Origin of the sequence: Bradyrhizobium ottawaense (assembly GCF_002278135.3) — a bacterium.
Lineage (GTDB): Bacteria > Pseudomonadota > Alphaproteobacteria > Rhizobiales > Xanthobacteraceae > Bradyrhizobium > Bradyrhizobium ottawaense.
Window position 1 is genome coordinate 115343 of the sequence record NZ_CP029425.2, and the last position, 56062, is coordinate 171404.

At 62.8% G+C, this 56062-nt stretch carries 57 protein-coding genes and 1 tRNA gene (2 of these 58 cut by a window edge); 28 read left to right on the forward strand and 30 right to left on the reverse strand.

Annotated elements, in window-relative coordinates; translation table 11 throughout:
* From ugpB to CIT37_RS00530, 6 genes are all read left to right on the forward strand, one after another.
* On the forward strand, positions 1 to 84 hold the 3' portion of the coding sequence (gene ugpB, locus CIT37_RS00505; protein ID WP_028139467.1) for a sn-glycerol-3-phosphate ABC transporter substrate-binding protein UgpB. Its footprint begins 1233 nt before the window's first position; 84 of the gene's 1317 nt are visible here — the last part of the coding sequence; its start codon lies beyond the left edge, outside the window; it ends in the stop codon at positions 82 to 84.
* A 50-nt stretch (positions 85 to 134) separates the two neighbouring features.
* Complete coding sequence (gene ugpA, locus CIT37_RS00510) at positions 135 to 1016, forward strand: sn-glycerol-3-phosphate ABC transporter permease UgpA (protein ID WP_028139466.1); 882 nt, start codon at positions 135 to 137, stop codon at positions 1014 to 1016.
* A complete protein-coding gene (gene ugpE / locus CIT37_RS00515; protein ID WP_095424880.1) occupies positions 1016 to 1864 on the forward strand; it encodes a sn-glycerol-3-phosphate ABC transporter permease UgpE in 849 nt (282 codons plus the stop codon). The genes ugpA and ugpE overlap by 1 nt, the downstream gene beginning before the upstream one ends.
* Positions 1865 to 1877: 13 nt before the next feature.
* Positions 1878 to 2966 carry a sn-glycerol-3-phosphate import ATP-binding protein UgpC gene (locus tag CIT37_RS00520; protein WP_028139464.1) on the forward strand — a complete coding sequence of 363 codons (1089 nt, stop codon included), beginning with the start codon at positions 1878 to 1880 and terminating at the stop codon, positions 2964 to 2966.
* 262 nt (positions 2967 to 3228) lie between these two features.
* Positions 3229 to 3654 (forward strand): Hsp20 family protein, encoded by a 426-nt coding sequence (locus CIT37_RS00525; protein WP_028139463.1) that lies wholly within the window; start codon positions 3229 to 3231, stop codon positions 3652 to 3654.
* A gap of 50 nt (positions 3655 to 3704) precedes the next feature.
* On the forward strand, positions 3705 to 3977 hold the full coding sequence (locus CIT37_RS00530; protein WP_007598581.1) for a BQ00720 family protein: 273 nt from the start codon (positions 3705 to 3707) through the stop codon (positions 3975 to 3977).
* A gap of 199 nt (positions 3978 to 4176) precedes the next feature.
* Here CIT37_RS00530 and CIT37_RS00535 read toward each other — a convergent pair whose 3' ends face one another.
* The 13 genes from CIT37_RS00535 to CIT37_RS00595 form a co-directional block, all read right to left on the reverse strand.
* Positions 4177 to 5199, reverse strand: a complete 1023-nt coding sequence (locus tag CIT37_RS00535) for a glycoside hydrolase family 5 protein (protein WP_095424879.1) — start codon at positions 5197 to 5199, stop codon at positions 4177 to 4179.
* Positions 5200 to 5212: 13 nt separating this feature from the next.
* On the reverse strand, positions 5213 to 6508 hold the full coding sequence (locus CIT37_RS00540; RefSeq protein WP_095424878.1) for an O-antigen ligase family protein: 1296 nt from the start codon (positions 6506 to 6508) through the stop codon (positions 5213 to 5215).
* Positions 6509 to 6541: 33 nt separating this feature from the next.
* Positions 6542 to 9787 carry an autotransporter outer membrane beta-barrel domain-containing protein gene (locus CIT37_RS00545; RefSeq protein WP_210210278.1) on the reverse strand — a complete coding sequence of 1082 codons (3246 nt, stop codon included), beginning with the start codon at positions 9785 to 9787 and terminating at the stop codon, positions 6542 to 6544.
* Positions 9788 to 9968: 181 nt separating this feature from the next.
* Positions 9969 to 10430 carry a PTS IIA-like nitrogen regulatory protein PtsN gene (gene ptsN, locus CIT37_RS00550; RefSeq protein ID WP_014438750.1) on the reverse strand — a complete coding sequence of 154 codons (462 nt, stop codon included), beginning with the start codon at positions 10428 to 10430 and terminating at the stop codon, positions 9969 to 9971.
* Positions 10431 to 10662: 232 nt separating this feature from the next.
* A complete protein-coding gene (hpf, locus tag CIT37_RS00555) occupies positions 10663 to 11289 on the reverse strand; it encodes a ribosome hibernation-promoting factor, HPF/YfiA family (protein WP_028139460.1) in 627 nt (208 codons plus the stop codon).
* A 201-nt stretch (positions 11290 to 11490) separates the two neighbouring features.
* Complete coding sequence (gene rpoN, locus CIT37_RS00560) at positions 11491 to 13122, reverse strand: RNA polymerase factor sigma-54 (protein WP_038950982.1); 1632 nt, start codon at positions 13120 to 13122, stop codon at positions 11491 to 11493.
* A 90-nt stretch (positions 13123 to 13212) separates the two neighbouring features.
* On the reverse strand, positions 13213 to 14217 hold the full coding sequence (gene lptB / locus CIT37_RS00565; RefSeq protein ID WP_028139458.1) for an LPS export ABC transporter ATP-binding protein: 1005 nt from the start codon (positions 14215 to 14217) through the stop codon (positions 13213 to 13215).
* A gap of 222 nt (positions 14218 to 14439) precedes the next feature.
* Positions 14440 to 15153 carry an LptA/OstA family protein gene (locus tag CIT37_RS00570; RefSeq protein WP_038950979.1) on the reverse strand — a complete coding sequence of 238 codons (714 nt, stop codon included), beginning with the start codon at positions 15151 to 15153 and terminating at the stop codon, positions 14440 to 14442.
* A 4-nt stretch (positions 15154 to 15157) separates the two neighbouring features.
* Positions 15158 to 15892 carry an LPS export ABC transporter periplasmic protein LptC gene (lptC, locus tag CIT37_RS00575; protein ID WP_028139456.1) on the reverse strand — a complete coding sequence of 245 codons (735 nt, stop codon included), beginning with the start codon at positions 15890 to 15892 and terminating at the stop codon, positions 15158 to 15160.
* A 159-nt stretch (positions 15893 to 16051) separates the two neighbouring features.
* Positions 16052 to 16666 (reverse strand): ribonuclease D, encoded by a 615-nt coding sequence (locus CIT37_RS00580; RefSeq protein ID WP_018323452.1) that lies wholly within the window; start codon positions 16664 to 16666, stop codon positions 16052 to 16054.
* A 103-nt stretch (positions 16667 to 16769) separates the two neighbouring features.
* Positions 16770 to 18071 carry a UbiA family prenyltransferase gene (locus CIT37_RS00585; RefSeq protein WP_244611346.1) on the reverse strand — a complete coding sequence of 434 codons (1302 nt, stop codon included), beginning with the start codon at positions 18069 to 18071 and terminating at the stop codon, positions 16770 to 16772.
* 229 nt (positions 18072 to 18300) lie between these two features.
* The gene (locus CIT37_RS00590; protein WP_244611347.1) at positions 18301 to 18855 is read right to left on the reverse strand and encodes a hypothetical protein; all 555 of its coding nucleotides are present in this window, start codon (positions 18853 to 18855) and stop codon (positions 18301 to 18303) included.
* A 20-nt stretch (positions 18856 to 18875) separates the two neighbouring features.
* Positions 18876 to 20039 (reverse strand): hypothetical protein, encoded by a 1164-nt coding sequence (locus tag CIT37_RS00595; protein ID WP_038972322.1) that lies wholly within the window; start codon positions 20037 to 20039, stop codon positions 18876 to 18878.
* Here CIT37_RS00595 and CIT37_RS00600 point away from each other — a divergent pair.
* The 4 genes from CIT37_RS00600 to CIT37_RS00615 all read left to right on the forward strand — a co-directional run bounded on the left by CIT37_RS00600 (position 20038) and on the right by CIT37_RS00615 (position 25991).
* A complete protein-coding gene (locus tag CIT37_RS00600; RefSeq protein ID WP_152036308.1) occupies positions 20038 to 20448 on the forward strand; it encodes a hypothetical protein in 411 nt (136 codons plus the stop codon). The genes CIT37_RS00595 and CIT37_RS00600 overlap by 2 nt on opposite strands.
* A 358-nt stretch (positions 20449 to 20806) precedes the next feature.
* Positions 20807 to 22078: an MFS transporter gene (locus CIT37_RS00605; RefSeq protein ID WP_038972315.1), complete on the forward strand. Its 1272-nt coding sequence runs from the start codon at positions 20807 to 20809 to the stop codon at positions 22076 to 22078.
* A gap of 419 nt (positions 22079 to 22497) precedes the next feature.
* Positions 22498 to 22929, forward strand: a complete 432-nt coding sequence (locus CIT37_RS00610; protein ID WP_244439204.1) for a lysozyme inhibitor LprI family protein — start codon at positions 22498 to 22500, stop codon at positions 22927 to 22929.
* A gap of 731 nt (positions 22930 to 23660) precedes the next feature.
* Positions 23661 to 25991: an AAA family ATPase gene (locus CIT37_RS00615; RefSeq protein ID WP_095424874.1), complete on the forward strand. Its 2331-nt coding sequence runs from the start codon at positions 23661 to 23663 to the stop codon at positions 25989 to 25991.
* 379 nt (positions 25992 to 26370) lie between these two features.
* Here CIT37_RS00615 and CIT37_RS00620 read toward each other — a convergent pair whose 3' ends face one another.
* Positions 26371 to 26838 (reverse strand): DUF4411 family protein, encoded by a 468-nt coding sequence (locus tag CIT37_RS00620; protein ID WP_095424873.1) that lies wholly within the window; start codon positions 26836 to 26838, stop codon positions 26371 to 26373.
* 3 nt (positions 26839 to 26841) lie between these two features.
* Positions 26842 to 28029, reverse strand: coding sequence for an XRE family transcriptional regulator (locus CIT37_RS00625; protein ID WP_161966302.1), 1188 nt, complete (start codon positions 28027 to 28029; stop codon positions 26842 to 26844).
* A 729-nt stretch (positions 28030 to 28758) separates the two neighbouring features.
* Between CIT37_RS00625 and CIT37_RS00630 the strand changes: the two genes are divergently transcribed.
* The 5 genes from CIT37_RS00630 to CIT37_RS00650 all read left to right on the forward strand — a co-directional run bounded on the left by CIT37_RS00630 (position 28759) and on the right by CIT37_RS00650 (position 32727).
* Entirely contained in the window at positions 28759 to 29181 is a 423-nt protein-coding gene (locus CIT37_RS00630; protein WP_095424871.1) for a hypothetical protein, read from the forward strand.
* A complete protein-coding gene (locus CIT37_RS00635; protein ID WP_095424870.1) occupies positions 29178 to 29789 on the forward strand; it encodes a recombinase family protein in 612 nt (203 codons plus the stop codon). Before CIT37_RS00630 ends, CIT37_RS00635 begins: the two co-directional genes overlap by 4 nt.
* A gap of 23 nt (positions 29790 to 29812) precedes the next feature.
* Positions 29813 to 30511 (forward strand): hypothetical protein, encoded by a 699-nt coding sequence (locus CIT37_RS00640; protein WP_095424869.1) that lies wholly within the window; start codon positions 29813 to 29815, stop codon positions 30509 to 30511.
* A gap of 316 nt (positions 30512 to 30827) precedes the next feature.
* On the forward strand, positions 30828 to 31307 hold the full coding sequence (locus CIT37_RS00645) for a hypothetical protein (protein ID WP_244611348.1): 480 nt from the start codon (positions 30828 to 30830) through the stop codon (positions 31305 to 31307).
* A gap of 10 nt (positions 31308 to 31317) precedes the next feature.
* Positions 31318 to 32727 carry a hypothetical protein gene (locus CIT37_RS00650; protein ID WP_095424867.1) on the forward strand — a complete coding sequence of 470 codons (1410 nt, stop codon included), beginning with the start codon at positions 31318 to 31320 and terminating at the stop codon, positions 32725 to 32727.
* Positions 32728 to 33054: 327 nt separating this feature from the next.
* On the opposite strand, the gene CIT37_RS00655 is transcribed toward CIT37_RS00650, so the two are convergent.
* Positions 33055 to 33186: a hypothetical protein gene (locus CIT37_RS00655; RefSeq protein ID WP_275937774.1), complete on the reverse strand. Its 132-nt coding sequence runs from the start codon at positions 33184 to 33186 to the stop codon at positions 33055 to 33057.
* Between the two features lie 111 nt (positions 33187 to 33297).
* Entirely contained in the window at positions 33298 to 33540 is a 243-nt protein-coding gene (gene relB, locus CIT37_RS00660) for a type II toxin-antitoxin system RelB family anti-toxin (protein ID WP_095424866.1), read from the reverse strand.
* 119 nt (positions 33541 to 33659) lie between these two features.
* On the opposite strand from relB, the gene CIT37_RS00665 reads away from it, so the two are divergent.
* A complete protein-coding gene (locus CIT37_RS00665; protein WP_095424865.1) occupies positions 33660 to 34085 on the forward strand; it encodes a hypothetical protein in 426 nt (141 codons plus the stop codon).
* 3 nt (positions 34086 to 34088) lie between these two features.
* Here CIT37_RS00665 and CIT37_RS00670 read toward each other — a convergent pair whose 3' ends face one another.
* The 5 genes from CIT37_RS00670 to CIT37_RS00690 all read right to left on the reverse strand — a co-directional run bounded on the left by CIT37_RS00670 (position 34089) and on the right by CIT37_RS00690 (position 37683).
* Positions 34089 to 34457 (reverse strand): response regulator, encoded by a 369-nt coding sequence (locus CIT37_RS00670; RefSeq protein WP_095424864.1) that lies wholly within the window; start codon positions 34455 to 34457, stop codon positions 34089 to 34091.
* Between the two features lie 59 nt (positions 34458 to 34516).
* Positions 34517 to 34924, reverse strand: coding sequence for a response regulator (locus CIT37_RS00675; protein WP_095424863.1), 408 nt, complete (start codon positions 34922 to 34924; stop codon positions 34517 to 34519).
* Positions 34925 to 34988: 64 nt separating this feature from the next.
* Complete coding sequence (locus CIT37_RS00680; protein WP_095424862.1) at positions 34989 to 35306, reverse strand: hypothetical protein; 318 nt, start codon at positions 35304 to 35306, stop codon at positions 34989 to 34991.
* A gap of 543 nt (positions 35307 to 35849) precedes the next feature.
* Positions 35850 to 37508: a site-specific integrase gene (locus CIT37_RS00685; RefSeq protein ID WP_244611349.1), complete on the reverse strand. Its 1659-nt coding sequence runs from the start codon at positions 37506 to 37508 to the stop codon at positions 35850 to 35852.
* A gap of 88 nt (positions 37509 to 37596) precedes the next feature.
* Positions 37597 to 37683, reverse strand: a tRNA-Leu gene (locus CIT37_RS00690).
* A gap of 151 nt (positions 37684 to 37834) precedes the next feature.
* Between CIT37_RS00690 and CIT37_RS00695 the strand changes: the two genes are divergently transcribed.
* Positions 37835 to 38800 (forward strand): complex I NDUFA9 subunit family protein, encoded by a 966-nt coding sequence (locus CIT37_RS00695; protein ID WP_095424860.1) that lies wholly within the window; start codon positions 37835 to 37837, stop codon positions 38798 to 38800.
* A gap of 60 nt (positions 38801 to 38860) precedes the next feature.
* On the opposite strand, the gene CIT37_RS00700 is transcribed toward CIT37_RS00695, so the two are convergent.
* The 3 genes from CIT37_RS00700 to CIT37_RS00710 all read right to left on the reverse strand — a co-directional run bounded on the left by CIT37_RS00700 (position 38861) and on the right by CIT37_RS00710 (position 41858).
* On the reverse strand, positions 38861 to 39601 hold the full coding sequence (locus tag CIT37_RS00700) for an SDR family oxidoreductase (RefSeq protein WP_028139441.1): 741 nt from the start codon (positions 39599 to 39601) through the stop codon (positions 38861 to 38863).
* Positions 39602 to 39604: 3 nt separating this feature from the next.
* Positions 39605 to 40930, reverse strand: a complete 1326-nt coding sequence (locus CIT37_RS00705; RefSeq protein WP_095424859.1) for an FAD-binding oxidoreductase — start codon at positions 40928 to 40930, stop codon at positions 39605 to 39607.
* A gap of 121 nt (positions 40931 to 41051) precedes the next feature.
* Positions 41052 to 41858 (reverse strand): undecaprenyl-diphosphate phosphatase, encoded by an 807-nt coding sequence (locus CIT37_RS00710; RefSeq protein WP_028139439.1) that lies wholly within the window; start codon positions 41856 to 41858, stop codon positions 41052 to 41054.
* Positions 41859 to 42027: 169 nt separating this feature from the next.
* Here CIT37_RS00710 and CIT37_RS00715 point away from each other — a divergent pair, with 169 nt between their 5' ends.
* From CIT37_RS00715 to CIT37_RS00725, 3 genes are all read left to right on the forward strand, one after another.
* Complete coding sequence (locus tag CIT37_RS00715) at positions 42028 to 42720, forward strand: glutathione S-transferase family protein (protein WP_028139438.1); 693 nt, start codon at positions 42028 to 42030, stop codon at positions 42718 to 42720.
* The gene (gene queG, locus CIT37_RS00720) at positions 42669 to 43844 is read left to right on the forward strand and encodes a tRNA epoxyqueuosine(34) reductase QueG (RefSeq protein ID WP_038948620.1); all 1176 of its coding nucleotides are present in this window, start codon (positions 42669 to 42671) and stop codon (positions 43842 to 43844) included. Before CIT37_RS00715 ends, queG begins: the two co-directional genes overlap by 52 nt.
* Positions 43845 to 44045: 201 nt before the next feature.
* A complete protein-coding gene (locus tag CIT37_RS00725) occupies positions 44046 to 44843 on the forward strand; it encodes an acyl-CoA thioesterase domain-containing protein (protein WP_095424858.1) in 798 nt (265 codons plus the stop codon).
* A 133-nt stretch (positions 44844 to 44976) separates the two neighbouring features.
* Here CIT37_RS00725 and CIT37_RS00730 read toward each other — a convergent pair whose 3' ends face one another.
* Positions 44977 to 45444: a nuclear transport factor 2 family protein gene (locus CIT37_RS00730; protein WP_095424857.1), complete on the reverse strand. Its 468-nt coding sequence runs from the start codon at positions 45442 to 45444 to the stop codon at positions 44977 to 44979.
* A gap of 29 nt (positions 45445 to 45473) precedes the next feature.
* Entirely contained in the window at positions 45474 to 46259 is a 786-nt protein-coding gene (locus CIT37_RS00735) for an alpha/beta hydrolase (RefSeq protein ID WP_095424856.1), read from the reverse strand.
* Between the two features lie 246 nt (positions 46260 to 46505).
* On the opposite strand from CIT37_RS00735, the gene infC reads away from it, so the two are divergent.
* Positions 46506 to 47045, forward strand: coding sequence for a translation initiation factor IF-3 (gene infC / locus CIT37_RS00740; RefSeq protein ID WP_080670072.1), 540 nt, complete (start codon positions 46506 to 46508; stop codon positions 47043 to 47045).
* Between the two features lie 195 nt (positions 47046 to 47240).
* On the opposite strand, the gene CIT37_RS00745 is transcribed toward infC, so the two are convergent.
* Positions 47241 to 47645 carry a hypothetical protein gene (locus CIT37_RS00745; protein ID WP_095424896.1) on the reverse strand — a complete coding sequence of 135 codons (405 nt, stop codon included), beginning with the start codon at positions 47643 to 47645 and terminating at the stop codon, positions 47241 to 47243.
* Between the two features lie 271 nt (positions 47646 to 47916).
* On the opposite strand from CIT37_RS00745, the gene rpmI reads away from it, so the two are divergent.
* Together rpmI and rplT are read left to right on the forward strand one after the other, a co-directional pair.
* Positions 47917 to 48117 carry a 50S ribosomal protein L35 gene (gene rpmI, locus CIT37_RS00750; protein WP_008143958.1) on the forward strand — a complete coding sequence of 67 codons (201 nt, stop codon included), beginning with the start codon at positions 47917 to 47919 and terminating at the stop codon, positions 48115 to 48117.
* Between the two features lie 80 nt (positions 48118 to 48197).
* Entirely contained in the window at positions 48198 to 48557 is a 360-nt protein-coding gene (gene rplT, locus CIT37_RS00755; protein WP_027561620.1) for a 50S ribosomal protein L20, read from the forward strand.
* Positions 48558 to 48568: 11 nt separating this feature from the next.
* Here the strand turns inward: rplT and CIT37_RS00760 are convergent, their stop codons facing one another.
* A complete protein-coding gene (locus CIT37_RS00760; RefSeq protein ID WP_244611350.1) occupies positions 48569 to 49063 on the reverse strand; it encodes a hypothetical protein in 495 nt (164 codons plus the stop codon).
* A 69-nt stretch (positions 49064 to 49132) separates the two neighbouring features.
* Here CIT37_RS00760 and pheS point away from each other — a divergent pair, with 69 nt between their 5' ends.
* The 4 genes from pheS (at position 49133) to CIT37_RS00780 (ending at position 53938) form a co-directional block, all read left to right on the forward strand.
* A complete protein-coding gene (pheS, locus tag CIT37_RS00765; RefSeq protein ID WP_028139431.1) occupies positions 49133 to 50215 on the forward strand; it encodes a phenylalanine--tRNA ligase subunit alpha in 1083 nt (360 codons plus the stop codon).
* A gap of 104 nt (positions 50216 to 50319) precedes the next feature.
* Entirely contained in the window at positions 50320 to 50766 is a 447-nt protein-coding gene (locus CIT37_RS00770; protein ID WP_202975900.1) for an endonuclease domain-containing protein, read from the forward strand.
* On the forward strand, positions 50763 to 53171 hold the full coding sequence (pheT, locus tag CIT37_RS00775; protein WP_095424855.1) for a phenylalanine--tRNA ligase subunit beta: 2409 nt from the start codon (positions 50763 to 50765) through the stop codon (positions 53169 to 53171). Before CIT37_RS00770 ends, pheT begins: the two co-directional genes overlap by 4 nt.
* Complete coding sequence (locus tag CIT37_RS00780) at positions 53168 to 53938, forward strand: sulfite exporter TauE/SafE family protein (protein WP_095424854.1); 771 nt, start codon at positions 53168 to 53170, stop codon at positions 53936 to 53938. The genes pheT and CIT37_RS00780 overlap by 4 nt, the downstream gene beginning before the upstream one ends.
* 163 nt (positions 53939 to 54101) lie before the next feature.
* Here CIT37_RS00780 and CIT37_RS00785 read toward each other — a convergent pair whose 3' ends face one another.
* Entirely contained in the window at positions 54102 to 55502 is a 1401-nt protein-coding gene (locus CIT37_RS00785; RefSeq protein ID WP_095424853.1) for a flavin monoamine oxidase family protein, read from the reverse strand.
* 192 nt (positions 55503 to 55694) lie between these two features.
* Between CIT37_RS00785 and CIT37_RS00790 the strand changes: the two genes are divergently transcribed.
* Positions 55695 to 56062, forward strand: the beginning of a protein-coding gene (locus CIT37_RS00790; protein ID WP_095424852.1) for a YiiX/YebB-like N1pC/P60 family cysteine hydrolase. 610 nt of this gene lie beyond the right edge of the window; 368 of the gene's 978 nt are visible here — the first part of the coding sequence; its start codon is at positions 55695 to 55697; its stop codon lies beyond the right edge, outside the window.

Consider the following 56062-nt stretch of genomic DNA (forward strand, 5'->3'; position numbering starts at 1 on the left):
AAGACCGCCAAGCAGGCGCTGGATGCCGCCGTCGAGCGCGGCAACACGATGCTGCGGCAGTTCGAAAAGACCGCCGTCAAGTGAGGCGATGAGCGGCAGGCCGGTCCCCCGGCCTGCCGCTTTCGGCGGACACCATGCAGAAGCAAGCCATTTTCCAATCCAGGCTATTGCCTTACGCGCTGGTTGCCCCGCAGCTCGCGATCGTCCTGCTATTCTTCTACTGGCCGGCCCTGCAGGCGGTGATCCAGTCGTTCCTGCTCCAGGACGCCTTCGGTCTGTCGACGAGCTTCGTCTGGTTCGAGAACTATCTCGACCTGTTCAGGGAGCCCGCCTATTTCGAGGCGATCCTCCGCACCTTCTTCTTCTCTTTCGCCATCGCGGTCTCGTCGTTGTCCTTTGCGCTGCTGCTCGCCGTCATGGCGGACAAGCCCCTGCGCGGCTCGATGCTGTACCGCACCCTCTTGATCTGGCCCTATGCGGTGGCGCCGCCGGTCGTCGGCGTGCTCTGGATCTTCATGCTGCATCCCTCGCTGGGCATCATCGCGCGCTATTTGCGCGCGATCGGGGTCGACTGGAATCCGCTGCTCGACGGTGACCAGGCGGCAACCCTGATCATCCTCGCCGCCGCCTGGAAGCAGATCTCCTATAATTTCCTGTTCTTCCTCGCCGGTCTGCAGAGCATCCCGCGAAGCGTGCTCGAAGCCGCCGCGATCGACGGTGCCCGTCCGATGCGCCGGTTCTGGACCGTGACCTTCCCGCTGCTGTCGCCGACCATCTTCTTCCTGCTGGTCGTCAACATCGTCTACGCCTTCTTCGACACGTTCGGCATCATCGACACCATGACCCGCGGCGGTCCCGGCAAGTCGACCGAGACGCTGGTCTACAAGGTCTATTCCGACGGCCTGCTCGGCGGCAATCTCGGCAGCTCCGCCGCGCAATCGGTGATCCTGATGGTGATGGTCATCGTGCTGACGGGAATCCAGTTCCGCTTCGTCGAACGCAAGGTGACCTACTGATGGTCGAGGAAGAGGGCTTTCGGCGCTACGTCGCGCACATCATTCTCTGGATCGGAATCGCGATCGTCGCCTTCCCGGTCTACATCGCGTTCGTCGCCTCGACCCAGGACAATGCGCTGATCGCGAACGGGCAGATGTCGCTGCTGCCGGGCGGTCATTTCTTCGAGACCTATTATCAAACCATCTTCGTCGGCACGAGCGGCTCGACCCGCGAGCCTGTCGGCAACATGATGCTGAACTCGCTGGTGATGGCGCTGCTGATCGCGGTCGGCAAGATTGCGATCTCGATCATCTCGGCCTATGCGATCGCGTATTTCCGCTTTCCGTTCCGGATGCCGATCTTCTGGATCATCTTCATCACCCTGATGCTGCCGGTCGAGGTCCGCATCTATCCGACCTACAAGATCGTCGCCGATCTGCACATGCTCGACAGCTATGCGGGCCTCGCGCTGCCGCTGATCGCCTCGGCCACCGCAACGCTGCTGTTCCGACAGTTCTTCATGACGGTGCCGGACGAATTGCTCGAGGCCTCGCGCATCGACGGCGCGGGCCCCTTGCGCTTCTTCTGGGACACGCTGCTGCCGCTGTCGCGCACCAACATGGCGGCGCTGTTCGTGATCCTGTTCATCCTCGGCTGGAATCAATATCTCTGGCCGCTGCTCATCACCACCCGCGACGACATGCAGACCATCCAGGTCGGCATCCGCAAGATGATCACCACCACCGACGCGCTGACCGAATGGCCGATCGTGATGGCGACCGCCATGCTGGCCATGCTGCCGCCGGTGTTCGTCGTCGTCGTCATGCAGAAACTGTTCGTGCGCGGCCTCGTCGAGACGGAAAAGTAAGAAGTGAGTTTTCATGGCTAACGTCACCCTGCGCAACGTCCGCAAGACCTATCTCGGCGGCTTCGAGGCCATCAAGGGCGTCAACGTCGATGTCGGCGACGGACAGTTCTGCGTGCTGGTCGGCCCCTCCGGCTGCGGCAAGTCGACATTGCTGCGCATGGTCGCGGGCCTCGAGACCGTCACCGGCGGCGAGATCGATATCGGCGGACGTGTGGTCAACCAGGTCGAGCCCGCCGATCGCGACATCGCGATGGTGTTCCAGAACTACGCGCTCTATCCGCATATGAGCGTCTACAACAACATGGCCTACGGCCTGCGCAACCGTGGCATGAAGGAAGCCGAGATCAAGTCCCGCGTCGACGAAGCCGCACGCGTGCTCGAGCTCACGCCGATGCTGGAGCGCAAGCCGCGTCAGCTCTCCGGCGGCCAGCGTCAGCGCGTCGCCATGGGCCGCGCCATCGTGCGCCAGCCGAAGGTGTTTCTGTTCGACGAGCCGCTGTCGAACCTCGATGCGAAACTCCGCATCGCGATGCGCGTCGAGATCCGCAAATTGCAGCGCCGGCTCAACACGACGTCGATCTACGTCACCCACGACCAGCTCGAAGCCATGACGCTCGCCGACGTCCTTGTGGTGATGAACGGCGGCCAGGTCGAGCAGGTCGGAAATCCGCTTGCGATCTACGAGAAGCCGGCAACCACCTTCGTCGCCTCCTTCATCGGCGCGCCGCCGATGAATTTGATGTCGACGCGCCCGGAGGAGATCAGGTCGCAGCTTGCGGGCAGCGCGGCGGCCGACGCCGGCATTCTCGGCATCCGCCCGGAAGACTTCGTCATCACCGACCAGACCCCGGGCGGCGGTGTCGCTTTGCCGCTGACGGTGGAGGCGATCGAGCGCGTCGGCGCCGAAACCTTCGTCTACGGCTCGCGCGAGCAGGAAGAGCAGCGTGTCGCCGCCACGCCGGGCGAGTTGCCGCCCGGCGAGATCATCGTCCGCATTCCCGGAACCGAGGCTCCCGCCATCGGCGCGAAAATCCGCGTCGCGGCGCTGCGGGCGAAGCTGCATTTGTTCAGCGGCGACGGGCGGACGCGGCTGGAGGCCTGATCGGTTCCGAAAGGCCGGACAACACAAAACGCGAAAACAACCCCATGCACAGTACAAGGGGGTCTGTTTTTGTTGAGATAAATGGCCCGCCTGATGTCGTCATGCGCGGGCCTGTCCCGGGCATGACGACAGGAAATGGCCAATCCACAGCTTCCCGGCTACCTGCTTGAACCAACACGGGAACATGCCCATATTGCTGATCAAGGGGCGCCTCTCAGGGCCCTGATGCACCAAAGTCGCTTCTGCGAGGACTTTGTAAACTATGTCTCGTGTTCCCACGTTATCCAGTCCGTTCCTGCTGGGCTTCGACGAGATTGAGCGCGTGCTCGATCGCGTCGTCAAAGGCGCCGACGGCTATCCTCCCTACAATATCGAGAGGTGTGGCGGCGCGGACGGCCAGCCCGAGCGCTTACGTATCACGCTGGCGGTCGCCGGATTTACGCGCGACCAACTCGATGTAACCATTGAGGAAAACCAGCTCGTGATCCGCGGGCGGCAGCAGGACGACAAGACCCGGCAATACATCCATCGCGGCATCGCCGCGCGCCACTTCCAGCGCACCTTCGTGCTGGCGGAGGGGATGCTGGTGCTGGGTGCGGATCTGAAGAACGGGTTGTTGTCGATCGATCTGGCCCGGCCTGAACCGGAGAGGATCGTTAAGACAATCGCTATCAATGAGCACGAATAATGGAACGAGTAGCGGACTCGACCGCTTAGTGTTCCAGAGGAGTCGAGACCATGAGTGAAGGTCACGTTGCGTTCGAATACGAAGCCAAGAATGTCTCGCCCGAGACGCTGGCAACCCTTGGCGAAGGCCATATCGCCTATGTGAAGCAGATCCGCTCCGAGGATGTGCCGGGCCTGTTTCCCGAGGCGCCGAAAATCGCGCCGGGCCTCAAGCTCTTTGCGCTCCACGCCGCCGACGGCACGCCGATCATGCTGACCGACAGCCGGGAAGCTGCGATCGCCAATGCCTGGAGCAACGAGCTGCAAGCCGTCAGCGTGCACTGAGCGCACGTCGCACGAATAGAGTTTCCAGCGGGCATGCCTTCTTGCGAAGGCGTGCCCGTTTTCATTTTGACACGATGACGCTCCCACATTGTCATTGCGAGGAGCCCGCGACAAATTGCAAAGCAATTTTGCGCTGGTGCGACGAAGCAATGAGGGTGAGGCCGCAGCGGGCTCAACTCTCGAATCCCGAACACGCGCTTCAACGCACCGCCGGGATCAGCGCCGGCAGGACGTCCGGCTTCCAGGTTTGACGCGCGCTGTCGAAGGCCGCGAAATCATGGTCGAACTGCCAATAGGCCCATGCCCAACCAAGCCGATCCGCACTTCGCGCCACGAACGACAGATATCGCGTCCGGGCATCCGTCGGAGCGCGCTCGTACACGCCGAACTCGCCGAGATAGATCGGGCGCTTTTCTTTTTCGGACCAGCTACGAATCTTTTCGAAGTCGGCGAGGGCCTTCCGTTCATCCTCCGGGGTGCCCCAATCGAGCGGCCCGAGCCGCGAAAACGTTGGGGACCACGGTGCACCCTGATGCGTGAAGCGTATCGGCGCGTAATAGTGAAACGTGACGATGAGGTTTCTGTCACCTGATGGCAGGGCCAGCTCCTCGACCGGCATGTCATCGACGTTGAGAACGGCAGCAATGACCGTCCGCCCTGGGTTGCTGGTGCGGATGATGCCGAGACACTCGTTCAGAAGGGCGTTCCAACTGGGCGACGTCATCTGCCCGCCGGGCTCATTGAGGACCTCGAAGACAAGCTTCGGATATTTTCCGGCATAGCGCTCGGCGATTTGCGTCCAGAATGCCTTCAGCTTCTCGGCGCATGCGGACACGTCGCGCTGGCAGGTATCCGTATCGTGCTCGTCGAGAATGGGGATGAGCTTCCGGGCGAGCACCTCCTCGATCACGGCATCAAGCCGCCTCAAGACGATTTCATCCAGCAGATTCCCTTCGCCCATGAACTTGAAGCCGAAGAAATTGATCCGAACGTGCGAGAACCCGGCCTTTCGGATGGCCGTGAGGTTGTCCAGACGAAATGGCGCGTTCCGGCCTCCCTCCCAGATGCCGTCGTAGCCGAGGATGTTGATGCCGCGCCCCAACTCTCCTGGGGCGCGCGCGATGCCCTGTTTGGCTGCGTCAGCCCGAGAGCAGATCGCGAGCATGGCTATCGCCAAGGTGAGGCCGAAGGTCACCGACCAGCGGGCGCAGATGGCATTCATGCTGCTTTCTCCATCATGGCAGCAGGGATTGCTGCGGCACCGGCCTGCACACCGCGAAGAAGAACGCGACGAGAAGCACCGACGTGAACATCGTCGAGCGGAGGAACATCGTCTCCGTGAAGTTCGATTGAAAGCTCAGGACGACAAATCCGATGATGAGAGCGCAATGGGAGCGATCGATCGACCGGGTGGCGATCAAGTACAGGACCTTTTCCGAAAACAGATAGACGCTCGCGACGAACAGCAAATATCCCAGAAACCCCGTTTCGATCAGCACCGCGATGTAACCGCTATGATAATTGTCGAGCACCCAGCCATGGTTCTGGTTGAAATAGTCGTTAATCGAAGGGCGCGTCCAGAATCCGTTGATGCCAAAGCCCAGCAGGGGCGCGTCGTTGAAATGGCTGATGGCGTACTGCCAAATGAAGGTCCGCTCGGTCAAGTCGATGGTCGATTCACCGCCGAGATGAAAGGAATCGTACCCCGTCAGATAGAAATACAGGAACAGCAGGGCGGCCAGGATGCACATGATGAATGGCAGCACCGCATAGATTCTCATGCAGCGGATCGACCACATCGAGGTCACCAGCAGTCCACAAGCGGCGACGGCGACGGCGCCGGCACCACGGGATTCCGAGGCGATGACGCACGTCGATGCCAGGAGAAACGTCGCGAGAAAAGCGATCCATCCCTGCCCGGTCATCTTCTGATAGCAGGCAAAGAACATCAGATATGCGCTGATGAAACCGAGCGTCTGCTTCGATTCGTAGATTCCTTGCCACTGGCCGTTGTGCATCCAGCTCTGGTCGACGCCGATCTCGGGCACGAAGATGGCACACAAGGCCGAGGCGGCGACCAGAATGAAGAACCCGAGTGCCGTCGATCCGACGATCTCGTCCACGTCGATACGGATAATGAGGCAGTACGCGCCGAAAGTCGTTATCACGAGAGCCGCACTCTTCATGATCGCTGCAGCGGCGAGGCTGGTCCAGAGAACCGACATGGCGGCAAGGGCGTAGAATGCCACCAGCGCGATGAGGTCAGGATTGGGCTGCACGCGCAGGCAAGGACGCACGAAGGCACTGGCGTAGATCAGGATGACCCACATCAGGAGCGCGACAGCCTGTTGCAGATAGCTCCACTCTGCAGGCAGCAGCGCAGGGTGGAAGACGCCCATCGAGGCGACCACGTTGACGGTGATCGAGCCGCGGATCACGGTTCTGGCAAGCTTCTCGACGCCAGGGCTGGGCGCCTTCCAGATTGCGCTTTCGTGTCCCTCGGAATCTGACGCGGTGCGCAGGCTGGTCATGAGCTGACCACCCCGGCCTGCCCGGCGCAGGCTTCACCACCCATATCGCACGACGCCCTTTCCGGCATAGCTGCGCGTGACGCTCGAGAACTCGCCCTCGAATGTCGCTGCCGCGGACCAGCCGTTCAGCCAAGTCTTCTCCGCCGACGCGGTGACGAGCGCGGCATCGGCGGCTTGCGCTGCGCCGTTGACCACGAAGCTCGAACCGGGCAGCGCCTGGAAGGTCGCGCCGATCGAACGGTCGGGATTGAAATTGTGTGCCCAGGCGAGGCGAACGCGCAGCGTGGCGATGCCGTCGGCCATGGCGAAGGACTTGTCGCTGCGCAGGCCGAATTCGCTGCGGCCGGCGGTGGCGGCGTCCGAAGCGTAGCTGAGAGCGAACGTGTCATTGCCGGTGACCGCCCGCTCGGTATAGGCCGGCAGGTCGAACCTCGTGAACTGGGCCGCCGCATAGGGCGAGATGCCGACACCGCCGATCCACGGCGCCACGAAGCGATAGCCGCCTTCGATCCGAGCGGAATAGGCGTTGGCCTTGAAACGGGCCTGGAGATGATCCGCACCGGCGATGGTGACGGTGCGATCGGTGGTGACGTCCTGCCAGCCATAGGCCAGAGCGCCCGTGACATAGGCGGCGCCGGCATTGTGCCGCACGAAGGCGCCGGCCTGGAACAGGTCGGAGCGGCCGGTGCCGCCATTCGTCACCGAGAAGCTGGTGCCGCCGCCGGCGAGCGCAAAGCCGGCCACGGTATTTGGCGAGAGCCAATAATCCGCACCGGCGACCGCGCCGGCGATCCGGCTGGTGGCGGTGCCGGAGCCGAGCGCCGCGTTCCCGTCGGTGGTCTGCGAGCCACCGAAGCCCGCAGCCCACACGCTCCAGCGGGACTCGAAGGTCTGCGCAGGCGGCGCTTTGCGAGAGATCGCGGCGTAGGCGTCACGCGGGTCGCGGTTAAGCTTGCGGCCGCCGGCATAAGCCAGCACGTCACCATCGTCGGCTGCGTATCCCGTCGCGCCGGCCGCCGGCGGAGGATTGCTGCGCCCGGCCAGGAAGGGATCGGTCAGCGTGCCCATGAACTGGTTCATGGCGTTGAAGGTCGTCTGCTGCGCGCCGGTCGCAGTCTCGCCCGAGGCTTGCGTCAGGGCGCCCATCAAGGGCGTGCCGGCCAACGCAAACAGCGGATTGAAGCCCGCCGGCAGCGCCGCCCCTGATATCAGCGGAGCGTCGATGCCGGCAGCGACGTTCCGTACATTGACGCTGGCGTTGGCCGGGAGCGTATACGACAGCAGGCCGGGATCGAGCGTCAGGAGCACATCGTTGCCGGCGTAGCTCAGCCGCGCGTTGCGCGCGAAGCTGTTCGCGATCAGGAAATCCACACCCGTGAAACTGCCGTTCAGATTGCCGGCGCTCGCAATCGTGTAGCTCGTCGTCGCCGTAAGGCGCGCGGTGGGATCCACGACCACCTTGCCGCCGAGGCTCGCCGTGCCCGTGACGTCGAGCCGGTCGGCAACGTGACCGGCAACGTCCACATCCACGACGAACGTACCGTTCGCGCCCTGGGCGAAATCGCCGGTCAGCATCGTGGTGCCGACCGTGCCGACGCCAAGCGGCGCCAGCGTGCCGGCGTTGCTCAGCAGATTACCGGAGCCGAGGTCGACGGTCGCACCGCTGACAAACACGCTGCCGGCGAGATTGTTGAAGGCGTTGCTGCCGCCGCCGAGCGCGACATTGCCGCTGACGATGCCGGAATTGTTCACCGTGTCGTTGCCGCTGCTGGCCAGCACGGCGTTGAGGCTGCCCGCGACCCTCGCCGTCGCGCCAATGGTCACGACATTGGTGGCGCCGCCGTCCAGCCGAATGCCCGCGAGCGCGCCGGACAAGACGCCTCCGCTGACCGTGACCTGGAGATTACCGCCCCCGCTCGCGTTGATGGCGTTGCCTGAGGCCGACGAGACAGTGCCGATGCTGGTCACCGTGACATCGCCGGGTGCAGAGGCGTGAATGCCATCGGCAAATGCGCTGACAGTCCCGCGGCTGATGAGGGAGGCGAAGCCGCCGTGCGATTGAACGCGAATTCCTTCGCCTGCGGTCGAGACAATGTCGCCGGTGCTGTCCACCGTCGCGAAGTATCCGGGCACGTTCGACATGAGCGCGAAGATGCCATAGTCGGTCGCGCTGATGTTTCCCCGGCTGGTGACCCCGACTGCAGCTTGCCCGACGATGTACATGCCGGAGCCGTGGCTCGCGGCGATGTTGCCGACGCTGTTTACCCCGACACCCATTCCGGTCGCGGCGATGCCCGTATCGCGGCCAGTGAGGTCGCCGCGGCTGGTGATGCTGATGCTGTCCCCCGCCGCTATGAACAGTGCGTTGCGTCCAGCCGAGATGTTGCCGTTATTCACGACCGTCGCGGAGGCGCTCGAGTTGTCGATGTAGATTCCGTCGAGTGTCACGGCCATGTCGCCGCGTTGCGAGACAGCGATGTCGCCGAAGACGGAATATGCAGCGATCCCAACGGCACCTGTGATGTTTCCCGTGCTGCTGACGGTAACCCCGAAGTCGGCGGCGGCCAGAATTCCGCTGGCAGCGGCGTTGATGTTTCCGAGTGTCGTGACACTTACCGTGGCAGCGCGTGTTTCGGCGAACACCCCGTAGGTCGTCCTGGACGTGATGTCACCCGTGTGCGCGACAACGATGTTGCCGTTGCTTCCTCCAGGCCCTTGGTATCGCGCGTGAATGCCGTCGCTATACGCGTCGATCGTGCCGCTACTGGTGATCCTTATGTCGGTGGTACCGAAGAAACCGCCGGTCGTGGTGACGTAGATGCCGGCGCCGCCGGCCGAGCTGATGTTGCCTGCGTGATTGATCGTCACGTCGCCGTCGGTCGAGGCGGAGACTGCGTCGGTGATGCCTGTCGTCTTGATCGTCCGCTGCGAGAGGTCAGTGTTGATCGTAATGCTGCCACCGCCGCGACTGTAGGAAATGGCGGCGACGCCTGAAGCCGGCGCGATGTCGGTCGTCAGCGCATTGACGTTGAGCGTGCCGACCGCGGCCTGATCGAAATCGGCGGCACCGATTCCAGCCGATTGATCGCCGCTGCAGGTGGCCGCGCCTCCGACCGTCGTGCAGCTGGCAGGCCCGGCCAACGCCGATCCCGGTTGGGCCAGCCAGGATGCACAGCTTGCCACAGTGGCGAGCAGCGCCAGGCGCAAGCCGCTGCTCGCATCGGGCCGTTCTCCCGCCGCCGCGCCACGACGCAACGGCGCGCTTCCATTCCGTATCACGTCTGCTCAGTCCCATTGGTCTCGAGCGACTCTTAGCGGACCTTGACGCCGCCCGATGTGCCGTGCGTCTCAAACGGGAAGATTTTGATACCGTCTACCTTGGCTATCCAACGGTGCGCATGCCACGACGCTGCCAACGCCGTGCGATCTGGAAGGCCACACAGAGCAGGGGAAAGCGACGTCAGGCCGCCGTTGCCGGCGGCAGCGCCAGCACGGAATAGATCGCCTGGGCATCGCGCGAAGCGCGCAGCTTCTTGGCGATGTCCTGGTCGCGCAGCAGGCGGGCGATGCGGGCGAGCGCCTTGAGATGATCGGCGCCGGCGCCTTCGGGGGCGAGCAGCAGGAAGACGAGATCGACCGGCTGGCCGTCCATCGCCTCGAAATCGATCGGGCGGTCGAGGCGTGCGAACAGGCCAAAAATCTTTTCGAGCTTGGGCAGCTTGCCGTGCGGAATGGCAACGCCATAGCCGACCGCGGTGGTGCCGAGCTTCTCCCGCTGCAGCAGCACCTCGAACACGGAGCGTTCGTTCTGCCCGGTCAGCTCGGCGGCCCTGGCCGCGAGCTCCTGCAGGGCCTGCTTCTTGCTGTTGACCTTCAATGCCGGGAGAATCGCCTCGGGTGCGACCAGATCGGTAATCGGCATGGAGGGTTTCCGAGGTGAATTAAACCGTCAGGTTCCGAATTGGCCGGCTTGGAGAGAAACCACGCCGGGCCGGCGTCAAGAAGGTCAAGCAGGAGGAGGACTTAGCCCAAATCCCGTTAAGTCCTGATGTGGGGCGCTTCTACTCCAACGCAATCCCGGTGCCAACTCCCGCGTGCGGCTTTGCCCCGGTCATTGTTAAGGCCTGCGGATAATACGGGGCCGGGTTTCTTGCCTATCCCCCGGCCCTGCTGTTCCCCTTGCCATCCGCGCCGGCATCCGTTTTGGCTCCGGGCGGGTCGATCCAGCCCACATTGCCGTCGGCCCGGCGGTAAATGATGTTCACCCGGCCGCTGGAGCCATGCTGAAAGACCAGGCAGGGAGCCCCGCTCAGGTCGAGTTCCATGACGGCCTCACTGACCGACAGCGGCTTCAGCGAGGTGGTGGCCTCGGCGATGATGACGGGGCTGTAGCCGGTGACCTCGTCCTCGCCCTCCGGGGCCTCGAGCACGTAGCTGGTGGCATCGAGCGCAGCCATCGCTTCGGAGGCGACATGGGCCTTGCGGGCGGAGCGGTCCTTGAGCCGGTTCTTGTAGCGGCGCAGCCGCTTCTCGATCATCAGCAGCGCCTGATCGGCGCTGGCATAGGCATCCGGCGCGTTCGAATCGGCCTCCAGCGTGATTCCGGAATCCAGGTGCAGGGCGCAATCGGTGCGGAAGCCGAAGCCGTCCTTGCTGAGCGTGATGTGGCCGGAATAATTGCCGTCGAAATATTTGCGCAGCACCTCGTCGGTGCGGTCGGAAACGCGGCCGCGCAGGGCCTCGCCGACGCTGATGCTCTTTCCCGAGATTCTGAGAGTCATGTGATGCCTCGCTTGGTTCACGTGCTCGCGGTGCGATGCCACGTCATCGCACCTCTGGAATATTGCCTGCGCATGATCTCGCCGCAAACGCCTTTGGCGCTTGTCGGGAAGCAAAACCGCTGGACACTTTTCCGGATCATGCGCGTGCTTGGATCCGTCTCGACGGGAGGTCGAGAGTAGCGCGATTTCGCGCCAGCGCAATCAGGCCGGTTCGGTGTTGCGGGAACGATCGGACAAGGCGGTAGAGAGGACGTTACCAAGAGCGCTCTGCTTGTCGCGGCGACGTTGCACCGAGGAAGGAATGCGCATGGCTTCGCGGTACTTCGCGACCGTGCGGCGGGCAATATCAATGCCCGAGGCGCGCAAGCGTTCCACGATGGTGTCGTCCGACAGGATCGCCGCGGGCTCCTCCGAATCGATCAGCTGCTTGATGTGGTGGCGCACGGCTTCGGCGGAGTGCGCCTCGCCGCCGTCGGCCGAGGCGATCGAGGCGGTGAAGAAATATTTCAGCTCAAATGTGCCGCGATTTGTCGCCATGTACTTGTTGGCGGTGACGCGCGACACCGTGGATTCATGCATCTGGATGGCGTCGGCGACGGCCTTTAGATTCAGCGGCCGCAAATGCGCGACGCCATGGGTGAAGAAGCCGTCCTGCTGGCGCACGATCTCGGTTGCAACTTTCAGGATGGTGCGGGCGCGCTGGTCGAGCGCGCGCACCAGCCAGGTCGCGTTCTGGAGCGCGTCGGTGAAATAGGACTTGTCGCCGTCCTTGCCGATCTTCTTCGACAGCTCGGAATAGTAGGTCTGGTTGACCAGCACGCGCGGCAAGGTGTCGCTGTTGAGCTCGACATGCCAGCCGCCGTCGGGACCCGGGCGGACATAGACGTCGGGCACCATGGTCTGCAGACGCGCCGAGCCGAACTTCATGCCGGGCTTGGGATTGAGGCGGCGGATCTCGCCGATCATGTCGGCGATGTCCTCGTCGTCGACGCCGCAGATCTTGCGCAGGGCCACGATGTCGCGCTTGGCCAGGAGATCGAGATGCTCGACCAGGGCCTGCATCGCGGGGTCGTAGCGGTCGAGTTCGCGGAGCTGGATCGCCAGGCATTCGCTCAAATTGCGCGCACAGACCCCGGGCGGATCGAATTTTTGCAGCACGGCAAGAACGCCCTCGACGTCGGCTTGCGTCGCGCCAAGGCGCTCGGCGGCCTGGCCGAGATCGCCCGGCAGATAGCCGGCCTCGTCGACGAGGTCGATCAAATACTGGCCGATCATGCGCTGGGCAGGTGCGGTGAAGGCCACCGAGAGCTGCTCGGCCAGATGGTCGCCGAGTGTGGTTTCCGCGGCGACGAAGGCTTCGAGATTGTAGTCCTCGTCGCCGGAGGCACCGCCGCCCCATTCCGTATAGGTGGTCGGCGCTGCATCCTGGGCGTTGCGCGCTGCGGCCTCGGCCGGCTCCTCGGAGAAGACGTTGTCCAGGCCCGTATCCAGGGTCTGCTCGATCTCGGCGCGGGTGCCGAGATCCTTGCTCATCCATTCTTCCTGGCCGGGCTCGAAGGCCTCGCCGCTGCCGCCAAAGCCATCGTCGCCCTGACCGTCACCCTGGCCGCCGGACTCCTCGCCATCGCTGTACTGGCCGGCCTCGGCCGGGGCCTCGCCCGCGGGGGCCTCGTCATTGGCCCGTTCCAGCAGGGGGTTACGCTCGAGCTCCTCTTCCACGAAGGTCGTGAGATCGAGATTGGACAATTGCAGCAGCTTGATCGCCTGCATCAACTGCGGCGTCATGACCAGCGACTGCGATTGCCGGAACTCTAATCTCTGCGTGAGCGCCATGAAGCAAGAACCGTTCCCAAAAATTGGTCCGATTTTTGCTTATCCTAGTCCGGGCCCGATGTACACGTCTTGACGAAACCCAAAAACGGGCTAGAGGCGGAATTCCTCGCCAAGGTAAAGGCGGCGCACGTCCGGATCGGCGACGATCTCATCCGGGCTCCCCTCGGTCAAGATTTCACCGGCATAGACGATGTAGGCGCGATCGGTGAGGCCGAGCGTCTCACGGACATTGTGGTCGGTGATGAGCACGCCGATGCCGCGATTGGTGAGATGGCGGACGAGGTCCTGGATGTCGCCGACCGCGATCGGGTCGATGCCGGCGAAGGGCTCGTCGAGCAGCATGTAGTTCGGCCGCGTCGCCAGCGCACGCGCGATCTCGACGCGGCGCCGCTCGCCGCCGGACAGCGCGATCGACGGCGATTTGCGCAGCCGCGTGATGTTGAATTCGTCGAGCAGGGAATCGAGCTGCTGCTCGCGCTTCTTGCGCGAGGGCTCCACCACTTCGAGCACGGCGCGGATGTTCTGCTCGACGGTGAGGCCGCGGAAGATCGAGGCTTCCTGCGGCAGATAGCCGATGCCGAGCCGCGCGCGCTGATACATCGGGAGCTTGGTGACGTCGTGGCCGTCGAGCTCGATGGCACCGCGATCGGCCTTGATCAGGCCGGTGATCATGTAGAACACGGTGGTCTTGCCTGCGCCGTTCGGACCGAGCAGGCCGACCGCTTCGCCGCGGCGCACATAGATGCTGACACCGCGCACCACCTGGCGGCTGCCGAAGGCCTTTTCCACGCTATGCACAGCCAGGAAGCCCGGCCGCTTCAGGAGCTGCGGCCCACCGCCGTTCGGCTTGGCGGCGGCCCTGACGGGGTGAACTGCCGGCTGGCGCGGCGCCTCGGCTTGATAGTCGCCTTGATAGTCGTCCGGGAACTGATCGGGCGCATGGATCGCCTGGTCGCGGGCCATCGGCGCGTCCCGGATCGGGCTGGTCACAAGCCCGCCGACGCCGTCACCGAGCGCGGTGATGTCCTGACGCGCAAATCCTGGCCGGCCGCGCTTGGCGGGGCGCCGACGGAACATGCTGAAGAGATCGACCATCCCCGCCTTTTAGCCTTTCGCGACGATCCTGCGCGAATTCGCGCGATCTGCCGCACCGGTCGTTCGACTAGCCGGTGCAGCATGAGTGAAGGGATGTCTCATGCCCAGTGAAACACGCCCGAAAAGCGGCGGACCCCGCTTCGAAAGCCCTGCGCGCTAGATACAGTCTCGCCGGCCAAGCTTCAACCTCGGTTCGGCCGCATCCGAACCAAGCTGTTGAATTCATTTCGGTTTAGTTGCGCCGGGCAATTGCAAAGGCGGCGCCCCGCCGGGCTTGCCCGAACCGCAATCATTGCCGCCGCCCTGGGGCAGCAGGGCCTGAACCCGGCCGTTGTCGGATTCCACCCGCGACACGCCCGTCGTCATGTCGACCATCAAACGGTCGCCGCGCAGCACGTTCTTGCACTGCGTCAGGACGACCTGGCCGCCGCCGCCCAGCATGGTGATGAGATTGGTCCTGGTGTCGAACACGGCGGTCTCGCCGGTCACCACCTGGTCCTTCTGGGTGACCACGACATTGCCGCGCGCCTCCAGCCGTTTGATCGAGGAACTGCCGCCGGGGCCCGGCTGCGCCGACTGCATCGGCGCGCCCTTGGCCGCCTTGGCCGCAGGCTGCGGCGTGGCGGGCTTGTCGCCGCCCGACTCGTAGAACACCACCAGGGTTTTCGAGGTCATGGTGGTGTCGCCCTGGACGACCTTCACATTGCCGGCGAAGGTCGCCTCCTTCTTCTTGTCGCGCATCTCGAGCGAGGCGGCCTCGATCTGAATCGGCTGATCACGGTTCTGCGAAAAACCCTGCATCGCGTTCGGCACGCCCTGCATCGTGCTCTGCGCAAAAGCGGTGCCGGTTGCAGCAAGCACGACAATGGCGGCGAGCGCAGCTGCACTGAAGATGGCGCTGCGCTTGTTGTCGTTGCGCGGAAAAGACCTGATCATGAAATCACTTTGAATTGGCAGATTTGTTCTTTGACTTGGCCGGCGGCGCCGCCGGCGCGGGCTCGGCCGGCGCAGGCTGAGCGGCGGCGGGGTCATCCAGCTTGTCCAGATGCATCACCACATTGCCTTCGAAGCGGATGACGTCGCCGCCTTCCGTAATGCGTAAGCGGTCCGCGGTCAGCGTGCCGTTGGTCAGCTTGACGTCGACGCGCTCGTCCGAGGAGACCGTGCCCTTGCCCATGTCCACGAAGGCCGAGTTCAGCCGGGCCTCGTAGCCGGTTGAGGTGCGCAGGAAGATGTCCTTGTGCAAATCGAGCTGCTGCTGCTTGTTGTCGAAGCGGCCGGTGCGGGCATCGAGGAACAGGGTGGATTGATCCTCCATCAGCACTTTCGCGCGCAGGTCGGAGAGATCGACATGATCGGGATCGGTGATGTCCTGTGTCGCAGTCTTGGCCCAGAGCTCGTAGGGCCGCTGGTCCGGCGTGTAGCCCGCCAGATGCGGCGATTCCATCGTGATCTTGGTGCCCGACACCACCAGGTTTCCGGAATCGAGCGGCAGCTTCGGCATCAGCATGCGGAACGGATTGAAGACCGAGACGCCGACGATCGCGGCCATCGACAACAGCACTGCAGCCGGCACCGCGAGGCGCAGAATCCGCACCAGACGGCTGTGGCGCGCCGCGCTGGCAAACTTCGCCGCAAGCGCGGCGTCGTAGGTGGGATTGTGGGCCGAATTCACCTGAGCTCCTGAGGTGCCGCTCGCCAGGCCGGGTTGCAGGCCGCTCCATTGTACCCGTGACCGCCGCAATATGCAGCCTTGTACATATCAGGCTTGGACAGGCCGCACGAAAGTGTCCGAAACGGGGCGCAGCCCGAAGTCTAACCGGCGGGCGAGGGCTCAGGAATGCGCGAAAATGTCCTCCTCCGCCCAGCCCTGGAGGTCGAGCAGGGCGCGGGTCGGCAGGAAGTCGAAACAGGCTTTGGCCAGCGCGGTGCGGCCCTCCCGCACCAGCATGGCGTCGAGCCGTTCGCGCAAGGCATGCAGGTGCAGCACGTCCGAGGCGGCATAGGCGAGCTGCGGCTCGGTCAGGCTGTCGGAACCCCAGTCGCTGGATTGCTGCTGCTTGGAGAGATCGACATTGAGCACCTCGCGCACGAGGTCTTTCAAGCCGTGGCGATCGGTGTAGGTGCGGGTCAGGCGCGAGGCAATCTTGGTGCAATAAATCGGGCCGGTCATGACGCCGAAGGTCTGGTACAGCACCGCGACGTCGAACCGCGCGAAGTGGAAGATCTTGGTGATGGCGGGATTGGCCAGCAGCGCCTTGAGGTTCGGCGCGTCGGTGTGTCCCTTGGGGATCTGCACCACGTCGGCGCTGCCGTCGCCGGGCGAGAGCTGCACCACGCAGAGCCGGTCGCGGTGCGGGTTCAGCCCCATGGTCTCGGTGTCGATCGCCACCGCTCCGGTGTAGCGGGACAGGTCGGGCAGGTCGCCGCGATGCAGGCGTACGGTCATGGCGCTTCAAAACCTCGGGTCTAATCGGTGCGTCGGCAAATAGCGAATTCGGATTGCCCGCGATGTAGCCATTGCCGGCGGGCTGCGCAAGCACGGGCTTCCCTCAGATCGCCGCCAGCATGATGCAGATCATCGCCGCGACCGCAATGCGGCTGGGGCCGTCGCGGAAGGCGTACAGAATCGGGTCATCGGGCATCTCGCGGCGATGCGCCATCATCAGGGCGCGGCCGAACCAGTACAGCAGCAGCGGATTGAGCAGCCACAGCATCCAGGGACGGCTGTACAGCGGCGTCACCGCGGACGAGGAGACGTAGAGCGAGAACACGGTCACCGCGTTCATCGCGCTCGCCGCCGCCATCGCGGCGATGATTTGCAGATCGGTGACGCGATAGTCGCGGTTGGAAGGATCGGAAAGGCCGGCGCTCTCGCGCATGCTGAGCTCGCTGAAGCGCTTGATCAGCGCCAGCGACGTGAACACGAAGAGCGAGAAGATCAGCAGCCATTCCGATAGCACCACGCCGACGCCGACCGCGCCGGCGACGATGCGAAGCGTGTAGAGACCGGCGAGCGTGACGATGTCGACCAGCATCTTGCGCTTGAGCGCGAGCGAATAGGCGATGGTGGTGACAAGATAGGCGCCGAGCACGCCGAGAAACAGAGGCGAGATGCAGAGGCCGGCCACGACCGCGAACAGCCACAATGCAGGGATCGCTGATAGCGCGGACGAGATCGGCAGATCGCCGGCCGCCAGCGCGCGATGGCGCTTGGTCGGATGCTGCCGGTCCGCTGCGAGATCCAGGAGATCATTCATCAGATAGGCGCCAGACGCACAGGCCGAGAACGCCAGGAACGCCAGCAGCGCGGAGCCAAAGCTGGCAAAATTCAACTGATGCGCGGTGATGACAGGCACGAACACCAGCGTGTTCTTGGCGTATTGATAGACGCGCAGCGCCTTGGCCCAGGTCCTGAGGCTGGTCTTGAGGCTGGCGTTGCGGCTGCGATTTTCGATGCGCTCGATGGCGCCGCGGTCGAACGGCAGGCTTTCGCCTGCAGCCAGATCAGCCGGCGCAACGACACCGTCAAAGCCGAGATGCGCGGCAATGCCGGCGGCGTGGTGGGCGAAGCGGCCAGCCACCAGATAGATCTTCGCGCCCCGCGCCCGCGCAGCGAGCGCCCGGTTCAACACGTCGGAATCATAGGGCAGATGGGCGTAGTCGATCTCGGCGCGCGCCAGGATATCCGTGAGTGCCGCCATGCCCGGTCGTCCGCCCGCGCCGAAGCGGGCGAGCATGCGGCCGGGGCTGGAGAACAGCGCCTCCATCAGCAACTCGGACCGCAGCAGGCCGCCTTCGAGATCGATGACGAGCGTCCGCGTGGCCGCCGCCGTGACCAACGGCTCGGGCACGCCAGGATCATACTGCCGGGCAGGCTGCTCCATCCGAAAACGCTCTGACTTGCCGCAAACTGACCGGCATCCGGCCGGGGAGCAGGGAAATGGACGGTCAGGACACTAGGGGAGCATTCGCTAAGGGCGGCTTAATCGGGGCTGCCAGGAGCAGCGAGAACAGGGTGGGGCGCGGCCGCCAATCCGGCGACAAACGAAGTCTTATCAATGAGATAGTGCTCAGAAACGCTCACGGCGTCTTCTTCTGCGCAGGCACAGCCGGCTTCACGGGCGTCACCTGGGCTTGCGGCTGGGGGGATGCGGCTTCCGGCGTAGAGATCGCGATGGCGATCAGACGCCATTGCCCGGCCACGGTCTGAAACGTGAGATCGAACTGGATCTGCTGCGGCCGGGTCGGGATGTAACCTGCCAAGCGCAGCATTCCGCGCTGATCGAGCGCGGGCGCGTCGCTGAATTGCGGCGCCAGCAATGCCGCACCGTAGAGATCGAAGTTGCGGCGCCGCAGATCGAGAAAATTCAGCGCGAGATCGGCGGCGGTGTTGCGCGCCTGGAAATCGGGCGCAGCAAGGTCGCGCAGCACCGTGTAATTGCCCGTGCGGTTGGCATCGTTGAGCGTGAGCAGCGTCGAGCGGATCAGATAGAGAGCCTGCTCCAGTGTGACGGGCAGCGACGGCAGCGCGGCAGCCGCAGCCTGCGCAGGCGTTTTCTGCTGCGCCATCGCCCCGTCGCTTCCGCAGCACAGCAGCAGCGCCAGTGCCGTCACGGCTCGCGCGATCAATTGCATCGAATTGCCAAAGCCTGACATCACCAGCCGACGCGCATTCCGACGCGGCCGCCCAATCCGCCGCCGTTGGTGCCGTAGGTCAGGCCGCCGCTGGCCTGCACATGCTCGCTGACGCGCAGCGCCGCACTCATGGAGAGCGCATTGGTGTTCTGAAACGTACCCCAGTTCATGCTCATCGCGATCTTCTCGGACGGCATCAGCCAGGGCGAGCCTGACATCGCAAAGGCCATCGCGACGCCGTTGATCGCCTTGCCGGTCCTGCCGTCGAGGTCGTTGAGGCGGGCATTGATGCCTGCGAGCTGGCTGTTGATGCTTGCGATATCCGCGGGGCTCGCAAACCCGAGTGCACTGAGCGAGGTGGAGGCGAGATTGCCGGCCGCGTCCGTGGTGACGAGTTGCACGGGTCCGGACTGCGCGGCCGCGCTCGCAGCCGAGGTGACGCCTGTCATCGTGTAGGTATTGCTCGCGGTGCCGTAGACCTGCTGGTTGGCGCGGGTCGCGGTGGCGCCGTTGCCGATCGCGGTGGAGTTGGCGAAGGTTGCGGAGGCGCCATTGCCGAAGGCCGAGGAATTTGCGCCGGTCGCGTTGGAGCCGTTGCCCACCGCAGTGTTCGCGACACCGTTTCCGCTCGCGTTGGCGCCGTTTCCGACCGCAATGTTGAAGCTGCCGGTGCCGCTGGCATTGGATTGCGCACCGTTGGCGATATTCCTCGAATTGGCGCCGTTGGCATTCGCCAGATAGCCGCTCGCCGCGTTCGAGCTGTTGGCGCCATACGCGATGGCGGCGTTGCCGGTGGCGACGTTGTTGCTTCCGGACCCGCTCGCGTTGGTATTCATGCCGGTCGCGATATTGGAGCTGTTGTCGCCGGTCGCGTTGGAGTTGACGCCGGACGCGATGTTGCCGCTGCCGTTGCCGAAGGCGTTGGCGTTGCTCCCCGTCGCCGTGTTGGCGCTGGCGTCGCCGTAGGCCTTGGCGACAAACCCGTTCGCAACATTTCTGCTGTTGTTGCCGGAGGCATTGGAACTGCGCCCTGTCGCAACGTTCCTGCTGTTGTCTCCGTTGGCCAGGGCGGTCAGCCCGGACGCAAGATTGCCGCTGTTGTTGCCGCTGGCATTGGCTCCGGCGCCGGCCGCGATATTGGTGCTGTTGTCACCGCCGGCTTTCGCGTTGTTTCCGGACGCCATGTTTTTGCTGCCATCACCGCTGGCGATGGCTCCCACCCCGGTCGCGCTGTTGAAGCTGTTGTTGCCGCTGGCGTTGGCATTGTTTCCCGTCGCTCCATTGGAGCTGCTATCGCCGCTGGCGTTAGCGCCGGCCCCGATCGCGGAGTTGTTGCTGCCCGCACCCACTGCGGAGGCGGAGGGCCCACAGGCAAAATTGCCCCCTGAGCCGGCCGCCGTGGCGCCTTGCTCAGACGCGGCACCATCCACACACACGAACTGGGCCCGGGCTTCCGGCCCGCCGGCGCAGGCCGCGATCAAGGCAATGAGCGCCGTTGCAAGAAAAGCGGTGACTGGCGCCCGCAATGAAATGGTCATGTTCGTTCCCCACCCCGTCTTCCAAACCCGCAACAGGCAAGAAGAGGAAGAATGAAGACCGCCGTCACTTCCAGCCCCAATTCACTTCCAGCCCCAAGCCGCCGCCACGCCAACGCGATCGACGTTTGGCGACTCTCAAAGCATGCGGCCCGTGGTTTTGGGAAGAGGCGCGATGCATGAAAGCCTGCGCGGCCTATCGTCCTCCCATGTTCATGGGGGCCGCCCGGTGTCCCGGCTTCTCAATCCGCGCACTCGTTTCGCGACGGTTTGCCGAATGCCCGGCTGTTGCATGGAACCCACAACGGCGCACGAACTGCCCGTTTCGGCGGAGCCTCTGGCGCGCGCGCCGTGGAAATCGTGCGGGCCCACCCCATCTGCCAGTTTCGCTCCCCGCGACCCACGAATCGAGATCCATGACCGAACAGATGCTCGCCGCGCCGATCGACGATCCATCAGGACGCCAGCGCGGCTTCTCGCGCTATCAGGCGCTCCTCATTGCGCTGCTCGCGTTCACGCAGTTCACGATCATCCTCGACTTCATCATCATGTCGCCGCTCGGCGCCATCCTGATGCCCGCGCTCGACATCACGGCCGGGCAATTCGGCGTCGCGGTGTCGGCCTACGCGTTCAGCGCGGGCATTTCGGGCGTGCTGGCCGCCGGCTTTGCCGATCGTTTCGACCGCAAGCGCCTGCTGCTGTTCTTCTATGTCGGCTTCACGCTCGGCACCATGCTCTGCGCCGCCGCGCAGAATTATCACGTGCTGCTGCTCGGCCGGATCGTGACCGGATTGTTCGGGGGCGTGATCGGCTCGGTGGTGCTCGCCATCATCACCGATCTATTCCCGCTGCACCTGCGCGGCCGCGTGATGGGCTTCGTCCAGACGGCGTTCGCCGCGAGCCAGGTTCTGGGTATTCCGGCCGGGCTGTTTCTCGCCAATCACTGGAGCTGGCACGTCTGCTTCATTGCGATCGTGATCGTGTCGATCGCGGCGATCGCCATCATCGCCTTCGCCATGGAGCCGGTCGACGCGCATCTGAAATCGAAGCAGGACAAGAACCCGTTCCACCATCTGATCGCGACGATCGGACAGCCGCGCTATACGCTGGCCTTCGCCGTCACGACGCTGCTGGCGACCGGCGGCTATATGCTGATGCCGTTCTCCAGCGCCTTCACCGTGCACAATCTCGGCATCGACATCACGCATCTGCCGACGATCTATCTCGTCTCCGGCCTGTTCAGCATCGTCACGGGGCCACTGGTCGGCAGGGCAAGCGATGCGTTCGGCAAATATCCGACCTTCGTCTTCGGCAGCGTGGTGTCCGTCATCATGGTGCTGATCTACACCCATCTCGGCCACGTCGCGCTTACGACGGCGATCCTCGTCAACGTGCTGATGTTCGTCGGCATCTTCTCGCGCATGATCCCGTCGCAGGCCCTGATGTCCGCAATCCCGGATCCCGACCAGCGCGGCTCCTTCAGCGCGGTCAGCGCCTCGCTGCAGCAGCTCTCCGGCGGGCTCGGCTCGGTGCTCGCCGGCGCGATCATCGCGCAAGCACCCGACGGCTCGCTGATCCATTTCGACCGGATCGGCTACGTCGTCGTCGCCTCTGCGATCGTCTCGCTGGTCGCGATGTATTTTGTGCAGAAGGCGGTGGCGGAGCGGGCGGGGAAAAGGGTGGTATGAGGGGCAGCAAAGGCGACTGAGCCGGCAGACCGTGCATCGCATGCGTGACGATCAGGACGCCGCCCACGGCGCTCTTGCGCGTTGGGACGCGATAGCCAGTGCGTGCCTTAACCGGTCCCGCCGTTATTAGTCGTCAGCGTAGCTCCTGTTCCACATTAAGGTGAACCGACACTGGGCCTTCGATGACCAAAGTTGCATGTATCACGTTTTGGTCGAAAATCTCGTTAGTCAGGTCAAGGCGCATTCAAAGGCATTGATTGGAGAGGGCGTAGCCGAAGCCGCATACCCCCCTCGTTTCCCCCTTCCCACTCGCCGTCCGGCCCTTCCGCCACACCGGCCGGTCGATGCGCGAACGGAGATCTCCAATGAAGCTTAAACTTGCCGCCGCGATGCTCGCCGCTAGCCTCCCGCTCGCATCGATGGCTTTCGCCCAGGGCACCGCGCCAGCCGACCTTGCAGTGATCGATGCCTGCCTGAAGACCGCGGAGAAAGCCGGCGGTTTCGGCAGCGCGTGCGTCGGGCTCGTCGCCGACCCCTGCATCAAAGCGGCAGAGGGCGCGAATGACGATGTCGCCAAATGGAAAGCCTGCGCGGCGCGCGAACTCGCCGTTTGGACGCAAAAAACCAGTGAGGCGCTCAAGAAGGTTCAGGCTGGTGGATTCGCCGACGTGATCAAGGCGGCCAACGACTCGCAGAAAACTTTCGCCGCGTCGCGTGATCGCCTCTGCGCGGCCTTCGACCAGGTCGACCCCGGCATGTACCGGGGCGGCGCGAGCTACTGCCGCCTGCGTGAGACCGCGAACCGCTCGCTGAGCCTGATCAAGCTCGGCGCCGCGGTCAACGAGCACTGAGACCTCTCAGGCTCTTGGGGTCATCAGCTTTGCCGACCTTTTCCCACCTAGCGACGACGGCTTCGGCCGCGAGCGCAGTGGACGTCGTTCGTAGCTCACCTGGCACCCGGGCAACGGCTGTCGGCGCGTAGCGCTTGCCTAAGCGACTGACAAAGCCAGCCGCCTCAAGCTCGCCGGCGATCTGAGTCGACCCGACGATCGATCTAGGCCATTCGGTACGCCATGAGCGCTGTGCCTCGGTTTTGTGTACCGGTCAGCGGCTCAAATTCCCTGCAAATGAGCGATTTCAACCACTTGGGTTGGGGGTGGTGCCCAGGAAAGGATTGCCTTGGCAAAACTGCAAGCCGCTGATCTTTATGGGTTTTTACTCACGCTGTCGAGGCGTTGTTACACAGTCTTGTTCACGCGACAAACCGGGGCCGGAGTTGTTTGATCTTCTTCGCTCAATTTTCCGTATACTCATCCTCTGAGAATCAAAGGGCATGGGTGGGGGAGCAGGACGTGTCGGAAGACGAAGTTGGGCCAAGTCATTTGGCGCGCGAGCCCGAGATAGCTGAGCCTGACTGGATCGCTAGCAGGATGGTTACCGCCATTTCGGACATGCCCATCCCGGCTAAGACAGCGGCTCTTCTCCAAAACGAAATGCGGGGGCCTCTGGCAGAACGCAGACTTTCCCACGGAGGGTTGGCAGTCCTAGCAGAGCAGTTGCTGAAAAGCCTTGGGGAAGCCTGATGCTCGAAGAAATTGCGCTTAGCTGGTTTCGGGGCGCGTCAGCCAAGGTTTCGCTGGAGACGCAAAAAAAGAGCATCGTAGTTCACGGACCGAACGGATCAGGGAAGTCGTCATTCGTTGACGGCATCGAATATCTGCTTTCTCAAGGCAGGCTTCAGCATCTCGCCCACACTTACAGTGGCCGCAGGCAAGAACTGGGAGTTATCAACATCGGAGCCGCGCCGGACGCAGATCGACACGTTGAGCTACGCTTTAAAGGTGTCTCGATTAAAGGGACCATTGCTCCGAACGGCGCTTGCATTGTCTCCAACCGGGAGATCATAGCGAACTGGAATTCTCGCCGTATCATCCTACGGCAGGACGAAGTGAGCGAATTCATCAAGGCAAGCGCAGGCGATAAGTATTCTGTCTTGCTGCCGTTGCTCGGGCTGAGCCCTTTAGAGAACGTCGCCGTCAATCTCAGGGCTCTCGGGCGCAAGGTCTCCGAGATTGCGAGCTATACTCGGCTCCAAGATCGCCTCTCGCAATTAGAGCGCGATTGGCAAGCAAAGTTCGGATCGGATGATTGGGAGATCGTAAAGGAGAAGCTAAAGGCCATCTATCGTGCACATATGCCGAATGGGTCAGAACCGACCAGCCTAAAGGCATTGGTGAATGAACTCAGGCCGGTGCTAGACAAGGTCGTAAGTGGTCTCCAATCCGAACAGGCAGCTCACTTGGCAATTAGGACGGCCGCCGATCAGCCGCTTAAGAACCGTCTCAGCGAAGTTCAGCGTCTGGCAGGTGAAGCGCTGAAGCTTTCCGAACCGCTTATCGAGACTCGGCTCTCCATCCTTGAGAGCACCTACATATATGCAGAACAGCTTAACGCCGATGGCTCCGTCGATTGTCCCGCATGCGGACAGAGCGTCCTAGCTAGCGATCTAAAGGCCCACGTCGCCCGTGAGAAGTTGCGGCTGGAGGCGGCTATCGCGATCTTTGGCGAGCGAAACGCGGCTCTGACTTTGCTTGCGGATAGCATCGCTATTGTTCAAAGCTGCCTCGGCCGCCCCGAACTGGAGGGTTGGCACAGTGCAGTCGCTGCCGGGCACATTAAGGAACACGTTAGCCAGGTTCGCGCTCTGCAGATCGACGCGCTCCGAGAGGGCAAGCTAGACGCATCCTCTACGGTGTTCACTAAAACCATCCACTGCATCGCAGATGAGCTTGAGAAAGCAGCAAACCACGTCCCACCCTCCATAGAGAAGCTCGTGGCCGATCTGGGGATGCTCGAAGCTGCGAGCCACTTCCCTGAGATACTGAGGCTCAAATCCAGGATTGAGCAAATCGGTGTGCTCACGAACTTCATCACGAGAATGGAGAACGAAACACGCGAAGAAATTAAAGCTCAAACGAAATCGGTTGTTAAAGACATAAGCGACGATATTCAAATCATGTGGGCCGTTCTGCATCCTGCGGAGCCAATAGACGGCGTTCATCTCTACCAGCCGGACGGCCTAGACAAAGCCCTTGATATTGCACTGCGGTTCTATGGAAGAGAGCAGCTGAGCCCCCGACTGACCCTGTCAGAAGGTCACCGAAACAGTTTGGGTCTCTGCGTTTTTCTCGCCCTCGCGAAGCGCGACGGCAAGGACGGTCCACTTGTATTGGATGACGTCGTCAGTAGCTTTGATCGAGAGCACCGAAGTTATGTGACGGACCTCCTTTCTCAAGAGTTCTCCGACAGACAGATTTTTATCTTTACGCACGACTACGATTGGTTCGTAGAGCTTCGAACCCGCCTCGCGGCCAAACTTTGGCGCTTTAAGATTCTGTTGCCTTGGAAAGAGCCAGCTGTCGGGATTCGCTGGGCGACCAACGCCGGGGGATTTGATTTGGCTAGAGAGCTCCTAGAGAGCGATCCCGCGAGTGCTGCCGCAAAGGCACGGGCAGTAATGGACACGCAGCTAGCAGCAATTGCCGAGGTGCTCGGTGTTTTAGTGCCCTTCATAAAAGGACCGAAAAATGACCTCAGATTCGCTGGCGATTTGCTGGAACGGCTCTCAAAAGATTGCGAACGCAAAATGCGAAGGAAAAGCGGTGACGAATACACGGCTTGGGATGTGCCTACACAGAAAGCCAAAGCAGCACATGGACTGTTGCTTCCATTTGCCAACGCCGGAACTCATGGGCGCTACGTCTCGAAGGGAGAGGCTGAGCGTTTGATCGATGCTTGCGAGGCAGCCATAGCGTCACTCAACTGCGAGACCTGCGAGCATCCCGTTTGGAATGCAGCCGTCAATGATCATCATCTAAGATGTGACTGCGATGCTATCCGGTGGAAAATGTAGCTGACAAGCAGCCGGAATTGCCTGAGGGTCTCCTTCGTGGCGGCGGCTAGCTGCTTTCCCCCCGCGCCCATTCTCCGAACTCTGAAAACAAACTCAGTGCGCCGCTCAACGTTCACGTTCTGCGAATGGTGCGGCAACAGCTCGGCCACCGGCACTAAGTTTTTCACGAATTACCACAGAGAGAACTACGGTGAAGAGCCGAGTTGCTGCCTGCCATTGGGTGTCCACCCGCAAGTAAAACCCGCGAACGCTTGATCTCGCTAGCCGGTCGGACGGCCTGAACGCCTGCTATGGGTCACGAAACGAAGTTGCCGCCAAGCGGAACCGCTTAGTTCGAGGCGGCCGCATTGCGGCGCGCTCTACGCGCGTGCCCGCTGCCTCAACTGGTCCAGTCCTCTCGCTCGATCAAGTCAGCCACGCCGCAATGATCGATCTTCTGCGCATCGCAAACATCCGGGATACGTTCCTTCCCCGGAAACTCTTCAGTCACAACCATCATCCGAGGGGTTGTGCTGGCCGCAAGCGCTATCACGAAGGGGTCACCGCCCGATCTGCCCTTGGTTGTGTCCACTATCTTGGGATGCTCGGCCATAATCTTTGCGACGGCTTCCTGAGTGGCATCATCAATTTCAACGAACAGTGTCTCTTTGCGCTCTTTGCACCAAACGAAGAGTTCGTCGTCTTTTTTCTGAAGCTCGTTGTAGACTTCAATTGAAGCCTTTAGTCGGCCTTCAGCTATCAACCTGTCGAATCCATCCCACACAAAGCCGAAGTTCTTCGGTCGATAGATGCGCCGCCAAGCGTGGATAAGCGAACTGCTATCGATGCTGTAGACCTGACCGGCCATGCGCTATCCCAATCCGGCCGCTTTTGACAGCTTCGGGATGTGCTTCACTTTCAATCCGAGGTAGCCCGAAATCGCGCTAAGCGTCATTCGGTCCTGACGGTAGTTATTCAGGAGCATACGAACGAGAGGCTTGCCGAAGTGGCTCACCGTCTCCGTCGGCATGTTGCGTTTTATCTCTTTGGCCTGCTCTCGCTGACGTAACTGCTGCGCCCGATACTCCGCAATGTATTGAGCCCGCTTGCGCTCATAAAATGCCTGGGTCGTTCGATCGAACACTAACAGCCTTCGCAACACAGCTTCACGGCTGACATTGAAGCGCCGAGCTAGCTCGCTAACCTGCGCATCACCCCATTCTTCGGAACGGGCTCCTTGCTCCGTAACGCCTGGCTGCGCAAGCAAAGCATCTTTAGGCATCAAGGCTGCCGCAGCAACGTGATTGCAGAAAACCTCGATCCGCTGATCTTCCGGGGGTCGCCTCTCGTCTGTCTCCAAATTAGAGACGCCGCTGACGCGAACCATTAGATGCGCGAATTCGTGAAGCAGGCTAAATGTGCGCCGCGTGAGCGCATCCTTGCGATTTACGGAGATGACGGGTGAGACACCGGCAAATATCGCGAAGCCTGACGCCTCTTCACTAGCTAATGCCGTTGTTTGGAAGACCAAAGTGCCCGTTGCCTCAATGCGACTGCGCCAAGCATTGAACCCAGTGCGGCCGTCGGCATCCCGCCAGTGAATTTGTAAATCATCAGTCACACCTAACGCGTCGCGAACGCGCTGACCTACCAATTCAGGGTCTTCGCTGATGTCCGCTTGCAAGGTAAACTTTGGGAATTCTTGGTCTAGGTCGGCTGCCAGCTCCAGCGCAAGTTCGCGGCGCTCCGTTGCTGCGCGGATTTCCAGTTGTAGGGCGGGTGATAAATGACGCAGACCTGTTCCGGGCAATCTCCGGAGGTCGCGCATCACCTCAAATCTGCTCGGAGGCTCCGGCAGGTAAAAAACAGCCAACGGGCGCTTAAATAGGGCAGCCATTTTCCGCAGTTGCGGGATCGACGGCGACTCTTCGCGGTCAGGGTCTTCCCAATCCGTCAGCTTCGCTTGGTCAATGTCTAGGCGATCAGCAGCCTCAGCCAGCGAAAAGCCAGCCGTCTCCCTTGCCCATGTAACGAGGGCTGGGGCGATCAGAGCTTTCACGCGAGTTGCCATTCTCTCTGCCTTTGAGAATTCTCTATAATATACAATCGTGAAGAAGTTTCAGCCAAATGCCCGGCTGGCCTGCATGGGGCGGCGCTGCAAGTTCGCTTTCCTACACGCGTCGGGAAATGGCGTTCTGACAATCGCGCTAGGCAAAGTGCCATTGTCGATTTACGGCCAGATAATTACGCCTACAGACCTGGGGTTCCGGCAGCGCCAATCGCGCATCGCACAACCACTGCTCCGCTGGCATTCGGTATCTTGATTGGATGGGAAGCGAGGTGTTGCTCGTCTCGGCGGCGCTGAGCTTAGTTGCGCTTGCCGCTTTTTTCGCAGTTAGAAAGAAGAATTAAGGCAGAGGCCGCACCGCGCACCGGGCGGAATAATATAGGGTCACAAATCTAACGGGTGACCTCGTGTCAGCGGCGCGGCGATTTCCCCCGTCCCCCACCCCCAGCTTGTCTCCAGGGCATTCCCACGAGCGACGACTTGATGTCGTTGAGTTGCGCCCGCCTGATCGAGCCGGGGCATTGGCCCTTCCTCCTAGCCAGCAAGGGTTCCGAAAACCCTGCTCTAAGCGGCCTTAGGCCAGCGCTGATTTTCCTGCGTTTTTTTCAATTCCCCCTGAGGTTCAGAAAACACTTGTTTTTAGAACAACTTCGGCAGCTCAGAAGCTGTTGATTACTACAAAACTTGCTGGTAGTAAGATTTGCAGATTTGGAGTTAGCAATGCGCAATATCCCGATAACGACCGACGTGTTCGCCGCCATTTGGCAGGCCCGTAAGGAAGGCGAGGAATCCGAAGACGCGATCCTGCGGCGGATACTCGGTCTTCCAGCCCAAACCGCTCCCGAGGTCACGGGCGGCCGCCGAGGAGGCTTCTATGACGAACGAAGCGGGGTGCACTTTCCGGAGGGAAGGGAGATTTATCGGACCTATAAGGGGCATAAAGTTGAAGCCGTTGCTCATCTCGACAGATGGTTCGTGAGGGCCACCGGCCAGTCGTTTCATTCCCTTCACAAGCTCAGCCAAGCGATCAACAACGGGAAGCAGGAGAATGCCTGGCTGAACTGGAAGTATCGTGATCCAGACACCGGCGAGGAACACCTGATCGATCACCTCCGCAAGACGCAGGGGGCGAGCGAATCATGAACAAGCGTGTCGCGATTTATCTTCGTGTCTCCACCGCGGAGCAGACCACAGAAAACCAACGGCGAGAGCTTATGGCAGTAGCCGAGCGCAGCGGGTGGCAGGTCGTGCATGTCTTCGAAGACGCAGGCGTCTCGGGCTCCAAAGGGCGCGACCACAGGCCCGCTCTGGCTGCCATGATGAAAGCGGTCAATCGACGCGAGATTGACATCGTGGCTGCATGGTCCGTTGACCGATTGGGTCGATCGCTGATCGACCTCATTGAGGTGCTGAAGGACCTGCACGCAAAGGGCGTCGACTTGTTCCTGCATCAGCAGGGCCTCGACACTTCCACTTCGTCCGGCAAGGCGATGTTTCAGATGCTGGGCGTCTTCGCAGAATTTGAACGTGCGGTGATCCGCGAGCGCGTGATCGCAGGCCTAGCGAGAGCAAAGGCCGCCGGCACCAAGTTGGGCCGGAAGCCTATAGACGATGGAAAGGAAGCGAGCATCAGGTCGCTCCTCGCCGAAGGGCAAGGCGTTCGGCGCATCGCGCGAAGTCTCCATGTCGGGGTGGGAACGGTGCTCCGGGTTCGTGACCACCAAGCAACAAGCGTGAGTGCAGCAGAATGAATGTGCTAGCTCGAGTAAATACCGTGGACGCGGATGCGATCCTTAAACGATGTCTGGACTATCTAGGCCAAGCCGAAGAGTTCCGGGCGGGCCGCCGCAAAGAGCTGCCCGACGCCAGTCTCCTTGCCAAGCCATTTGGCTGCATCCTTGAGGCAAGAGCTGATGGGGAAGATCTATTTAATCTCGGAACTCCATTCGTTGCCGCCAAAATCGAGGACCTTGATGCACCGGATGAGGAGCGAAGGGAGCGATACTTCGATCCATGGGATTATGCGTTGATGCTGGTGATGTTGTTAGCTGGTGCTCGCTTCCGATTCGACCGCTCGAAATACGCTCGTTACTACTTCCTTGCGTATGTCGGTCTCGTCGGGAAGGTGGGCAATCACTCCCTTCGCCGAATCATCATGAATCCGCCGCCAGGGTCGGATGTCCGACAAACACGCAGGACCCCGGACGCCCATCTCGACTATCGCCGCGCCGGCCTTAAAGCGATCGCCAAGCGCGTCGTCAGAAAGCTGGGACAGAAGACGCGGTCTCACTCTCGTGGGCGCGAGGATTCCATCGCATTTGCCGTTGAGCTTTTCGCGCGGCAACTAGCAACCCATGGCGCAGACAGATTGCTGGGCCTGAATGTCGCGGACTATGAGGCACTCCTGCGCCGCGCGTTAGCTGTTGCTGATGCGATGCACAGTGCACTTCATGACCTGAAGGCCGGTCAGTAAGATGGCCCGCTCCCCGCACGGGCGGCGTAAGCGCATCGGCAAGCTCAGGGCGCGTGTTAGCTCAGACGCCGACGATCACTTTCTCAGATGCACTATCATCGGGTGTGGGCGGTCGACAGCACGCGCCGCGAAACAGGGATTGAGCGCCACCCTTTGCCGCAAGCATTTGCTTCACCGGCAGCGGCATGGGTCTGCATGGTGTGCAACCCCGGCGGCTACTGCCCTCAGGCCCTATGTTCGAGCGGCTCGTTCGTTCATCCGCTTGAATCGTGCTGATCCTTACGTCAGCCACGCGCTTACCGCCCTTGGAGTTCTCATGGCGTCGGCTGGTCCGGCCGAGATCGGGTCGCGGCTCCGTGGCCTTCCCGCAGAGCGCCGCGCCAGAATCGCGTTAGCGAGGCTCCGTGAAGCTGGCATCCATCCCGAGCGGCTTCTTGCCATCACGATCGCTGTGCACTCGCTTATTGAAGAGGCCCCTCAGGTCGTTCACCGGATCAGGGAATGGCGCATCGTGGCCATTGCCAAAGGCTGTCATCGACTCGCCAGTGTTTACCGGCCCTGGACGTTTATCGGAGCAGATGGCCGAGTTCGCCGCGCTGCGATTCAAGCCTATCCGCGAAGTGCCGGCCGCGTGCTGCGCTATCTCGGTGAAATGATCGAGCGCGAGAGTGAGTGGGTAATCGAGAAGCACTTAGCTGGGGTGCTTGCGCTCAAGGTTGCTAGATACGGCGCCCACCCTGCCACTACCAACTCGCTGAAATTCGCCACTGCGGCCGGCCCTCACGCCCACCTATGAAGTTTCCCCGATGGCACTTTCGCGAGAGATCACCTCCGGCAGTGGCGGTGCACACATCTTGAAGGCCTTGCCCGATCACATCACGCCGGGCCCAAAGCGGCGCCGGCTGGTCCCGATTCGCTGCGAGCCCCGCTGGCGTGCCGCCTCCCCTTCGTTGCAGCAAGAGGTCGCCCGGCTCATCGAATTGCTGACGAAGCAAGAGCCGCCAAGACAACGCCGCCGCCGACCGAGAGATGCAGCCACGTTCCACCTCGCCATTGAGTGCATAGCGTGCAATCTACTGGCGGTTTCGCTGGCTGCTCCCGAAAGACCCCTTGCGATCACGTTGGCTAACTGCGCTTCGCGGCTTACTCCGATCTTCGGCAAGCCCGCTCGCAAAGTGATAGACCTGATGATCGGGCTGGGGCTCATTACCAAAGTAAAGGGCTACCCCTATCGCGGCCCCACGACGATCCAAGCCACGCCGAGACTTCGTGAGCGCTTGTCGTTGGGGCGGATCAAATGGAGTGCGTTACGACTTGAAAACAATACTGAGGTGTTGGTCCTCAAGAGCGGTAGCAGAGACAAGCCGACCGAGGATCTTGATACCGATGCGATCCCAACTCGCAGCGCGAGCGCCATGGATAAAGAGCGGCTCGATTCGCTTGCTGAAGATGTGCGGAGCATCAACGCAGCAATCCTCGAAGCACCTATCGAATGCTATCGAACCGCGATGGCGCATGTCAGCGAACGTCCCGGAGCGGCGATGGCGAGTTTGATGACATTGCACCACCTGAGCCTAAGGCGGATTTTCAACGGCTCGTGGCACGAAGGCGGTAGACTATTCGGCGGTTTTTGGCAGACCATGCCAAGGCCGGACCGGTTCAAGCACCTTCGCATCGCGGGTCAGGATATCGGTCTGGTCGACTACGGCCAGGTATTTCTTCGGATTGCATATGCCGAGGCTGGTTCAACGCCAGAGCCTGGCGACCTCTACGACCTAACCGGGCAGGACACCCTTAGGCCGGGCTGGAAGCCCCTACGCGACGCCCGCAAAAAATTGGTCAACGCACTTTTCTTTCGAAGGGCACCGCTCAAACAATGGCCGGGTGCAACGCTTGCCGAGGTGGCCCAAATACGCAGCGCCTTTCAGCGAGGAACAAAGCCTAGCGACGCCATTCAAGCAATCAAAGACAAGCATGCGCCGATCGCTCATTTATTCGAACGGGGGCACGGCCTCCGCTTCATGCGGATTGAAGGTGATCTTATTGTGGCTGTAACGCTGGCCTTATTCAGGCGCGGCGTGTTTTCTCTTCCAATTCACGACGCCGTGGCCGTGCCTAGAAGCGACGTAGAAGTGGCGGCGACAGTAATGCGGGCAGAGGCTAGGCGGGCTATCGGCGCCGATGTCCCGGTTGAAATTCAATTCGCCGTGAGATGAATGACGCGTGTTTTGTTTTAAGTCGCGACGGTTCAGCTTACCGTTCCTCTATAGCAGCTCGAAGGGGGGAACTCAGAGGATTCAAATTCGCAGGTTCATCGCAGGAGACTCTCGGCTACCTTCAAGTGAAAGGGCGACACCACCCCTCTTCCATTGTGACCCCTAGTGCGGCCTCTAAGGACCACCCTTCACCAGCCCTGAAGGTCACCTTCAAGCTCGGGTGAGTGACCACCACCCCTCCTACATGGCCCCCTCAAAGGACAACCCTAAGACTAACCCTTCGGTCTCCTTCATAGGGCCGAACCATGTGGGCGGACCACGCCGGTCTCAATTGATCCTCTGACGCAGCTTCCTGATGATCTCGCGGAGGTCGTCGGCATACTCCTCAATGATGCGTCGAGCCTCCTCCATGCGCGTCGGCTTGGGCGTCGGGCGTTTCTCGGGCTCAGGCTCGTTCATGCCTTAGGCTCGGCAAGAGGACGACGGTGGTCATTGAGCTAAATCAACGGTCCTATTCGGCCGAACCTGAGGTCCGGTGCTAAAAGTGACCTGCCTGTCACCGGACGAGATTCAGGCCTGAACCCGGGCCCTCTTCTGAGGGACAAGCAACCGGTCAGGGGTCGTCTTCAGGGCGCGAGCCAAGCGGGCCAGGACGATGATGGTGCAGTTACGGGTGCCCCTCTCGACCTGACTGACGTAGGTCCGATCTAGCCCCGCCTCTAGGGCCAAATCCTCTTGGGACAACCCGAGACCCTTGCGGGCCTTCCGCACGGCCGCCGCCACCACGTCAACGATGCCTGTCTCGTCGTCCATCCACGGGAGCAGGCCGTCATGATGACTTCCGGTCTACGGACTATGAGTCCCATTTTTCCGTTGAGGCGCGATGACTATCGTCTACACTTGCGACCGTCCTTTCATGAAGGAATGCAGGAATGACAAGCACCGAGACCACAGTCCCGAGCGCCCGCGAGCCCGAGCCCGTCAAGGACCTTTTCGATATCCTTAGCATCGGTGCGACGCTCTGGGGCTTTGTCGCGCTATGCGTCTGGGCCGAATCCGAGGGGATGACAGCGCTGGGTCTCCCGGACACGCCTCGGATATCTCTCGCGGGTGTCAGCGCGATTGCCCTGTTCATCTACGCTGGTGAGCGCCTCAAGAAGGACCAACGAGTGCAGCGGTTCGTTGAGCAAATTCGTTATGTTGTGATCCTAGCCGCTGCGGTCTTGCTCGGGGCCTATCTTCACGCAAACCACAAAGACGATTCGTATGAGAGTGCCCTGCGTGATGGCGCTGTGCTGGCCTGCTCAAAGATGGCGGCCTGCAAAACGGCAGCAACGGAATATGCCAACACGCGTTAGGAGCTAAATCGATATCGGCTTGGGAGACAACGCTTCGCCGCCTTTGTCTTGAGCCTCGTCAGGCTGCCGGTTCGGCCAGATCGCGTCGATAGTCCGGCTTAGCATTTCAATCGCGCACGGCTTACGCAACACGGGCCTGCCCTTGAATTGCTCCGGCACCCCACCGGAGCCATAGCCGCTCAGAAAAAAGAACGGTAGTCCCCGAGCCGCGATTGCTTCCGCTACTGGCTCAACATTGGAGCCCTGCAAATTGATATCGAGAATGGCAAGATCGTATCGCTCGGTCTCAGCAAGCGAACGCGCCTGATCCAGATGCCCCGCTTCGACGACAACCTTATGGCCAAGCTCCTCGACCATTTCGACGAGCATCATCCGAATTAGGGCTTCATCTTCGACTAGAAATATCGACGCTGGGCGGTCCACGGCAGTTCTCAGTTGCCGGATGCCGGCCCCGGGCCGACATTCAAAAGCTGCGAGATGGCTGTTACGATTTGCGCGGGCGCAAAGGGCTTCCGAAGAAGGATGCTGTTCGGAACACCCAGGATGGCCCACTCGTCAGCAGCGGCGCCGGTCATGTAAACCACAGGGAAGTTCGGATCAACTTCGCGGGCCGCGCGAGCGACCTCCCAACCATTAAACCGACCTAGCAAATTGATATCTGTGACGAGGGCGCTGTAGTTGGTCTGACGCCCCTTCAGCAGAGTAACCGCTTCCTCACCCGTTCGCGCAGTCGCTGGCTCGAAGCCGCCCTCGTTCAACACGTCCGCGACCACACCTTGAACTGCTTCATCGTCCTCGACGACAAGGACAGTCGGTAATTCCACGAACTCCCCCTCCATAACTCGCTCCGCCCGAACGTGACAAAGTGGACAGAAGGAAAAAGTTCCGCAAGGGAACAGAAGATTACGTTGGCCCGGTCGGGGGCGGCCGTCTCTTGTTCCCTTTGGCTTTCTGCCGCAGGAAGCTTACCGAGATCTCCTCGCCGTTGACGCGGTCGAGCTGGCAGCGACGATAGGCAAGGCCCGTGCAGGAAAGCAGCAAGAAGAACTCTGTCAGAGCCAACCCTTCGATCGACGTTTCAACTTGAAGTGTCGCGTTGGTTTCTGACACATCCTTGATGGTGCATGAGCGCCGCCAAGTGCCGTCGATCGCCATCATATGCGCGGGGAGCGCATGCTCGAAGGTGACGCGTCGTCCCTCCTGTTCCGTTTCTTTTGTCATTGCCGGCACTCAGATCGTTTTCGTAGCTCCTAATATGAAATCGACTAAGGGCTCGTAACCGAATTTGGGAAAAAGCAGCAAAGACGCGCCCCCGAACCGGAGCATCTCCACAAAGTCTTAATTGCTTTCAGCCCACCTTCGGACTGTTCTGCCGACGACTCCCTAAGACTGCTCGCGGAAATCGGTAAGCCCGCCGCGCGGAAATTTATCGCGGGAACAAGTTGCAATTGGGGGCGTTAGGGCGCGTTGTTGGGGGAATCACCGTGCCGACCGCTGACTACTATTTGAAGCAAGCCGAAATCGCGTCCCGGATGGCACTGTCAGAGCCCGACTCTGAAAAAGCGAGAGCCATGCATATCCTCGCCTTGGACTATTTCGACAAGGCCTACCGTGCGCAGATGATCCGAGAAGCGTCGCCACCCGACCCCACCAACTCATCCAACATCATCCACTTGAGACGGCCATAGTTGTCGGTTCGGATGTCACCGCCTGACCCGAAGCAGTCCTCCGGGACCGTTACGGTTTTTGTCGGTTAACGGTGCCTTATGCGACCTCGATGGTGGGAAACTTGGCAATGGCGTTCGCCTTCGCCTTAATGGTCACGTCTCCGTAGCCCTCAGAGACGTTGCGCGGCGCATGTCCCTGAATGGCATCCAGAACCCGCGTCTCAACGCCTTGCTCAATGCCGACCGTCTTGAAGCGATGGCGCCAACCGTGGCTTGGATCAACGTTCTTATCCTTCACCACCTCACGCACGAGTTCGTTGACCTTGTTACGCGCCGTCTTCACCGCGTTGCGCACCCCTAATTCACCGGCCTTGGGATCGATGAAGAGATAGCCCCCCTTCGACTTCTCAAAGAATTCCAAGAAGCCTTCCTGAATGACCTGCCGATGGAGCACGACATCACGCGCTTCGTCCGTCTTCACCGGCCCAGCTTCGGGCGTCACATGCAGCACCCAGAGCTTCCCCTCGCGCCGAACGTCCTCCTTGCGAAGCTGGATCATCTCGCCCACGCGGGCGCCCGTGAAGGCGCATAGCCACGGCACCCACCGTTTGGCCGCTGCCAGCTTCGGGGCTTCCCGGCCGGGCACGAACTCGCGGGCATGCTTCAGAATTGCAATAGCCTCGGAATCATAGAACCCTTTTGGCCTGAGCTTGCGCGACTTGCCGACCTTGATGGTGATCCCTTCGGCCGGATTGCTGGACAGCCGGCGATTGACCACCGCCCAGCCAAACACCGTCTTCATCCCAGCGAGGTCGCTATCCTTCACGGTCTTCGGGCTCACGCCGCTCTGCACGCGATAGTCCTTGAAGCGGACGATGTCCTCGGGCGTCACCCGGCTCGCCGTGTCGTGCTTCAGGAACGTGACAAGGCGGGCAATCGAGTTGCGATAGCTCTCATAGGTGCTCTGCTTGCGGCCGGCCAGCTTGGCTTCCTTCCACCAGTCCTCGACCAGCCCGGTGAGGGAATGCTTGGAGGCTCCGCGCTTTAGCTTCTCTTTCGGCGCACCCTCAGGCGCCTGCCAGTCCGGGAAGCGGGCGGCCTTGGGGTCCGGCGCATAATCCCCTCCCGCATTGCGCTGACGGCTCATGAAGGCGTCTCGCAGCGCCATCCAAAAAGCGACAAGCAACACGGCGCGCGATTCGCTGTCCACGCGGCGAATGCCCTTGGTCAGCAAGAGGCGGTCCACGATAGGGCCAAGCGGCTTCTCCAAGTGCTTGGGGTCGCCATCCTTGCCGACCTTCTCCCACATCGCGACAACGGCCGCCCATTGCACTTCCTGCTCGTCCTGGCTGTCGGTATCTGGCGCCCAGCCAACTCCGGGCGTGTGCACCATGGCGACACTCCGGGCGCGGCTCTCGCTGTCCGCCCAAACGCGATAGAGGTCGCCCGCCAAGGCCGTCGCCTGTCGGTGGCTCAGATGCAGGGGGGCTTCATTGCGGAGAGCTTGCCAGACGCCCTCCAGATAGGCGGCCGCAATGGCGTTAAGCGTCTTGGCCTCACTGGGATCGGCAGTGCGGAGGGAGAAACGAATGGCTTGGGTGCTCTCGCTGGGCGTCACGAAAACGAAGCTATCGCCCAGCGGGATTGCGAGTTCGACACCGATTACTTTGCGGCGGACATCAGCGGGGATGCGCTGAGCGAACCACTTGTTTTGAGACCCGTCCCGGCGCATCGGCCGAACAACCCTGAACAGCAATGTTACACCCCATTGTTACACAGTCGGGGCCAACGCAACACTCTGATCGGGCTTATCTATCTGGATTTGTTTGGCATCCAGAAAAGTATGGTGCCCAGGAAAGGACTCGAACCTTCACGGCCGTTAAGCCACTGGCACCTGAAGCCAGCGCGTCTACCAATTCCACCACCTGGGCATGCCGTTTGGGGCACGGAGGCGGTTACTACGGTTCGGTGACGCCGTTGTCAATTCATGCGTGACCCGGGTTTGGGGATGCCGATTGCGCATCGCAAACCGGCCCGATACAAGCCTGACAAGACGCACTCTTTTCCGCAGGAACGGCTCCCATGGCATCGAATCTGGACACGCTCGTCACGGTTTTCGGCGGATCGGGGTTTTTGGGCCGGAATGTCGTCCGCGCGCTGTGCAAGCGCGATTACCGGGTCCGGGTCGCGGTGCGGCGGCCGGAACTGGCCGGATACCTCCAGCCCTCCGGCAAGGTCGGGCAGGTCCACACCGTGCAGGCCAATTTGCGCTATCCGGCCTCGGTCGAGGCGGCGCTGCGTGATTCGCACGTCGTCATCAACCTCGTGGGCGTCCTCACCGAGGGCGGCGCGCAGACCTTTGACGCCGTCCAGGCCAGGGGTGCCGAAACGGTCGCCAAGGCAGCGGCCGCGGCCGGCGCCGGCCTGGTGCATGTCTCGGCGATCGGGGCCGATGCCGAATCGCCCTCGCGCTATGCCAAGGCCAAGGCGGCCGGCGAAGCCGCGGTGTCGGCTGCGGTGCCCTCGGCCACGATCTTCCGCCCCTCCGTGATGTTCGGCCCCGAGGACCAGTTCACCAACCGGTTCGCCGCGCTGGCCCGGATGTCGCCGGTGCTGCCGCTGATCGGCGGCGAGACCAGGATGCAGCCGGTCTATGTCGGCGACGTCGCCACCGCGATCGCGGACGCCGTCGACGGCAAGGCCAAGGCGGGCGCGACCTACGAGCTCGGCGGGCCGGAAGTGCTGACCATGCGCGAGATCATCGAGGCCATCCTCGAGATCACCGCGCGCAAGCCGGCGCTGATCCCGCTGCCGTTCGGCCTCGCCCGCTTCCAGGCGAACTTCCTGCAATTCGCGCCGGGCGCCTTCAAGCTGACGCCGGACCAGGTCACGATGCTCGAGCGTGACAATGTCGTGTCGGATGCGGCGAAGGCCGCCAGCCTGACGCTGGAAGGGCTCGGCATAACAGGCGATTCGCTGGAGGCGATCGCCCCGCAATATCTCTGGCGCTTCCGCGCCGCCGGTCAGTTCCAGCGTATGAGCGTGTGAGGTGGGTGTCACCTCTCCCGCTTGCGGGAGAGGTGACAGACCGCCGCCGCGGCTACAGCCTCAAAACTTCAGCTTCTTGAACACCGCTTCCGGCAGCGTCTTGATGATCAGCATCACGAGGCGCCATTTGCCGCTGACATAGACGACGTCGGTCTTGTTCTCGACTGCCCGGAGAATGGCATCGCCAACCACCGGCGCTTCGACGGTGAGCGGGCCGATCAGCTTCATGCCATCAGTCATCTTGGTGCGGACGAAGCCGGGCTTGACGGTGACGACATGCACGCCGCCACGGCTGGCGCGGGCGCGCAAGCCCGACAGGAAGGCGGAGAAGCCGGCCTTGGCCGAGCCATAGACATAGTTCGAGGCCCGGCCGCGATCGCCGGCCACGGACGACACGCCGACAAGCGTGCCGCTGCCGCGGCCTAAGAATTTTTCGGCGAACAGGCCGAGGATCAGCGAGGGGCCTTCGTAGTTCGAACGCATGATCGCGGTGGCGTGGACGAGATCGCTCTCGGCATTCTGCTGCATACCGAGCAGGCCGACGATCGAGATGACGACATCGGGCAACGCGGGAAGAGTTCCGACAAAGCTGTCGAACGAGGCGGTGTCGAGCACATCGAATTTGTGGAGACCAACCTCGACGGTGTAACGCGCGCGCAGATCGGCCGCATCAGGCTCGAGCGTAGCGACGTCGCGGCCGGCGAGTGCGACATCGTATCCCGCCTTGGCAAAGGCGCGCGCGGCGGCGCGGCCGATGTCGGAGGAGCCGCCGAGCACCAAGACAGATTTGCGTGACGTCACGGCCTAGACCTCATCAAACAGACGCTGTGAAAGTTTCGATCGGATATTGCCGGCGGGATCGAGCGATTTGCGGATCGCGTTGAAACGCTGCAAGGCAGGATAGCCCGCTGCGAAGGTCGCGCGCGACTGGCGCGCGTCTTTCGCCAGATACAGCCGGCCGCCGGCGGCGACGAGCAGGCGATCGATCTCGTCGAGGAAATTCAGGATGTCGCCCTTCACCGGGAAATCCAGCGCCAGCGTGTAGCCGGGCAACGGGAACGACAGGATGCCGTCACCCTGGCCGAGCTTCTTGAGCACGGCGAGGAAGGAAGCGTCGCCGCGCCGCGCGACACGATCGAGGATGTCGCCGAGCACGCCGCGCGCGCCGGCTTGCGGGATCACGCATTGATGCTGCAGGAAGCCGCGCTTGCCATAGATGCGATTCCACTCACCGACGCTGTCGAGCGGAAAGAAATACGGATAGAGCGAGACCACATGGCTGCCGCCGGCGCGCCGCGCGCCCATGCGATAGTAAAGTTCGTTGAAGGCGCGGACGCTGGTGCGGTTCAGTGCCATCGACGGCAGGTCGACGGGCACGCTGAGGCGAGACTCCTTGCCGACCGGAAATGCATCGGCGCCTTCCGTCAGCTCGCCCCTGCCCGCGTGCTCGCCGAGATAGATCAGCGAACGGCCGAGATCGCGGCCTCGTGCCACGCAATCGATCCACGCCACCGAATAGGTCGCGGCATCGCCCGCCTCGAGCGCGCGCATCGCGGCATCGAGATCAGACGCGGAGATCACCCGCTCGCGGATCCACCCGGTCTCGACCCGGCGCAGCCGCATCGTCGCTTCGAGGATGATGCCGGTCAGGCCCATGCCGCCGACGGTCGCGAAGAACGCATCGGAGTTCTGTTCGCGCGAGGCTTCAATGACCTCGCCCTGCCCGGTGCGCAGCAGGAGGCTGTCGACATAGCGGCCGAAGCCGCCCTCGCAATGATGGTTCTTGCCGTGAACGTCGGCGGCGATGGCGCCGCCGATCGAGACGAAGCGGGTGCCGGGCACGACGAAAGGCAGAAAGCCACGCGGGCCAAAGGTGTCGATCAGGTCCGACAGGAGAACGCCGGCTTCGAGGCGGATGCGCCCGGTTGCCGGATCGAACGACCTGACCCGGTCGAAGCCGGTCATGCCGATCGTCCTGACGGCGCCGATCGCGGCATCGCCATAGGCGCGGCCGTTGCCGCGCGCGACGGTGCCGGCCGAGATGGCTTCGCCGACTGCCGCGAACGAGCGCGGGCGCAGCACATCGCTATCGACGACCGGGAAACGCCCCCAGCCGCTGACGAGGGTCATGGCTCAGCTCCTGTGCCGGACGCGCGCCGCCCGGCGTTGGAAACTGACTACCCATCAAAAGCTTATTTTGGGTTGAAAACGCCTGCCAGCCGAACTGCCGCAGCCGGATGGAACCAGACAGTTAACGCCCCAGCGCCAGCGCGATCAGGCCGAGCGTGCCGACGATGACGCGCCACCAGGCGAACACCACGAAGCCGTGCCGGGTGACATATTCCAGGAACGTCTTGACCACGATGATCGCGGTGATGAACGACACCACGAAGCCGATCGCGACGATGCCCATGTGGTCCATCGTCATCTCGGAGCGGTTCTTGTAGAAGTCGTAGGCGAACGCACCGATCATGGTGGGGATGGCGAGGAAGAACGAGAACTCCGCCGCCGCGCGCTTGTCGGCGCCCAGGAACATCGCGGCGACGATGCTGGCGCCGGAACGCGACACGCCCGGGATCATCGCCACGCACTGCGCGATGCCGATATAGAGATACATCAGCAGCGGAAACCTCGTGGCGTCATGCTCGCGCGGCTTGAGATCGAGCTTGTCGACCCAGAGCAGGATGGCGCCGCCGACGATCAGCGTGAAGCACACGACCCAGGGATTGAACAGCACGCTCTTGATGTATTTGCCGGCGACGAGGCCGACGATCACAGCCGGCAGGAACGCGACCAGCACGCCGAGCACGAAGCGGCGCGAATAGGTGTCGCCCGTGAAGAAGCCGATCACGACATCCCAGAGCTTCTTGAAGTACAGCCCGACGATCGCGAGGATCGCACCCAGCTGGATCAGAACCGTAAACGAATCCCAGAAGGCGCCTTCGCCGAGATGGAAGAAGCGTTCCGCGAGCAGCAAATGGCCGGTCGAGGACACGGGAAGGAACTCGGTCACACCCTCGATGATGCCGAGGATCACTGCCCGTATTGCGTCTGACATATTTACGGTCCATTTCGGCTGGAAAAGCGGGGCCCTTCTCGCCTATTCGCCCCCATGCCGCAATCGCAAAATGCGAAATCACGCCCTTGCCTCGCGGTTTTGAAGGACTAGTGTGGCGTCGCACAAACATTGATGGAATCTTAAGCACCATCAAATAGTCAAAGGCTTCATGTTTACGCTGTTTCATCATCCGTTCTGTCCGCATTCGCGTTTCATCCGCCTGATCGCGGGCGAATACGGGCTCGACCTCAAGCTGGTGGAAGAGCGCAGCTGGGAGCGGCGCGAGGCATTTTTGTTGCTCAATGCGGCCGGCACGACGCCTGTGATGGTGGACGACGAGCAGCCGCCGATCCCGGGCGCTGCGATCATCGCTGAATATGTCGACGAGGCCTATGGCGCCGGGATGGGACCCAAGCGCCTGATGCCGGAAGCCATCGGCGAGCGTGTCGAGGTTCGCCGTCTGATGGCTTGGTTCAACGAAAAATTCTTCGAGGAGGTCTCGCATCCTCTCGTCACCGAGCGCATCTACAAGCGCTTCATGAGCGAGGAGAACGGCGGCGGGCCGCCCTCGGCCGACGTGATGCGCGCCGCCAAGGCCAATGTGCGCTATCATCTGGCCTATATCGGCTGGCTGGCGCAGACCCGTAATTTCCTTGCCGGCGACCGGCTCACTTACGCGGATCTCGCCGCCGCGGCGCATCTCTCGGCGATCGACTATCTGGGCGACGTGCCATGGAGCGAGGACGACGCAGCAAAGGCATGGTACGCGCGGGTGAAGTCCCGCCCGTCGTTCCGTCCGCTGCTGAGCGAATGGCTGGCCGGCGTGCCGGCGTCGCGGACCTACGTGGACCTGGATTTCTGAACTCCGATCCGACTGAACTGAAGGCAGCGCTCACGCGCGAGGCGCGGGCGCTCGGCTTCGACTGCATCGGCGTCACCGCACCTGGCACGATCGAGAGTGCCGGAAAATACTTCCTCGAATTCATCGCCTCCGGCGGCCATGGCGACATGGACTGGCTCGCGGCGCAGCCGGAGCGCCGGGTCGATCCGCGCGGGCTGTGGAGCGACGTGCGCTCGGTGATCATGCTCGGCGTCAATTACGGCCCGGACCAGGATCCGCTCGCGATTCTCGAGCAGCGCACGCGCGCGGCGATCTCGGTCTATGCGCAGGGCGACGACTATCACGATCTCATCAAGAAGCGGCTGAAGGCGCTGGCGCGCTGGCTGGTCGCGACCGCGCCGTCGGACGTGAAGGTGTTCGTCGACACCGCAGCGGTGATGGAGAAGCCGCTGGCGCAAGCTGCGCATCTGGGCTGGCAGGGCAAGCACACTAACCTCGTCTCGCGCGAGTTCGGCTCGTGGCTTTTCCTCGGCGCGATCTACACCACGCTGGAGCTGCCGCGCGACGCTGCCGAGATCGATCATTGCGGCTCGTGCCAGGCCTGTCTCGACATCTGCCCGACGGCGGCGTTTCCCGCGCCCTACAAGCTCGATGCGAGGCGTTGCATCTCCTATCTCACCATCGAGAACAAGGGACCGATCCCGCACGAATTTCGCAAAGCCATCGGCAACCGCATCTATGGCTGCGACGATTGCCTCGCTGCGTGTCCCTGGAACAAGTTTGCGCAGGAGGGGCGCGAAGCCAAGCTCGCCGCACGCAGCGAATTGCGCGCGCCTGGTCTCGCCGAGCTGGCACGCCTCGACGACGCCGCGTTCCGCGCGCTGTTCACGAAATCGCCGGTCAAGCGCATCGGCCGCGATCGGTTTTTGCGCAACGTGCTGATTGCGATTGGCAACTCGGGTGACGTGACGTTGTCGGAAGAGGCGCGGCGGTTGCTGGAGGATGCGAGCCCGCTGGTGCGTGGCGCGGCGGTGTGGGCGCTGGGGCAACTGGTGGGGCGGGAAGAGTTTGAGGCGATGAAGACCGCTGCGTTAGACGACGAACGCGACGACAGCGTGCGTGAGGAGTGGCAGACCGTCGCCTAACCCACCGCCGTCATTCCCCGCGAAGGCGGGGAATCCAGTACGCCGCGGCTTCTCGATTTTGTCACGGCCGTCTCGGACTACTGGATCGCCCGGTCAAGCCGGGCGAAGACACCTGTTGTTGTGGCGAGAGCTTGCGCGCCTGACTCTCACGACGGCACCACCACCCTTGATTTCCCCGCGCGTTTCTTCAATCTCGCGCGCATGACAAACCTGCCTTTCTTCACCCGCAACAGTGATACATTCCATCCGACGGAAGCCGCCAACGGTCCGTGGGATCCGAAATCGCTGCACGGACGCGTCGTCGTCGGGCTGCTCGGCTTCGCCATCGAGGAGCGCCATTCCGGTCCCGAATTGGTGCCGGCGCGGCTCACCGTCGACATGTTTCGGCTGCCGACCATCGACAAGCCGATCGAGGTGACGACGCGTCTCGTGCGCGACGGCTTGCGCATCCGCGTGGTCGAAGCGGAATTCGTCTCCGGCGGTGTCAGCATGGCGCGGGCCTCGTGCCAGCTGCTGCGCAAGACGCAAAATCCTGATGGCAAGGTCTGGTCGCCGCCGAACTGGGACGCACCGAAGCCGGCCGACATTCCAAAACCCACCGATCCCAGGCTCGGCATGAACGGCAAATGGACGACGCGCCCCATTGTCGGTCATATGGGCTCGCTCGGTCCGCGAAGACTCTGGATGAGCGAGGTGCGCGAGCTCGTCGCGGGCGTGCCGATGACACCGTTCGTCCGTGTCGCAACGGGTGCGGATTTCGCAAGCCCCTTTGCCAATGCCGGCGACAACGGGCTCGGCTACATCAACAGCGACGTCACGATCTATCTGCACCGCCTGCCGGTGACGAACTGGATCGGCTTCGAGGTGGTGAACCACCACGCCACCGACGGCGTCGCGATCGGCGAATGCTGGCTCTATGACGAACAGGGCCCGATCGGCACCGCGACGGTGGCCGCGCTGGCGCAGCGCAAGCCGATGGCCAATCCGTCGAAGCGATAGACTATTCACCGTCATTCCGGGGCACGCGCAGCGTGAGCCCGGAATCCATGCCGCCTCGCGCTTTGACGCCCGATGGATTCCGGGTTCGCGCCAAGTGGCGCGCCCCGGAATGACGATGGAGAGAGTTGCGCTTCTACTTCAAATGCCGCTTCATCTCCGGCCGTGCCTTCAGAACGGCGCCCTGCTTGGCGACGATCTTGGCAATCCGCTCCGGCGCAAACTTCAGGTCGACGAATGCCGGCGCGGTATTGGCGACCTCGTGATAGCTCACGATCTTGCCGCCGTTCAGCGTCATGATCGCGACACCCTCGAACATCGCCCGCGCGCCGTTCGCCTCTGGCAAGGTCGAGCGATAGCTGAAGGTGTAGCGCGCATAGAGCGTGGTGCCGTCGGTGACGGGATCGTGCATGTCCCAGCGGAAATCGGTCGCCGTGCGATAGAACCAGTCGTCGATCATCGCAGCGATCTTCTCGCGGCCGGCGAAGGCGCCGTAGAACACGTCGTGATAGACGCCGTCCTCGGTGAACAGCTCGGCGAATGCTTTGCCGTTGCGCTGCTCGACCGCATCGCAGAAGGCGCGCAGCATGGCGGTGGTGGTCATTGGATTGCCTCCTGAAGGAAGAAGGCACTTCACCCGATCTCAGCCACCGCGGCAAGAATGCGCGCGATGTCCTGCGGGCGGGAGAGGCGGTGATCGCCGTCCTGGATCATGGTCAGCACGACGTCGTCGGCCGGCAGGCGATGCGTCAGCGCGAAAGCGTGCTGCCAGGGCACGTCAGGATCCTTCGCACCTTGCAGGATGCGGACCGGGCAGCCGAGATCGATGGCGCGGCCGAGCACGAGATGGTTGCGGCCCTCCTCGATCAGGTTCCGCGTGATCGGATAGGGCGAGCCGTCGCCATATTCGGACGGCCGCAGCCAGACACCCTTGGTCTCGATCTCCTGCTTCACCGCGGGCGAAAATTTCTTCCACATCAGCTCTTCGGTGAAGTCGGGCGCCGGCGCGATCAGCACGAGCCCTGCGAGCGAGGCCGCGCCAGAACGCTTCCTGATCTTGCGCGCGAGCAGCAGCGCCATCCAGCCGCCCATGGAGGAGCCGATCAGGACCTGCGGGCCATCGCAGAACCGTTCGAACACCGCCACGCACTCCTCCAACCAGCGTCCGATGGTTCCGTCGGCGAAATCGCCGCCGGATTCGCCGTGACCGGAATAGTCGAACCGGACCATGGCGCGGCCGTGGTCCCGGGCCCAGGCGTCCAGTGCCAGGGCCTTGCTGCCCTGCATGTCCGATTTGAATCCGCCGAGCCAGACCAGCCCGGGCCCCTGCCCGCGCCGGCTGCGCACCGCGATCCTGCGTGCTGAGGGGCCCTCACCCACATCGATGGAGTCGAGTACGGCATCAATTGCATGGCTCATGGAACGTTTAACCTGGCTGCGCGGTTTGAGCTGTCGGGTCGTATTCCGCAGCGCCGGAGACCGGCATTGTCCCTTTGGGACGCTTGCGGAACGGAAGCAAGGTGTCTATGTCGGTCAGCGTGCCCAGGCGTGGCCGAAATACCTCGCATTTGAGGGTTTTTCGTTTCACGCACGAGCGAATTGCTTGCCGGCAAACGCATCTTCCTGCAAAATAGCAGCCTCTTTCACAACTTTGGAGAACCACCCATTCGCCGTCCCAATAAAGCCCCGCCCGTCGCCAGCAAAGATGGGCCGCGCATCAATGATGATATTCGCAATGCGCAGATCCAGCTGATCGATCAGGCCGGTGACAACAAAGGCACGGTCGAGACCGTCATGGCCATCCGGATGGCCCAGGAAGCCGGCATGGATCTGGTCGAGATCTCGCCGAACGTCAGCCCTCCCGTCTGCAAGATCATGGACTACGGGAAATATAAGTATTCGGCCCAGAAAAAAGCCGCCGAAGCCCGCAAGCGGCAGAAGATCGTCGAGATCAAGGAGATCAAGCTCCGCCCGATGATCGACGACCACGATTACGACGTGAAGATGCGCGCGATGCAGCGGTTCTTCGAAGAGGGCGACAAGGTCAAGATCACGCTGCGCTATCGCGGTCGCGAAATGGCGCACCAGGAGATCGGCACCAAGCTGCTCGACAAGATCAAGACCGACGTCGCCGAGCTCGCCAAGGTCGAGCAGGACGCCCGATTTGAGGGCCGTCAGGTCGTCATGGTTCTGGCGCCGCGCTGACGCCGGTTGCTTGGAACTCAAGAGTTCAACGGCCCGTCCGGATCTCCGGCGGGCCGTTTTGTTTTGGGCGAGGTGCGAGCCGCGAGCGCCGGGTGAGGGTTCTGTCCTCTTGGGGGTTCTCGCCAGCGGAGACACCCTCTCCCCAGCCCTTCCCCGCAAGCGGGGGAGGGAGCGCGCCATTTTTCCCGGCGACAGCTACGTCCTCGTCGCCTGCCAGGTGCCGCTGCACCGATCGCCGGAAATGATGCCCTTCCACGACCCTGTGCCGTTCACGCCGGCGAGCCGGCCGCCGCCGCTGGCATGGGACGCGCCGACCGAGACCTGGACCGCCACAGCACCGCCGCGATTGACCTTGCCGGAAACCCGGCCGCCGCCGGCGGACGACACCCGGCTGCCGGTCACGGTGAAGGGGACGCTGTAACCGGAGCTGCAATTGCCCCGCGTGGTGGCGAAGGTGACGTTCCAGATGCCGTCATAGCCGCCGACCCGGGCATCGGCCGTCGATGGCAGCGCGGCCGTGGCGAGCACGGCCAGAAGCGCCAGATGGCACGGACGGGCGAAAACAGTCGAAGAGGGAAGCGATCGGGAAAAATGGGCCATTTTGGTCCTGCTCCAGGCGACAGGCTTGCACATGAGGGTCGCAATGCCGAATAGTCGCCGGGCTGGTTTCGCCGGTTCATCGTTGCCAATCGGCCTGTCCTCTGTCATAAGCCCAGCCTTCATCGCCCGGCTGATTAAGGGCTGCCGTGGCGGTGTTTCGTGCGGGTTTCGCGCTTGTTCGTAAAACCTGAGCACAATCAACGCTCTAACGAGCATTTTTGACGGCCAGCCGCCTTCGCGGGCGGAACTCTGTGGCCATTAGGAGAGCCAAATGCCCAAGCTGAAGACCAAATCGGGCGCTAAAAAGCGCTTCAAGGTGACTGCCACCGGCAAAGTGATGTTCGCCCATCGCGGCAAGCGTCACGGCATGATCAAGCGGACGAAGAAGCAGATCCGTCAGCTGCGCGGCACCGCGGTGCTGTTCAAGACCGACGGCGACAACGTCAAGAAGTACTTCTTGCCGAACGCCTGATCGCGTCCACGATCATTGCCAACCGTGCCGCGTCTTGCGCGGCAATCCGATAACCAAAGTCATCTCTGAAGGATTTTGTCATGTCTCGCGTCAAACGCGGTGTGACCGCCCACGCCAAGCACAAGAAAGTCTACAAGGCCGCCAAGGGTTTCTACGGCCGCCGCAAGAACACCATCCGCGCCGCCAAGCCGGCCGTGGAGAAGGCCCAGCAGTACGCGTTCCGTGATCGCAAGCGCAAGAAGCGGACCTTCCGCGCGCTCTGGATCCAGCGCATCAACGCTGCCGTTCGTCCGTTCGGCCTGACCTACAGCCGATTTATCGACGGCATGGCCAAGTCCGGGATCACCGTGGACCGCAAGGTGCTGTCGGATCTCGCGATCAGCGAGCCCGCGGCGTTCCAGGCGATCGCCGAGAAGGCCAAGGCTGCGCTCGCTGCCTGAGCCCTGCGGCGCTAGCGGCCGGCTCTGCCGGCCTTCAGCGCACGTTGCGAGTAGCGCTGGGCGACCTCCGCCCGGCAGAAGGCCGTGGCCGAGATATACATGGTGCCGGACTTGCTCCGGTACTTCTGGTCGCAGACCCGCAACTCGCGCTGGTAGCTGAGCTTCTGTGGCGGCTGCAGCTGGCCGATGAAATCGGCCTCGCACTTCTTCTCGACCACCTCACCGAACTGTACGTCGCCGCTGGCGCCGTATGCGCAGGCCTCGAACTGCTTCATGGCACGCTCGCAGCCCGGCGCCGCGTTCAGGGCCACGACGATGTCATCCATCGACGTGGATTTGGCCTGGCATTCTTCGGCGGCGAGAGCCGCGCCTCCCAGAAAGCCTTCCAAGAGAACCAGGGCCGGGCCGGCCACCCAGAATCGCAAACGCATCGTCCCCTCCTTCGCGTTCAGGTTGGTGCCAGCCATGCCTTTACGGTTCAAATGCCCCGCATTTACGACGTCCAATCGGCTTGACGTTCCGCCCCGGCTGCGGCCACAACCCGGCAGCCTTTTGCAAGTTTGAGGGATCCGACCGTGTCCGACCTCGCCAGTCTCGTTCAATCCATCCTCGCGCAGATCAGTGCTGCCGACGACGAAGCGGCCCTCGAAGCCGTCCGCGTTGCCTCGCTCGGCAAGAAGGGCTCGATCTCAGCCTTGCTGGCAACGCTCGGCAAGATGTCGCCGGACGAGCGCAAGACACAGGGCGCCGCGATCAACCAGGCGAAGGACGAGGTCACCCAGGCGCTCGCCGCCCGTCGCGACGTGCTGAAATCGGCGGCGCTCGATGCGCGGCTCGCGTCCGAGACCGTCGATGTCACGCTGCCGCTGCGCGATGCGCCGACGGAAGCCGGCCGTATCCATCCGCTGAGCCAGGTCTGGGACGAGCTGACCACGATCTTCGCCGACATGGGATTCTCGGTCGCCGAAGGCCCCGACATCGAGACCGACGATTACAACTTCACCAAGCTGAATTTTCCGGAAGGCCATCCGGCGCGCGAGATGCACGACACCTTCTTCTTCCATCCGAAGGAGGACGGCTCGCGCATGCTGCTTCGAACCCACACCTCGCCGGTGCAGGTGCGCACCATGCTGAGCCAGAAGCCGCCGATCCGCGTGATCTGCCCGGGCCGCACCTACCGCATCGATTCGGACGCGACCCACACGCCGCAATTCCACCAGGTCGAAGGCCTCGTCATCGACAAGACTTCGCATCTCGGCCACCTCAAATGGATCCTGCACGAGTTCTGCAAGGCGTTCTTCGAGGTCGACCACATCAACATGCGCTTCCGCCCGTCGTTCTTCCCGTTCACCGAGCCGTCGCTGGAAGTCGACATCCAGTGCCGCCGCGACAAGGGCGAGATCCGCTTCGGCGAGGGCGAGGACTGGCTCGAGATTCTCGGCTGCGGCATGGTGCACCCGAACGTGCTGCGCGCCTGCGGCATCGATCCCGATGAGTATCAGGGCTTCGCCTGGGGCATGGGCATCGACCGCATCGCCATGCTGAAATACGGCATCGCCGACCTCCGCCAGCTGTTCGACAGCGACGTTCGCTGGCTGTCCCATTACGGCTTCAAGCCGCTGGAGGTGCCGACGCTGGCTGGGGGGTTGAGCTCGTGATGATCTGCTGGGACACGATCGCCCCAGCGGCGAGGACAGTCGGACTCCCTCTCCCGCTTGCGGGGGAGGGTTGGGGTGGGGGTCTCTCCTCGATGGGGTTGCCAATGGTCGATCCTGAACATCCGGACTGGAAGAAAGCGGCCAAGCTGCGAGCCAATGCTCGCGCGCTCAGGCGCGATTCAACCGATGCAGAGCGAATCCTCTGGTCGGAGCTACGTGGCAACCGGTTGAATGGCGTGAGCTTCCGCCGCCAAGTGCCGATCGAGCACTATGTCGCCGATTTTGTCTGCCACGCAGCCAAGCTCGTCATCGAGCTCGATGGCGGCCAACACTTTTCGAATGAAGGCGAGCGCGCCGATGCGCGTCGCTCTGCCGTGATCGAAGCAAAAGGCTTCAAGGTACTCCGCTTCAGCAATCTCGATGTCATGACAAATCGTGGCGGCGTTCTCGAAACCATCGCGACCACCGTCGCGGAGAGAGCCCCCACCCCAACCCTCCCCCGCAAGCGGGAGAGGGAGCAGACCGTCTCCGTGGAGAAAAAACAGCCATGAAATTCACCCTCTCCTGGCTGAAGGATCATCTCGAGACCGACGAGCCGCTCGACAAGCTCGCCGAGAAGCTCACCATGATCGGGCTCGAGGTCGAGAACATCGAGGACAAGGCGAAGGCGCTGAAGCCCTTCACCATCGCGAAGGTGATCTCGGCCGAGCAGCATCCGAATGCGGATCGCCTGCGCGTCTGCATGGTCGATACCGGTGACGGCGGTGCGCCGGTGCAGGTCGTGTGCGGCGCGCCGAATGCGCGTGCGGGTCTCGTCAGCGTGTTCTCGCCGCCCGGCACCTACATTCCCGGCAAGGACATCACGCTGGGCGTCGGCACCATCCGCGGCGTCGAGAGCCGCGGCATGCTGTGCTCGGCGGCCGAGCTGCAGATCTCCAACGACCATGACGGCATCATGGAATTACCGCCGGACGCACCCGTTGGCGCCGGCTATGCCGAATGGGCTGCGCTTGGCGATCCCATGATCGAGATCAACCTGACGCCCAACCGGCAGGACTGCACCGGCGTGCACGGCATCGCGCGCGACCTTGCCGCCGCCGACATGGGCAAGTTCAGGGATCCCGCCATCAAGCCGATCAAGGGCGAGTTCGCGTGCCCCGTGAAGGTCACGGTCGAGGATTCCACGCTGTGTCCAGGCTTCGCGCTCCGCCTCGTGCGTGGCGTCAAGAACGGTCCGTCGCCGGAATGGCTGCAGAAGCGGCTGACCGCGATCGGGCTGCGCCCGATCAACGCGCTGGTCGACATCACCAACTTCATGACCTACGACCGCGCACGGCCGCTGCACGTGTTCGACGCCAGGAAGGTGAAGGGCAATCTCGTCGTGCGCCGCGCGCGCGAGGGCGAGACGCTGCTCGCGCTCGACGGCCGCACCTACAATCTCGATCCCGCCATCTGCGTGATCGCGGACGAGCACGGCGTCGAATCGCTCGCCGGCATCATGGGCGGCGAAGCCTCCGGCTGCGATGATGATACCACCGACGTGCTGATCGAATCGGCACTGTGGAACGAGATCAACATCGCCCAGACCGGCCGCAAGCTCGGCATCAATTCGGACGCGCGCTACCGCTTCGAGCGCGGCGTCGATCCGGCCTTCATGGTGCCGGGGCTGGAACTGGCGACCAGGCTGGTGATGGAGATGTGCGGCGGCACGCCGTCCGAGACCGTCGTGGTCGGCAAGGCCTTTGGCGATGACCGGGTGATCGATTTCCCGGTGACCGAGGTCAAGCGCCTCTCCGGCATCGAGGTGCCGCAGCCGGAGATGAAGCGCATCCTGACCCATCTCGGTTTCATGATGGCGGGCCCGGGGCCGGTGGTGAAGGTCGCGGTGCCGTCGTGGCGCACGGATGTGCACGGCAAGGCCGACATCGTCGAGGAGATCGTCCGCATCTACGGCGTCGACAAGGTGCCGATGACGCCGTTCGAGCGCGGCGAGGACGCGCGCAAATCGGTGCTGACACCGCTCCAGCTGCGCACCCGCCGCGCCCGGCGCGCGCTCGCAAGCCGCGGCATCATCGAAGCGGTGACCTGGTCGTTCATCACGAAGTCCGCGGCAAAATTGTTCGGCGGCGGCCAGCGCGAGCTCGAAGTCGCCAACCCGATCGCGTCTGATCTCTCTGACATGCGCCCGACGCTGCTCGCGGGCCTGATCGCGGCCGCACAGGCGAACGCCAATCGCGGCGTGAGCGATGTCGCGCTGTTCGAGGTTGGACAAATTTTCAAGGGCGATCGCCCGCAGGATCAGTTCATGGCGGCGAGCGGCGTACGCCGCGGCTTTGCCTCCTCGGAAGGACTGGGACGGCACTGGTCGGGCTCGACCCAGGCTGATGTGTTCGACGCCAAGGCGGATGCGCTGGCCGTGCTGGCAGCCGCCGGCGCGCCGATGCAGGCGCTGCAGATCGTCGCCGGCGGTCCGGCATGGCTGCATCCGGGCCGCTCCGGCACGATCCAGATCGGACCGCAGAACGTGCTCGGGCATTTCGGCGAGGTGCATCCCAGAGCGCTCGAGGCGCTCGGCGCCGACGGCCCACTGATGGTGTTCGAGGTGATCCTCGACCGCATCCCCGAGGCGAAGAAGAAGCCGACCCGCGCCAAGCCCGTGATCGAGCTGTCGGCATTCCAGCCCGTCACGCGCGACTTCGCCTTCATCGTCGATCGCACCGTGAAGGGTGGCGACATCGTGCGGGCCGCGCAGGGCGTTGACAAGAAGCTGATCACCGGCGTGAACGTGTTCGACGTCTACGAGGGCAAGGGCATCGACGACGACAAGAAGTCGATCGCGATCGCGGTGACGATCCAGCCGCGCGAGAAGACGTTGACCGATCAGGAGATCGAAGCTGTCGCGGCGAAGATCGTGGCCGAGGTCACGAAGAAGACGGGCGGCACTCTTCGCGGATGACCCTGGCAGATTTTCTCCCGAAGGACGTCAGCCTCACCATTGCGATGGCGCTCTGCGCCGTCGCCTTCGTTTCCGGCACTGCACGCGGCTTCTCCGGCTTCGGCTCGGCGCTGATCTTCATGCCGCTGGCAAGCAGCGTTGCTGCGCCACGGCTCGTCGCCGCCTTGCTTCTGGTGATCGATTTCGTCGCGGCGGCGCCGTTGCTGCCGGACGCATGGCGGAAGGCGGACCGCAAGGCAACCGCGGTGATCGTGCTGGGCGCGCTGGTCGGCGTGCCCGTCGGCACCTATTTCCTCAGCGTGCTCGAGCCCGTCACCACGCGCTGGATCATCTCCTGCTTCGTCGCCGCGCTGTTGCTCCTCCTGCTGTCGGGTTGGCGCTATCGCGGCAAGGACCACACCTGGCTCTCGGTCGGCATTGGCGGCCTGTCGGGCTTCTGTAGTGGCCTCGCGCAGACCGGCGGCCCGCCGATCGTCGGCTACTGGCTCGGCCGCCCGATCGCGCCGATCGTCGCGCGCGCCAATATCGTGCTGTTCTTCGGCGCGTCTGATTTCTTCTCGACGGTCAGCTACGCAACCACGGGGCTGATCAGCCGCGAATCGCTCGCGCTCTCGCTGATCGTCGGCCCGGTCTATGCGATCGGCGTCGCATTCGGCGCCTCGCTGTTCGGCCGCGCCAGCGAGAAAGTATTTCGGGCGATTTGCTATGGTCTAATCGCGATGGCGGTGATCGCGGGACTGCCGGTGCTGGACGGGGTGTTGCGCTGATCCATCCGTCGTCCCGGCGAACGCCGGGACCCAGACCGCGTGATCTCGCGAGTGAGATCGGTTGCAGTACCAGGCGCAAAGTCTTCGCCAAACTTCTCCCTGGGCGTATGGGTCCCGGATCTGCGCTTCGCTTGTCCGGGACGACAGTGGAGTTTGTTGCGGCTTAGTTGCCCTGCTGCCGCGGCGCCCTGCGGCGCTTGGTCGATTGCGTCGGCACGTCGGCGGGCTCGTCCTTGAGCGTACCGATCTTGCGCAAGGCTGCGTCCGCGGCGCGCTCGCCGCTTTCCCAGGCGCCGTCGACGGTGCCCCACAGCGTCTCGTGCGTGGCTTCGCCGGCAAGGAACACGTTGCCGATCGGCTCGCTCAGGATTTTTCGCGACAGCTGGCCGCCAGGGGAAGCCGCCGACATCGCACCCAGGACGTAGGGCGAGGCGGTCCAGCGCGTAGCGCTGGTCTTCCCGACGGCAGCCGCGGCCTCGCTGCCGAACAGTTTCGTGATCCATTCCCTGGCGAAGGCGACCATCGCCTTCTCACCCTGCTCGGAGAGATCGCGGCCGAACGCGCCGCCGACGTCGATCGAGCACAGCGAGGAGCCGCCGATATTGGCGTACATCAGCGCCGTGCGCGCCGAATTGCTCTGCTCGATAAGGATATCGTCGCGCGACAGGCCGAGCGGATTGCCCGGCAATTGCAGCACGATGCGATCATAGCTGCCGAGGCCGAGCTTCGACGCCGCGTCCAACGTGCGTTTGGGAAGGTCGGGCGTGAACTTGATCGCGCCCGATGCCAGCACGTTGGTCGAGACCGTGACGATGACGGCGCGCGCGGCGATCTTGCCGGCTTGCGTCTCCACGCTGACGTCGCGGTTGCTCCAGCTGATGCGGCTCGCCGGCGTCGACAGCGCCACCGGCGCCTGCTCGCCGAGCTTGGTGATCAGCGTGCCCAGGCCCTGACGGCAGGCGATCGCCGCGTTGCGATCCTGCGCGCGTCCCTTGTCGATCGCGGACAGCTCCTTCAGGTCCTTGCCGGCAAAGCCCGCGCCCAGCATGAACTCGGCCGCGCCCGTCCAGTCGCCGAGATCCTTCGGCAGCACGGAGGCGCAAGAGGTATCCAGCTTGGCCCGCGAGGCATCGTCGATGGCACGATTGGCGCGCACCAGCGCCGCCAGGAATTGCTCGGTCTCGCCCGCGCGCGCGTTGCGGCGGCCGATGCGCATCTTCTGGCCCGATGGCGCCGGCATCACGTCCAGCCCGACACTGCGCGCCAGCCGGATCATCGGATTGGTGTCGGGATTGTGCATCCAGCGCGCACCACGGTCGAACGGCACCTCGAAGGTGGTGCTGTCGGTGATACAGCGGCCGCCGATCTGCGATGCCGCTTCCATCACGACGACCTTGCGGCCCGTCGCCATGATGCGCCGCGCCGCGGCGATTCCGGCGGCCCCCGCACCGATCACGACGATGTCGGCCTCGCGCGGCAGGGGCGCGGCGGTTGCGCGCAGGACCGGCATTGCGGCGGCAAGACCCGCCGACGCCGAAAGGAAACCGCGGCGCGTGATTGTCATGTCATGGTTTCCGAGGACTTGCGGCGAACGGGAACAGTCAGCGAACCTTGCCGCATCTGATGTTGCACGGCAACCATCATGGTGAATCAATCGTGCCTGAAGTCACGGAGTGATGAACCGAATTGCAAGACGTTTCGACCATGATAGAGAAGGGAAAAAGACGGCCGCAAAAGGTCGTGGGGGGAGTTGGAGATGGGGACGGTCCTAGATTCAGTCGGCAAGCTGATTGCCGCGTACCTCTCCAAGGAGGTGCCGGGCTACGAGCCGTTCACGCCGAGCGACCCGGAGCACCTGCGCGGCGTGATCGAGCCCGGCGACGTGCTGCTGGTCGAGGGCAACAACCGCATCTCCGGCATCATCAAATATCTGACGCAGTCGACCTGGTCGCATGCCGCGCTCTATGTCGGCCCGGTCGAGGGCGCCGCGGAGGCCGACGGCGAACCGCATGTGCTGATCGAGGCCAATATCGGCGAAGGCGTCACGTCTGCGCCGCTGTCGAAATATTTCCCGTATCACACCCGGGTCTGCCGCCCGGTCGGGCTGTCCTACGAGGACCGCAC

Bases quoted from the DNA above. Each gene is read 5' to 3' on its own strand.
- ugpA (WP_028139466.1), top strand. From the start codon at position 135: ATGCAGAAGCAAGCCATTTTCCAATCCAGGCTATTGCCTTACGCGCTG.
- ugpE (WP_095424880.1), top strand. From the start codon at position 1,016: ATGGTCGAGGAAGAGGGCTTTCGGCGCTACGTCGCGCACATCATTCTC.
- CIT37_RS00520 (WP_028139464.1), top strand. From the start codon at position 1,878: ATGGCTAACGTCACCCTGCGCAACGTCCGCAAGACCTATCTCGGCGGC.
- CIT37_RS00525 (WP_028139463.1), top strand. From the start codon at position 3,229: ATGTCTCGTGTTCCCACGTTATCCAGTCCGTTCCTGCTGGGCTTCGAC.
- CIT37_RS00530 (WP_007598581.1), top strand. From the start codon at position 3,705: ATGAGTGAAGGTCACGTTGCGTTCGAATACGAAGCCAAGAATGTCTCG.
- CIT37_RS00535 (WP_095424879.1), bottom strand. From the start codon at position 5,199: ATGAATGCCATCTGCGCCCGCTGGTCGGTGACCTTCGGCCTCACCTTG.
- CIT37_RS00540 (WP_095424878.1), bottom strand. From the start codon at position 6,508: ATGACCAGCCTGCGCACCGCGTCAGATTCCGAGGGACACGAAAGCGCA.
- ptsN (WP_014438750.1), bottom strand. From the start codon at position 10,430: ATGCCGATTACCGATCTGGTCGCACCCGAGGCGATTCTCCCGGCATTG.
- hpf (WP_028139460.1), bottom strand. From the start codon at position 11,289: ATGACTCTCAGAATCTCGGGAAAGAGCATCAGCGTCGGCGAGGCCCTG.
- rpoN (WP_038950982.1), bottom strand. From the start codon at position 13,122: ATGGCGCTCACGCAGAGATTAGAGTTCCGGCAATCGCAGTCGCTGGTC.
- lptB (WP_028139458.1), bottom strand. From the start codon at position 14,217: ATGGTCGATCTCTTCAGCATGTTCCGTCGGCGCCCCGCCAAGCGCGGC.
- CIT37_RS00570 (WP_038950979.1), bottom strand. From the start codon at position 15,153: ATGATCAGGTCTTTTCCGCGCAACGACAACAAGCGCAGCGCCATCTTC.
- CIT37_RS00580 (WP_018323452.1), bottom strand. From the start codon at position 16,666: ATGACCGTACGCCTGCATCGCGGCGACCTGCCCGACCTGTCCCGCTAC.
- CIT37_RS00590 (WP_244611347.1), bottom strand. From the start codon at position 18,855: ATGCAATTGATCGCGCGAGCCGTGACGGCACTGGCGCTGCTGCTGTGC.
- CIT37_RS00600 (WP_152036308.1), top strand. From the start codon at position 20,038: ATGTTTTTGCTGCCATCACCGCTGGCGATGGCTCCCACCCCGGTCGCG.
- CIT37_RS00595 (WP_038972322.1), bottom strand. From the start codon at position 20,039: ATGGCGTCCGGAAACAACGCGAAAGCCGGCGGTGACAACAGCACCAAT.
- CIT37_RS00605 (WP_038972315.1), top strand. From the start codon at position 20,807: ATGACCGAACAGATGCTCGCCGCGCCGATCGACGATCCATCAGGACGC.
- CIT37_RS00610 (WP_244439204.1), top strand. From the start codon at position 22,498: ATGGCTTTCGCCCAGGGCACCGCGCCAGCCGACCTTGCAGTGATCGAT.
- CIT37_RS00615 (WP_095424874.1), top strand. From the start codon at position 23,661: ATGCTCGAAGAAATTGCGCTTAGCTGGTTTCGGGGCGCGTCAGCCAAG.
- CIT37_RS00620 (WP_095424873.1), bottom strand. From the start codon at position 26,838: ATGGCCGGTCAGGTCTACAGCATCGATAGCAGTTCGCTTATCCACGCT.
- CIT37_RS00630 (WP_095424871.1), top strand. From the start codon at position 28,759: ATGCGCAATATCCCGATAACGACCGACGTGTTCGCCGCCATTTGGCAG.
- CIT37_RS00635 (WP_095424870.1), top strand. From the start codon at position 29,178: ATGAACAAGCGTGTCGCGATTTATCTTCGTGTCTCCACCGCGGAGCAG.
- CIT37_RS00645 (WP_244611348.1), top strand. From the start codon at position 30,828: ATGGCGTCGGCTGGTCCGGCCGAGATCGGGTCGCGGCTCCGTGGCCTT.
- CIT37_RS00650 (WP_095424867.1), top strand. From the start codon at position 31,318: ATGGCACTTTCGCGAGAGATCACCTCCGGCAGTGGCGGTGCACACATC.
- CIT37_RS00655 (WP_275937774.1), bottom strand. From the start codon at position 33,186: ATGAACGAGCCTGAGCCCGAGAAACGCCCGACGCCCAAGCCGACGCGC.
- relB (WP_095424866.1), bottom strand. From the start codon at position 33,540: ATGGACGACGAGACAGGCATCGTTGACGTGGTGGCGGCGGCCGTGCGG.
- CIT37_RS00665 (WP_095424865.1), top strand. From the start codon at position 33,660: ATGACAAGCACCGAGACCACAGTCCCGAGCGCCCGCGAGCCCGAGCCC.
- CIT37_RS00670 (WP_095424864.1), bottom strand. From the start codon at position 34,457: ATGATGCTCGTCGAAATGGTCGAGGAGCTTGGCCATAAGGTTGTCGTC.
- CIT37_RS00675 (WP_095424863.1), bottom strand. From the start codon at position 34,924: ATGGAGGGGGAGTTCGTGGAATTACCGACTGTCCTTGTCGTCGAGGAC.
- CIT37_RS00680 (WP_095424862.1), bottom strand. From the start codon at position 35,306: ATGACAAAAGAAACGGAACAGGAGGGACGACGCGTCACCTTCGAGCAT.
- CIT37_RS00695 (WP_095424860.1), top strand. From the start codon at position 37,835: ATGGCATCGAATCTGGACACGCTCGTCACGGTTTTCGGCGGATCGGGG.
- CIT37_RS00705 (WP_095424859.1), bottom strand. From the start codon at position 40,930: ATGACCCTCGTCAGCGGCTGGGGGCGTTTCCCGGTCGTCGATAGCGAT.
- CIT37_RS00710 (WP_028139439.1), bottom strand. From the start codon at position 41,858: ATGTCAGACGCAATACGGGCAGTGATCCTCGGCATCATCGAGGGTGTG.
- CIT37_RS00715 (WP_028139438.1), top strand. From the start codon at position 42,028: ATGTTTACGCTGTTTCATCATCCGTTCTGTCCGCATTCGCGTTTCATC.
- queG (WP_038948620.1), top strand. From the start codon at position 42,669: ATGGCTGGCCGGCGTGCCGGCGTCGCGGACCTACGTGGACCTGGATTT.
- CIT37_RS00725 (WP_095424858.1), top strand. From the start codon at position 44,046: ATGACAAACCTGCCTTTCTTCACCCGCAACAGTGATACATTCCATCCG.
- CIT37_RS00730 (WP_095424857.1), bottom strand. From the start codon at position 45,444: ATGACCACCACCGCCATGCTGCGCGCCTTCTGCGATGCGGTCGAGCAG.
- CIT37_RS00735 (WP_095424856.1), bottom strand. From the start codon at position 46,259: ATGAGCCATGCAATTGATGCCGTACTCGACTCCATCGATGTGGGTGAG.
- CIT37_RS00745 (WP_095424896.1), bottom strand. From the start codon at position 47,645: ATGGCCCATTTTTCCCGATCGCTTCCCTCTTCGACTGTTTTCGCCCGT.
- rpmI (WP_008143958.1), top strand. From the start codon at position 47,917: ATGCCCAAGCTGAAGACCAAATCGGGCGCTAAAAAGCGCTTCAAGGTG.
- rplT (WP_027561620.1), top strand. From the start codon at position 48,198: ATGTCTCGCGTCAAACGCGGTGTGACCGCCCACGCCAAGCACAAGAAA.
- CIT37_RS00770 (WP_202975900.1), top strand. From the start codon at position 50,320: ATGGTCGATCCTGAACATCCGGACTGGAAGAAAGCGGCCAAGCTGCGA.
- pheT (WP_095424855.1), top strand. From the start codon at position 50,763: ATGAAATTCACCCTCTCCTGGCTGAAGGATCATCTCGAGACCGACGAG.
- CIT37_RS00780 (WP_095424854.1), top strand. From the start codon at position 53,168: ATGACCCTGGCAGATTTTCTCCCGAAGGACGTCAGCCTCACCATTGCG.
- CIT37_RS00785 (WP_095424853.1), bottom strand. From the start codon at position 55,502: ATGACAATCACGCGCCGCGGTTTCCTTTCGGCGTCGGCGGGTCTTGCC.